This window comes from Bacillus methanolicus PB1, assembly GCF_000262755.1.
GTDB lineage: Bacteria > Bacillota > Bacilli > Bacillales > Cytobacillaceae > Bacillus_Z > Bacillus_Z methanolicus.
Window position 1 is genome coordinate 865,072 of sequence record NZ_AFEU01000002.1, and the last position, 57,671, is coordinate 922,742.

Annotated in this window: 52 protein-coding genes, 1 other RNA gene, 1 pseudogene and 1 riboswitch (2 of these 55 only partly in view); of the genes and pseudogenes, 32 read left to right on the plus strand and 22 right to left on the minus strand. The window is 39.0% G+C overall.

Going from position 1 to position 57,671, the window contains the following annotated elements; all coding sequences use genetic code 11:
* From rpoN to ssrA, 13 genes are all read left to right on the plus strand, one after another.
* On the plus strand, positions 1–529 hold the final stretch of the coding sequence (gene rpoN / locus PB1_RS09210) for an RNA polymerase factor sigma-54 (RefSeq protein WP_003352084.1). The gene continues 803 nt to the left of window position 1, outside the view; the window shows 529 of its 1,332 coding nt (coding positions 804–1,332); the start codon falls outside the window, past its left edge; its stop codon occupies positions 527–529.
* 15 nt (positions 530–544) lie between these two features.
* The gene (locus tag PB1_RS09215; RefSeq protein ID WP_003352085.1) at positions 545–796 is read left to right on the plus strand and encodes a glutaredoxin family protein; all 252 of its coding nucleotides are present in this window, start codon (positions 545–547) and stop codon (positions 794–796) included.
* Positions 797–925: 129 nt separating this feature from the next.
* On the plus strand, positions 926–1,957 hold the full coding sequence (locus PB1_RS09220) for a sugar-binding transcriptional regulator (protein ID WP_003352086.1): 1,032 nt from the start codon (positions 926–928) through the stop codon (positions 1,955–1,957).
* Positions 1,958–2,001: 44 nt separating this feature from the next.
* Positions 2,002–3,009, plus strand: coding sequence for a type I glyceraldehyde-3-phosphate dehydrogenase (gene gap / locus PB1_RS09225; RefSeq protein ID WP_003352088.1), 1,008 nt, complete (start codon positions 2,002–2,004; stop codon positions 3,007–3,009).
* A gap of 151 nt (positions 3,010–3,160) precedes the next feature.
* Positions 3,161–4,345, plus strand: a complete 1,185-nt coding sequence (locus PB1_RS09230; protein ID WP_003352089.1) for a phosphoglycerate kinase — start codon at positions 3,161–3,163, stop codon at positions 4,343–4,345.
* 271 nt (positions 4,346–4,616) lie between these two features.
* Positions 4,617–5,378, plus strand: coding sequence for a triose-phosphate isomerase (gene tpiA / locus PB1_RS09235; RefSeq protein ID WP_003352090.1), 762 nt, complete (start codon positions 4,617–4,619; stop codon positions 5,376–5,378).
* On the plus strand, positions 5,371–6,906 hold the full coding sequence (gene gpmI, locus PB1_RS09240) for a 2,3-bisphosphoglycerate-independent phosphoglycerate mutase (RefSeq protein WP_003352091.1): 1,536 nt from the start codon (positions 5,371–5,373) through the stop codon (positions 6,904–6,906). Before tpiA ends, gpmI begins: the two co-directional genes overlap by 8 nt.
* Positions 6,907–6,927: 21 nt before the next feature.
* Positions 6,928–8,226: a phosphopyruvate hydratase gene (gene eno / locus PB1_RS09245; RefSeq protein WP_003352092.1), complete on the plus strand. Its 1,299-nt coding sequence runs from the start codon at positions 6,928–6,930 to the stop codon at positions 8,224–8,226.
* A 128-nt stretch (positions 8,227–8,354) separates the two neighbouring features.
* Positions 8,355–8,588, plus strand: a complete 234-nt coding sequence (gene secG, locus PB1_RS09250) for a preprotein translocase subunit SecG (RefSeq protein ID WP_003352093.1) — start codon at positions 8,355–8,357, stop codon at positions 8,586–8,588.
* A 147-nt stretch (positions 8,589–8,735) separates the two neighbouring features.
* A complete protein-coding gene (locus PB1_RS09255; RefSeq protein WP_003352094.1) occupies positions 8,736–9,482 on the plus strand; it encodes an alpha/beta hydrolase in 747 nt (248 codons plus the stop codon).
* A 32-nt stretch (positions 9,483–9,514) separates the two neighbouring features.
* Complete coding sequence (rnr, locus tag PB1_RS09260) at positions 9,515–11,836, plus strand: ribonuclease R (protein ID WP_003352095.1); 2,322 nt, start codon at positions 9,515–9,517, stop codon at positions 11,834–11,836.
* Positions 11,837–11,932: 96 nt separating this feature from the next.
* Complete coding sequence (gene smpB / locus PB1_RS09265) at positions 11,933–12,400, plus strand: SsrA-binding protein SmpB (RefSeq protein ID WP_003352096.1); 468 nt, start codon at positions 11,933–11,935, stop codon at positions 12,398–12,400.
* Positions 12,401–12,535: 135 nt separating this feature from the next.
* Positions 12,536–12,888, plus strand: a transfer-messenger RNA (tmRNA) gene (gene ssrA, locus PB1_RS16960).
* 146 nt (positions 12,889–13,034) lie between these two features.
* On the opposite strand, the gene PB1_RS09270 is transcribed toward ssrA, so the two are convergent.
* The 5 genes from PB1_RS09270 to PB1_RS09290 all read right to left on the minus strand — a co-directional run bounded on the left by PB1_RS09270 (position 13,035) and on the right by PB1_RS09290 (position 18,672).
* On the minus strand, positions 13,035–14,069 hold the full coding sequence (locus PB1_RS09270; RefSeq protein ID WP_003352098.1) for a YheC/YheD family endospore coat-associated protein: 1,035 nt from the start codon (positions 14,067–14,069) through the stop codon (positions 13,035–13,037).
* A gap of 101 nt (positions 14,070–14,170) precedes the next feature.
* Positions 14,171–15,391, minus strand: a complete 1,221-nt coding sequence (locus PB1_RS09275) for an ATP-grasp domain-containing protein (RefSeq protein WP_003352099.1) — start codon at positions 15,389–15,391, stop codon at positions 14,171–14,173.
* Between the two features lie 670 nt (positions 15,392–16,061).
* A complete protein-coding gene (locus PB1_RS09280; protein WP_003352100.1) occupies positions 16,062–17,015 on the minus strand; it encodes an LLM class oxidoreductase in 954 nt (317 codons plus the stop codon).
* Positions 17,016–17,096: 81 nt separating this feature from the next.
* On the minus strand, positions 17,097–18,209 hold the full coding sequence (mnmA, locus tag PB1_RS09285) for a tRNA 2-thiouridine(34) synthase MnmA (protein ID WP_003352101.1): 1,113 nt from the start codon (positions 18,207–18,209) through the stop codon (positions 17,097–17,099).
* A 52-nt stretch (positions 18,210–18,261) separates the two neighbouring features.
* Positions 18,262–18,672, minus strand: coding sequence for an RrF2 family transcriptional regulator (locus tag PB1_RS09290; protein WP_003352102.1), 411 nt, complete (start codon positions 18,670–18,672; stop codon positions 18,262–18,264).
* Positions 18,673–18,898: 226 nt separating this feature from the next.
* Here PB1_RS09290 and nadE point away from each other — a divergent pair, with 226 nt between their 5' ends.
* Both nadE and PB1_RS09300 read left to right on the plus strand, forming a co-directional pair.
* Complete coding sequence (gene nadE / locus PB1_RS09295) at positions 18,899–19,720, plus strand: ammonia-dependent NAD(+) synthetase (protein ID WP_003352104.1); 822 nt, start codon at positions 18,899–18,901, stop codon at positions 19,718–19,720.
* 365 nt (positions 19,721–20,085) lie between these two features.
* A complete protein-coding gene (locus PB1_RS09300; RefSeq protein ID WP_003352105.1) occupies positions 20,086–21,027 on the plus strand; it encodes a manganese-dependent inorganic pyrophosphatase in 942 nt (313 codons plus the stop codon).
* Between the two features lie 85 nt (positions 21,028–21,112).
* Here the strand turns inward: PB1_RS09300 and PB1_RS09305 are convergent, their stop codons facing one another.
* Positions 21,113–21,976: a VOC family protein gene (locus PB1_RS09305; RefSeq protein WP_003352106.1), complete on the minus strand. Its 864-nt coding sequence runs from the start codon at positions 21,974–21,976 to the stop codon at positions 21,113–21,115.
* A gap of 162 nt (positions 21,977–22,138) precedes the next feature.
* Here PB1_RS09305 and PB1_RS09310 point away from each other — a divergent pair, with 162 nt between their 5' ends.
* Positions 22,139–22,465, plus strand: a complete 327-nt coding sequence (locus tag PB1_RS09310) for a winged helix-turn-helix transcriptional regulator (protein ID WP_003352107.1) — start codon at positions 22,139–22,141, stop codon at positions 22,463–22,465.
* 48 nt (positions 22,466–22,513) lie between these two features.
* Here the strand turns inward: PB1_RS09310 and PB1_RS09315 are convergent, their stop codons facing one another.
* The gene (locus PB1_RS09315) at positions 22,514–23,278 is read right to left on the minus strand and encodes a MerR family transcriptional regulator (RefSeq protein WP_003352109.1); all 765 of its coding nucleotides are present in this window, start codon (positions 23,276–23,278) and stop codon (positions 22,514–22,516) included.
* Positions 23,279–23,630: 352 nt separating this feature from the next.
* On the opposite strand from PB1_RS09315, the pseudogene PB1_RS09320 reads away from it, so the two are divergent.
* Positions 23,631–24,635 (plus strand): annotated as a pseudogene (locus PB1_RS09320) (IS110 family RNA-guided transposase); the annotation flags it as partial.
* Positions 24,636–24,814: 179 nt separating this feature from the next.
* On the opposite strand, the gene PB1_RS09325 reads toward PB1_RS09320, so the two are convergent.
* Positions 24,815–25,537 carry a transposase gene (locus tag PB1_RS09325; protein ID WP_162139923.1) on the minus strand — a complete coding sequence of 241 codons (723 nt, stop codon included), beginning with the start codon at positions 25,535–25,537 and terminating at the stop codon, positions 24,815–24,817.
* 515 nt (positions 25,538–26,052) lie between these two features.
* Here PB1_RS09325 and tnpB point away from each other — a divergent pair.
* On the plus strand, positions 26,053–27,231 hold the full coding sequence (gene tnpB / locus PB1_RS09330; RefSeq protein WP_003352114.1) for an IS200/IS605 family element RNA-guided endonuclease TnpB: 1,179 nt from the start codon (positions 26,053–26,055) through the stop codon (positions 27,229–27,231).
* A gap of 78 nt (positions 27,232–27,309) precedes the next feature.
* Here the strand turns inward: tnpB and PB1_RS09335 are convergent, their stop codons facing one another.
* From PB1_RS09335 to PB1_RS09365, 8 genes are all read right to left on the minus strand, one after another.
* Positions 27,310–29,172, minus strand: coding sequence for an ATP-binding protein (locus PB1_RS09335; protein ID WP_003352115.1), 1,863 nt, complete (start codon positions 29,170–29,172; stop codon positions 27,310–27,312).
* The gene (locus PB1_RS09340; protein ID WP_003352117.1) at positions 29,147–29,572 is read right to left on the minus strand and encodes an ATP-binding protein; all 426 of its coding nucleotides are present in this window, start codon (positions 29,570–29,572) and stop codon (positions 29,147–29,149) included. The genes PB1_RS09335 and PB1_RS09340 overlap by 26 nt, the downstream gene beginning before the upstream one ends.
* A gap of 359 nt (positions 29,573–29,931) precedes the next feature.
* A complete protein-coding gene (gene corA, locus PB1_RS09345; RefSeq protein ID WP_003352118.1) occupies positions 29,932–30,882 on the minus strand; it encodes a magnesium/cobalt transporter CorA in 951 nt (316 codons plus the stop codon).
* 110 nt (positions 30,883–30,992) lie between these two features.
* On the minus strand, positions 30,993–31,133 hold the full coding sequence (locus PB1_RS17795) for a hypothetical protein (protein ID WP_003352119.1): 141 nt from the start codon (positions 31,131–31,133) through the stop codon (positions 30,993–30,995).
* Between the two features lie 177 nt (positions 31,134–31,310).
* Positions 31,311–31,955, minus strand: a complete 645-nt coding sequence (locus PB1_RS09350; RefSeq protein ID WP_003352120.1) for an SDR family oxidoreductase — start codon at positions 31,953–31,955, stop codon at positions 31,311–31,313.
* Positions 31,956–32,080: 125 nt separating this feature from the next.
* Positions 32,081–32,665 carry a class D sortase gene (locus PB1_RS09355; RefSeq protein WP_003352122.1) on the minus strand — a complete coding sequence of 195 codons (585 nt, stop codon included), beginning with the start codon at positions 32,663–32,665 and terminating at the stop codon, positions 32,081–32,083.
* 25 nt (positions 32,666–32,690) lie between these two features.
* Positions 32,691–33,407 (minus strand): processed acidic surface protein, encoded by a 717-nt coding sequence (locus PB1_RS09360; protein WP_003352124.1) that lies wholly within the window; start codon positions 33,405–33,407, stop codon positions 32,691–32,693.
* Positions 33,408–33,577: 170 nt separating this feature from the next.
* Positions 33,578–34,408, minus strand: coding sequence for an aldo/keto reductase (locus tag PB1_RS09365; RefSeq protein ID WP_003352125.1), 831 nt, complete (start codon positions 34,406–34,408; stop codon positions 33,578–33,580).
* Between the two features lie 260 nt (positions 34,409–34,668).
* On the opposite strand from PB1_RS09365, the gene rodA reads away from it, so the two are divergent.
* Positions 34,669–35,841, plus strand: coding sequence for a rod shape-determining protein RodA (gene rodA, locus PB1_RS09370; RefSeq protein WP_003352127.1), 1,173 nt, complete (start codon positions 34,669–34,671; stop codon positions 35,839–35,841).
* A 79-nt stretch (positions 35,842–35,920) separates the two neighbouring features.
* Here rodA and PB1_RS09375 read toward each other — a convergent pair whose 3' ends face one another.
* From PB1_RS09375 to PB1_RS09390, 4 genes are all read right to left on the minus strand, one after another.
* The gene (locus tag PB1_RS09375) at positions 35,921–36,988 is read right to left on the minus strand and encodes a Ger(x)C family spore germination protein (RefSeq protein WP_003352128.1); all 1,068 of its coding nucleotides are present in this window, start codon (positions 36,986–36,988) and stop codon (positions 35,921–35,923) included.
* Positions 36,985–38,076 (minus strand): GerAB/ArcD/ProY family transporter, encoded by a 1,092-nt coding sequence (locus PB1_RS09380; RefSeq protein ID WP_034645053.1) that lies wholly within the window; start codon positions 38,074–38,076, stop codon positions 36,985–36,987. Before PB1_RS09380 ends, PB1_RS09375 begins: the two co-directional genes overlap by 4 nt.
* A gap of 19 nt (positions 38,077–38,095) precedes the next feature.
* Positions 38,096–39,592: a spore germination protein gene (locus PB1_RS09385; protein WP_003352131.1), complete on the minus strand. Its 1,497-nt coding sequence runs from the start codon at positions 39,590–39,592 to the stop codon at positions 38,096–38,098.
* Between the two features lie 142 nt (positions 39,593–39,734).
* The gene (locus tag PB1_RS09390; RefSeq protein WP_003352132.1) at positions 39,735–40,724 is read right to left on the minus strand and encodes an ABC transporter substrate-binding protein; all 990 of its coding nucleotides are present in this window, start codon (positions 40,722–40,724) and stop codon (positions 39,735–39,737) included.
* 199 nt (positions 40,725–40,923) lie between these two features.
* On the opposite strand from PB1_RS09390, the gene PB1_RS09395 reads away from it, so the two are divergent.
* From PB1_RS09395 to PB1_RS09415, 5 genes are all read left to right on the plus strand, one after another.
* Positions 40,924–41,928, plus strand: a complete 1,005-nt coding sequence (locus tag PB1_RS09395; protein WP_003352133.1) for a FecCD family ABC transporter permease — start codon at positions 40,924–40,926, stop codon at positions 41,926–41,928.
* The gene (locus PB1_RS09400) at positions 41,925–42,980 is read left to right on the plus strand and encodes a FecCD family ABC transporter permease (protein WP_003352134.1); all 1,056 of its coding nucleotides are present in this window, start codon (positions 41,925–41,927) and stop codon (positions 42,978–42,980) included. The genes PB1_RS09395 and PB1_RS09400 overlap by 4 nt, the downstream gene beginning before the upstream one ends.
* A 34-nt stretch (positions 42,981–43,014) precedes the next feature.
* Entirely contained in the window at positions 43,015–43,848 is an 834-nt protein-coding gene (locus tag PB1_RS09405; protein ID WP_003352136.1) for an ABC transporter ATP-binding protein, read from the plus strand.
* Between the two features lie 83 nt (positions 43,849–43,931).
* The gene (locus PB1_RS09410; RefSeq protein ID WP_003352137.1) at positions 43,932–44,183 is read left to right on the plus strand and encodes a YusU family protein; all 252 of its coding nucleotides are present in this window, start codon (positions 43,932–43,934) and stop codon (positions 44,181–44,183) included.
* A 296-nt stretch (positions 44,184–44,479) separates the two neighbouring features.
* Positions 44,480–45,397 carry a proline dehydrogenase family protein gene (locus tag PB1_RS09415; protein ID WP_003352138.1) on the plus strand — a complete coding sequence of 306 codons (918 nt, stop codon included), beginning with the start codon at positions 44,480–44,482 and terminating at the stop codon, positions 45,395–45,397.
* A 246-nt stretch (positions 45,398–45,643) separates the two neighbouring features.
* Here PB1_RS09415 and PB1_RS16965 read toward each other — a convergent pair whose 3' ends face one another.
* Positions 45,644–45,775 carry a YuzL family protein gene (locus PB1_RS16965; RefSeq protein WP_003352139.1) on the minus strand — a complete coding sequence of 44 codons (132 nt, stop codon included), beginning with the start codon at positions 45,773–45,775 and terminating at the stop codon, positions 45,644–45,646.
* 258 nt (positions 45,776–46,033) lie between these two features.
* Here PB1_RS16965 and PB1_RS09420 point away from each other — a divergent pair, with 258 nt between their 5' ends.
* The 3 genes from PB1_RS09420 to PB1_RS09430 all read left to right on the plus strand — a co-directional run bounded on the left by PB1_RS09420 (position 46,034) and on the right by PB1_RS09430 (position 51,501).
* Entirely contained in the window at positions 46,034–48,415 is a 2,382-nt protein-coding gene (locus PB1_RS09420) for a 3-hydroxyacyl-CoA dehydrogenase/enoyl-CoA hydratase family protein (RefSeq protein ID WP_174269858.1), read from the plus strand.
* Between the two features lie 66 nt (positions 48,416–48,481).
* A complete protein-coding gene (locus PB1_RS09425; RefSeq protein ID WP_003352143.1) occupies positions 48,482–49,657 on the plus strand; it encodes an acetyl-CoA C-acetyltransferase in 1,176 nt (391 codons plus the stop codon).
* Positions 49,658–49,716: 59 nt separating this feature from the next.
* Positions 49,717–51,501, plus strand: a complete 1,785-nt coding sequence (locus PB1_RS09430; protein WP_003352144.1) for an acyl-CoA dehydrogenase family protein — start codon at positions 49,717–49,719, stop codon at positions 51,499–51,501.
* A 280-nt stretch (positions 51,502–51,781) separates the two neighbouring features.
* On the opposite strand, the gene PB1_RS09435 is transcribed toward PB1_RS09430, so the two are convergent.
* Positions 51,782–53,932 (minus strand): PAS domain-containing sensor histidine kinase, encoded by a 2,151-nt coding sequence (locus PB1_RS09435; RefSeq protein ID WP_003352146.1) that lies wholly within the window; start codon positions 53,930–53,932, stop codon positions 51,782–51,784.
* A gap of 320 nt (positions 53,933–54,252) precedes the next feature.
* Between PB1_RS09435 and PB1_RS09440 the strand changes: the two genes are divergently transcribed.
* The 5 genes from PB1_RS09440 to PB1_RS09460 all read left to right on the plus strand — a co-directional run.
* Positions 54,253–54,612 carry an arsenate reductase family protein gene (locus PB1_RS09440; protein ID WP_003352147.1) on the plus strand — a complete coding sequence of 120 codons (360 nt, stop codon included), beginning with the start codon at positions 54,253–54,255 and terminating at the stop codon, positions 54,610–54,612.
* A 97-nt stretch (positions 54,613–54,709) separates the two neighbouring features.
* A complete protein-coding gene (gcvH, locus tag PB1_RS09445) occupies positions 54,710–55,093 on the plus strand; it encodes a glycine cleavage system protein GcvH (RefSeq protein WP_003352148.1) in 384 nt (127 codons plus the stop codon).
* Between the two features lie 188 nt (positions 55,094–55,281).
* The gene (locus PB1_RS09450; protein ID WP_003352149.1) at positions 55,282–55,647 is read left to right on the plus strand and encodes a toprim domain-containing protein; all 366 of its coding nucleotides are present in this window, start codon (positions 55,282–55,284) and stop codon (positions 55,645–55,647) included.
* A gap of 1 nt (position 55,648) precedes the next feature.
* Complete coding sequence (locus tag PB1_RS09455; protein ID WP_003352150.1) at positions 55,649–55,960, plus strand: thioredoxin family protein; 312 nt, start codon at positions 55,649–55,651, stop codon at positions 55,958–55,960.
* 274 nt (positions 55,961–56,234) lie between these two features.
* Positions 56,235–56,335, plus strand: a riboswitch (SAM riboswitch).
* Positions 56,336–56,402: 67 nt separating this feature from the next.
* Positions 56,403–57,671, plus strand: the 5' portion of a protein-coding gene (locus PB1_RS09460) for an O-acetylhomoserine aminocarboxypropyltransferase/cysteine synthase family protein (RefSeq protein WP_003352152.1). Its footprint extends 48 nt past the window's final position; only the first 1,269 of its 1,317 coding nucleotides appear in the window; its start codon is at positions 56,403–56,405; its stop codon lies off the right edge, out of view.

The window sequence follows — 57,671 nt, forward strand, 5'->3', positions numbered from 1 at the left end:
TTATAAAAAAATGTTTGCCTATAAGAACCCCGAAGTAAGCCGTTTTCTTCAAGAAAAGCAGCAGGATTATCAATGGATTATGAAAAGCCTTGAGCAAAGAAAAGAAACGCTCATAAAGGTAGCCTTAAAAATTACAGAAAGGCAGCAGGATTTTTTTCGTAAAGGACCACAGTTTTTAAAACCGATGACAATGAGGGATCTTTCTGATGAGCTTGGAATTCATGAATCAACGGTTAGCAGGGCTGTTCGTGGAAAATTTGTTCAAACACCATACGGGACGTTAGAATTAAAATCGTTCTTTACGAGTACGGTACAGTCCGTTTCAAATGAAAATACATCGTCGAACCAAGTGAAGAACCTCATTTCACAATATATTGAGGAAGAAAATAAACAAAATCCACTTTCAGACCAGGAAATCACCCGAATGTTAGAAAACAGGGAGGGGATTATCGTTTCCCGACGGACAGTTGCGAAATATCGGGACCAACTCGGAATTCCTTCTTCAACCAAAAGGAAAAGGTATGAATAGAAAAGGAGAATCATTGTGCAAAAAATTGTCTTTTATACGAGAAAAAAATGCCCGTTATGTGACAAAGCAAAACGTGTTTTGCAGGAGATTCAAAATGAGTATCCGTTCGAACTTGAGGAAGTGGATATTGAAGAAAGCGATGCCTTGACTGAAAAATACGGCCTTATGATCCCTGTCGTTGAAATTGCCGGAGAAGCAGTTCAATATGGGCATGTAGATAAAATGTTCATAATTAACCGTTTACAAGAAAAAACTTTAGATTTATAAGTTGAATTCGCTTTTTGCTCCTGTTAAAATGAAAATGAATCAGGGATGATTTTTTTTGCAAAAATCGGGACATAATTTGTCACACCGGGACATTTAATGACCAACATATAAACAAAGGAGAGTGTCCCCATGGACTCTTTGCTTGATATTCAGAAAAGACTTTTGCCGGACCTTCTCAATGTTATGCAAAAGCGATACCATATCCTGCATTATATAAATTTGATGCAGCCTGTCGGCAGGAGAAGCCTGGCAATAAGCCTTGGGATGACAGAACGGGTTCTGCGCTCAGAAGTTGAGTTTTTGAAAGACCAAAACTTAATTTCCATAACCGGTGTTGGAATGAGTTTGACCGCTGATGGAAAAAATCTTCTTGAGAAACTTGAAAGCATCATGAGAGGGGTAATAGGTATTGACAAACTTGAGAAACAGTTGCAACACCAGTTAAAGATCCGAAAAGTAGTGATCGTTTCCGGGGACAGCGACCAATCTCCATGGGTCAAAACCGAACTTGGACGGGCTTGTGCGAATTGCATGAGAAAATTGATCGAAGGAAAGAATATCATCGCAGTAACCGGAGGAACAACTATGGCGACAGTTGCTGACATGCTGACGCCTGACTTTGGCGAAAAAGACATTTTGTTTGTGCCTGCGCGCGGAGGAATTGGCGAAGATGTAAAAAACCAAGCCAACACCATTTGCGCAAAAATGGCAGAGAATACAGGCACAAGGCACCGTGTTTTATACGTCCCTGATCAAGTTAGCGAAGAAATGTATATTTCTATTATGAAAGATCCTTTAATTAATGAAGTGCTCGGTTTGATAAAATCGGCCAACATGGTATTGCATGGAATTGGAGACGCTATTACAATGGCGGAACGCCGCAAAACGAGTGAACAAGATTTACAATTAATTAAACAGAGGAAAGCGGTTGGAGAGGCTTTCGGCTATTATTTTAATGAGGCCGGAGAGGTTGTCCATAAAGTATCAACAATTGGATTGCAGCTTGCTGATTTATCAAAAGTTGATAATGTAATCGCAGTTGCGGGCGGAGCTTCAAAGGCAAAAGCAATTCGTGCTTACATGAAACAAGCGCCGTCATCGACGATCTTAATTACTGATGAAGGGGTCGCAAAACAGTTGGTACAAGAGTTAAACCCATAATATATAAAAATATCATCCTTACCAATTTATTAGGAGGAAAAATCATGGCAGTAAAAGTTGGTATTAATGGTTTTGGAAGAATTGGACGTATGGTTTTTCGTGCGGCATTAAATAACCCTAACGTTGAGGTGGTTGCTGTTAACGATCTAACAGATGCAAATATGCTTGCACACCTTTTAAAATATGATTCCGTACACGGAAGACTGGATCAAGAAGTATCTGTAGACGGAGACTATTTAGTAGTCGGCGGCAAAAAAGTAAAGGTACTGGCTGAGCGCGACCCTGCTCAACTTGGCTGGGGAGACTTGGGCGTTGAAGTAGTAGTGGAATCTACTGGACGTTTTAGAAAACGAACTGATGCTGCAAAACATTTAGAAGCAGGTGCGAAAAAAGTGATCATCTCTGCTCCGGCTTCTGATGAAGATATCACTATTGTTATGGGAGTAAACCATGACATATACGACCCGGCAAATCATCATATCATTTCTAATGCTTCTTGTACAACAAATAGCTTGGCGCCGTTAGCAAAAGTGCTGCATGATAAATTCGGAATTAAACGCGGAATGATGACAACCGCCCACTCTTATACAAATGACCAGCAAATCCTTGATCTGCCGCACTCAGACTATCGCCGTGCCCGTGCAGCAGCTGAAAACATCATTCCGACAACGACAGGTGCTGCAAAAGCTGTATCACTTGTATTGCCTGAATTAAAAGGAAAATTAAACGGCGGAGCAATTCGTGTTCCTACACCTAACGTTTCTTTAGTTGACTTAGTTGCTGAACTAGAAACAGATGTAACAGTGGAAGATGTTAATGCAGTTTTAAAAGAAGCAGCTGAAGGTGAATTAAAAGGAATTCTTGGGTACAGCGAAGAGCCGCTTGTATCCAGCGACTATAAGGGAAACACAAATTCATCAACAATCGATGCCCTTTCTACAATGGTTATGGAAAGCCGCATGGTAAAAGTTATTTCTTGGTACGATAACGAAACAGGATATTCATACCGTATAGTGGATCTTATTGATTACATTGGACAAAAAGGACTTTAATCGCTAAACATTTTTAATTCATTTACAAGGATTTATTGAATTTTTGTACTGCAAACTGCTATATTGTAAATGGGTGTACAAGGGGAGCGGGGATCATTCCCCTCTCTCTTTTTTTGCGATTTAATTTGATCCTAAAGGAGGTCCTTTTGCGATGAACAAAAAGTCCGTAAAAGATGTGGACGTAAAAGGAAAACGAGTGTTTTGCCGAGTTGATTTTAACGTGCCTATGAAAGATGGGCAAATAACTGATGAAACGAGAATCCGTGCTGCTTTGCCTACGATTCAATATTTAATCGAGCAAGGAGCAAAGATCGTGCTGGCATCCCATCTTGGCCGTCCAAAAGGCAAGGTAAATGAAGAAATGCGTTTAACACCTGTGGCCAAACGGTTGTCTGAATTGCTTCGAAAAGAAGTAAAGAAAACAGATGAGGCTTACGGTGACACAGTAAAATCTGTGATTGACAGCATGAACGAAGGCGATGTACTCTTACTGGAAAACGTTCGATTCTATCCGGGTGAAGAGAAAAATGACCCTGAACTTGCCAAAGCCTTTGCGGAATTGGCAGATGTATATGTGAATGACGCGTTCGGAGCTGCGCATCGAGCCCATGCTTCAACAGAAGGAATTGCCCATTATCTGCCTGCCGTATCCGGATTCCTTATGGAAAAAGAGATTGAAGTACTTGGGAAAGCACTTTCGAATCCAGATCGTCCTTTTACGGCAATCATTGGCGGTGCAAAGGTAAAAGATAAAATCGGCGTTATTGAAAACTTGTTGGAAAAAGTAGATAACCTTATTATCGGCGGCGGATTAGCTTACACATTTGTAAAAGCGAAGGGACATGAGATTGGAAAATCGCTGTTGGAAGAAGATAAAATTGAGCTTGCTAAATCGTTTATGGAAAAAGCAGAGAAAAAGGGCGTTAACTTCTATATGCCTGTAGATGCAGTCATTGCTGACAATTTTTCAGCAGATGCTAATACAAAAGTGGTGCCGATTGAAGAAATTTCATCTGACTGGGAAGCACTTGATATCGGTCCTAAAACGAGAGAAATTTATAAAGACGTTATACAAAAGTCGAAACTCGTCATTTGGAACGGTCCGATGGGAGTATTTGAGATTGACAAGTTTGCAGAAGGAACAAAAGCTGTAGCAAAAGCCCTTGCTGAAGCAAAAGATACATATTCGGTGATCGGCGGCGGAGATTCAGCTGCGGCGGTTGAAAAATTTGGCCTTGCTGATAAAATGAGCCACATCTCTACCGGCGGAGGGGCATCCCTTGAGTTTATGGAAGGGAAACAACTTCCTGGTGTTGTTGCTTTAAATGATAAATAGTCCTGCGCCAGGAATAGTGTTATTACTGGCAAAAAAAGAGGTCTGGCCTCAAATTCTATGATATACCGGCTGAAAACAGGTGTCTTACATCAAAATTCGTAATATAACGTCTAAAAAAAAGGTGTCTAACCGCTGAAATTTGTGTTTTAACCGCCGAAAAAAGGTGTCTAAACGCCAAAAATCGTGTTATCACCGCCCATAATAGACTTGTAACCTCCTAAAATTCAATTCATTGCATCAGAAAAAATCAATTAGAAAGGATGTGCCAAGCATGCGCAAGCCCATTATTGCAGGGAACTGGAAAATGCATAAAACATTAGCGGAAGCGAAAGCTTTTATTGAAGAGGTAAAAGGGCTCGTTCCGGCAAAAGATAAAGTGGATTCCGTCGTTTGTGCCCCCGCTTTATTTTTGGAACGCCTTGTAGAATCGACTAAAAATTCTGATTTAGCAATTGGCGCACAAAATATGCACTTTGAAGAGAGCGGAGCATTTACCGGTGAAATAAGCCCGAAAGCGATCTCTGACATTGGAGTCCAATATGTCATTATCGGACATTCCGAGCGCAGGGAAATGTTCAATGAAACCGATGAATCTGTCAACAAAAAAACATTGGCAGCATTTCAACATCATCTGATCCCGATTGTTTGCGTTGGTGAAACGCTTGAACAGCGCGAAAACGGCCAAACAAATGAGTTAGTAGAATACCAGGTGCAGAAAGCACTGAACGGTTTAACAGAAGAACAAGTTAAACAAACAGTGATTGCTTATGAACCAATCTGGGCGATTGGAACAGGAAAATCATCGACTGCGGAAGATGCCAATGAAGTTTGTGGACATATTCGCAAGACGATTGCAGATAAGTTTTCACCTGAAACTGCGGATGCAGTCCGTATACAATACGGCGGAAGTGTAAAACCGGACAACATTAAAGATTTCATGGACCAGCCGGAAATTGACGGAGCGTTAGTCGGCGGAGCAAGCCTTGAGCCTCAATCATTCCTGCAATTATTGGAGGCAGGTTTAAATGAGTAAAGCCCCTGTTGCATTGATTATCTTAGATGGCTTTGCTCTTCGGGAGGAAAAGGAAGGGAATGCTGTTGCCCAAGCCAATAAGCCGAATTTTGACCGTTATTGGAATACGTATCCTCATACAAAGCTGAAAGCTTCCGGGGAAGCAGTCGGGCTTCCAGAAGGACAGATGGGGAATTCAGAAGTAGGTCACTTAAATATCGGCGCCGGCCGAATTGTTTATCAAAGTCTTACGAGAGTAAACATTGCCATTCGTGAAGGCGAATTTGAGAAAAATGAAACGTTCTTGGATGCGATTCGCCACGTAAAAGAAAATGGCACAAGCCTGCATCTGTTTGGCCTTCTATCTGACGGAGGCGTTCATAGCCACATTGACCATTTGTTTGCGCTTCTTCGTCTGGCCGCACAGGAAGGTGTTAATAATGTGTTCGTTCATGCATTTTTGGACGGACGGGATGTCGGTCCGCAAACAGCGCAAAAATATATTAAAGAAACGCTGGAAAAAATGAAGGAGTACGGCGTCGGTGAATTTGCAACAATTTCCGGCCGCTATTATTCAATGGACCGGGACAACCGCTGGGAACGCGTTGAAAAATCATACAGAGCGATGGTATATGGTGAAGGTCCTGCTTACTCAGATCCGTTAGAGCTTATTGAGGATTCTTATAAGAACGGAATCTTTGATGAATTTGTCATTCCGTCAGTGTTGACAAAGCCGAACGGAGAGCCGGTGGCAACGATAAAAGATAAAGATGCAATCATTTTTTATAACTTCCGGCCTGACCGCGCAATCCAGATTTCAAATACGTTCACGAACAAGGATTTCCGCTCGTTTGACAGAGGACCGAAGCATCCGAAAAACCTTCATTTTGTCTGCTTGACCCATTTTAGTGAAACGGTTGAAGGATATGTGGCATTTAAGCCAACGAACCTTGACAACACTCTTGGTGAAGTCATCTCCCAAAACGGGTTAAAGCAGCTGCGCATTGCGGAAACGGAGAAATATCCTCATGTTACATTCTTTATGAGCGGAGGACGCGAAGTTCAATTCCCGGGAGAAGAAAGAATTTTAATTAATTCTCCGAAAGTTGCAACCTATGACTTAAAACCGGAAATGAGCGCTTATGAAGTAACCGATGCACTTATAAAAGAAATTGAAGCAGATAAATTTGATGCAATTATTTTAAACTATGCAAATCCGGATATGGTCGGGCATTCCGGCATGCTTGAACCGACAATTAAAGCAGTAGAGGCAGTTGATGAATGTCTCGGCCGTGTAGTCGACCTGATTATCCAAAAAGGCGGAACAGCCATTATAACTGCCGACCATGGAAATGCGGATGAAGTGGTAACATTGGAAGGCAAGCCAATGACAGCCCATACGACAAATCCGGTTCCTGTCATTGTGACGAAAAAAGGAATTGAGCTCCGTGACGGCGGAATTCTTGGCGATCTCGCCCCAACGGTTCTTGATTTGTTGAATTTGGAAAAATCGGTTGAAATGACCGGAACATCATTAATTAAAAAATAACCATTAAAGGAGAGATTTTACATGCCAATTATTGCAGATGTATATGCTCGTGAAGTGTTAGACTCCCGAGGTAATCCAACGGTTGAAGTTGAAGTATTTACTGAATCAGGCGCATTCGGCCGCGCTTTAGTTCCAAGCGGCGCCTCCACTGGCGAATATGAAGCAGTGGAACTTCGCGATGGCGACAACGGCCGTTATCTTGGAAAAGGTGTGTTAAAAGCAGTTGAGAATGTGAATGAGATTATCGCTCCAAAGCTTGTTGGCGAAGAATTCAACGTACTTGATCAAGTGTCCATTGATAAAGCTTTAATTGAACTTGATGGAACTGAAAACAAAAGCAAACTTGGCGCGAATGCGATTTTAGGCGTGTCCATGGCTGTTGCCCATGCTGCTGCAAACTATTTAGATATTCCGCTTTATCAATATCTTGGCGGATTTAATGCGAAACAGCTTCCTGTTCCAATGATGAACATTTTAAACGGCGGCGCCCATGCTGATAATAACGTAGACATTCAAGAATTCATGGTTATGCCGGTTGGTGCTGAAAGCTTTAAGGAAGCACTTCGCATGGGTGCAGAAATTTTCCACAGCCTGAAAGCTGTATTAAAAGCAAAAGGCTTAAACACTGCAGTTGGTGACGAAGGCGGATTTGCGCCAAACCTGAAATCAAATGAAGAAGCACTGCAAACGATCATTGAAGCCATTGAAAAAGCCGACTACAAACCTGGCGAGCAAGTAATGCTTGCAATGGACGTAGCTTCCTCCGAACTTTACAACAAAGAAGACGGCAAGTACCATCTTGAAGGAGAAGGTGTTGTAAAAACTTCGGAAGAAATGGTTGCATGGTATGATGAGCTTGTTTCAAAATATCCAATCATTTCGATTGAAGACGGCCTTGATGAAAACGACTGGGAAGGCCATAAGCTGTTGACGGAGCGCATTGGCAAAAAAGTTCAGCTTGTCGGGGACGATTTGTTCGTAACGAATACGAAGAAACTTGCGCAAGGCATTGAAAAAGGCGTAGGAAACTCTATTCTTATTAAAGTAAACCAAATCGGTACTTTAACGGAAACATTCGACGCAATTGAAATGGCGAAACGCGCCGGCTACACAGCGGTTATTTCCCATCGTTCCGGTGAAACAGAAGACAGCACGATCGCTGATATTGCTGTTGCAACGAACGCCGGACAAATCAAAACGGGTGCACCTTCCCGTACAGACCGCGTTGCAAAATACAATCAATTACTTAGAATTGAAGACCAATTGGCAGATACTGCTCAATATTTGGGAATAAAATCTTTCTATAACTTAAAGAAATAATTTCTGATAGGAAAGTGCCGGCCGGCGAGCCGGCGCTTTTTCTATATTGAATCAAGCTATTGTTAATAATAAGGAAATATGATACATTAGAAATACTGTGTATGTTCGTTTTACGGGAGGTGGACTTCTTGCACGCAGTATTAATCACACTATTAGTTATTGTAAGCATCGCCCTTATTATTGTCGTTCTTCTTCAATCTGGTAAAAGCGCAGGCTTGTCCGGTGCGATTTCCGGAGGCGCAGAACATTTATTTGGGAAGCAAAAAGCACGCGGAATCGATTTAGTGCTCCACCGCATTACGATTGTATTAGCTGTTCTGTTTTTCGTATTGTCAATCGCTGTAACCTATTTTCAATTGTAGTGATAGAGAATCCTGGCCGCTGCGGGTCAGGTTTTTTTGTGCTTACTATTCGTCAATGCTTATTTCGGGATTATTAAGAATAAAAAAAGATATTTTTTCACTATAATAAGAAATTAATCAAAGGTATAAAAAAGGAGTTTTAGATAAATGAAAATCAAAATGCCGCAGCCGTTTACGTTTGAAGGGGGAAAACGGGCCGTCCTATTATTGCACGGATTCACCGGGAATTCCGCAGATGTCCGCATGCTCGGCCGTTTTCTTGAAAAAAAAGGATATACATGCCATGCGCCTCATTATAAAGGCCACGGCGTTCCTCCAGAAGAATTGGTTCATACAGGACCGGAAGACTGGTGGAAAGACGTGCTGGAGGGATATGAATTTTTGAAAAAACGTGGTCATGATGAAATCGCAGTTGCCGGTTTGTCGCTAGGAGGGGTTTTTTCGTTAAAATTGGGTTACACTCAGCCTGTAAAGGGAATTATACCGATGTGTGCACCCATGTATATTAAAAGTGAAGAAGTGATGTATAAAGGAGTTTTAGAGTATGCCCGCGAATTTAAAAAGCGGGAGGGAAAATCGGAAGAAGAAATTGAACAGGAAATGGCCGAGTTTGCGAAAACACCAATGAAAACATTAAAATCCTTGCAGGAATTGATTGCGGATGTAAGGAATCATGTTGATATGATTTATGCACCAACCTTTGTTGTACAGGGGCGCCATGACAAGATGATTAATACTGACAGCGCCAATATCATCTACAACAAAATCCAATCAGATGTCAAAAAGATTAAGTGGTATGAAGAATCCGGCCATGTCATAACACTTGATAAAGAGAAAGACCAGCTGCACGAAGATGTTTATCAGTTTTTAGAACAGCTAAATTGGCAAGAATAAATAAAAACTTGTTTGCAAGGGAGGGAAACAAGATGGAAGAATCGATTCAGAAGCATATCGACAGGCTGCTGCAATATATGAAAGATGAGGCCTATAAGCCATTGACGGTACAGGAGCTCGAGCAAGCCTTTGGCATCGAAGATTCAACAACATTTAAAGAATTCGTCAAGGCGCTTGTCATCATGGAAGAAAAAGGCCTCGTTGTCAGGACGCGAAGCAACCGCTATGGATTACCGGAGAAGATGAATCTTATCCGCGGTAAACTAACGGGGCATGCAAAAGGGTTTGCCTTTGTTATCCCGGAAGAACCCGGCATGGATGATATTTTTATTCCGCCGAACGAAACGAATAATGCCATGCATGGCGATACCGTGCTCGTCCGTATTTCAACGGAAAGCAGCGGACAAAGAAGAGAAGGGACGGTTGTCCGGGTTATTGAAAGAGGAACCCAACAAATTGTCGGAACATATTCTGAGAGCAACCATTTTGGATTTGTTATTCCGGATGATAAAAAGTTTGCAAGCGATATTTTTATCCCGAAATCGGCTTCTAAAGGTGCGGTGGAAGGCCATAAGGTAGTAGTGAAGCTGACGACGTATCCTGAAGGAAGGAAAAGTGCAGAAGGGGAAGTTATTAAAATTCTTGGCCATAAAAATGACCCGGGTGTTGACATTCTTTCCGTCATTCATAAGTACGGATTGCCTCTTTCGTTTCCTGAAGAAGTGCTTCAGCAGGCAAACGAAACACCGGATACGATTAATGAGAGCGAAATTGCCAATCGGCGCGACCTCCGCGATGAAATGATTGTCACGATTGACGGCGTAGATGCGAAGGATTTGGATGACGCTGTTACAGTTACTAAACTTGAAAACGGCAACTATAAGCTAGGCGTTCATATTGCGGATGTCAGCTATTATGTGCGGGAAGGCACGCCAATTGACAGGGAAGCGGGAGAAAGAGGTACAAGCGTTTATTTAGTAGACCGGGTAATACCAATGATTCCCCACCGCTTATCAAATGGAATCTGCTCGTTAAATCCAAAAGTCGACAGGCTGACTCTTTCATGTATTATGGAAATTAATGCTGACGGGGAAGTCGTGAACCACGAAATTTTTCAAAGCGTCATCAAAACAACTGAGCGGATGACCTACCACGATGTAAACAAAATTCTTGTTGATAAGGATGAAGAACTTCGACAGCGTTATGAGCCACTAGTTCCAATGTTTGAAATGATGGAGGAATTAGCCTCTATATTACGGAACAAACGGATGAAGCGGGGAGCCATCGATTTTGATTTTAAAGAGGCAAAGGTTATTGTCGATGAAGAAGGCAAGCCGACTGATGTTGTGATAAGAGAACGCTCTGTTGCCGAGCGCCTGATTGAAGAATTTATGTTAGCGGCCAATGAGACTGTTGCCGAGCATTTTCACTGGCTTGATGTTCCGTTTATCTACCGGATCCATGAAGATCCGAAAGAAGATAAACTTAGACGATTCTTTGAATTTATTACAAACTTTGGTTATATTGTAAAAGGAACAGCAAATCATGTACACCCGAGAGCTCTTCAGGAAATTATTGAAGAGGTTCAAGGAAAGCCTGAAGAAATGGTTGTCTCAACAGTGATGCTTCGGTCGATGCAGCAAGCAAAATATAAGCCTGAAAACCTCGGCCACTTCGGACTATCAACTGATTTTTACACTCATTTCACATCGCCGATCCGCCGGTATCCGGACTTAATTGTCCATCGATTAATTCGGACATATTTAATTGAAGGAAAAATGGATCCGGCAACAAGGGAAAAATGGAATGCAAGGCTTCCGGATATTGCGGAACACTCTTCTAACATGGAGCGAAGAGCAGTTGACGCAGAACGGGAAACAGATGAGCTGAAAAAAGCTGAATATATGGAAGATAAAATCGGCCAAGAATTTGATGGGATTATCAGTTCAGTTACAAACTTCGGGATGTTTGTGGAGCTTCCGAATACGATCGAAGGGCTTGTACACGTCAGTTATATGACAGACGACTATTACCGCTATGATGAGCGCCATTATGCAATGATCGGCGAGCGGACCGGAAACGTATTCCGAATTGGCGACGAAATTACTGTTCGTGTCATTCATGTGAACAAAGATGAACGGTCCATTGACTTTGAAATCGTGGGCATGAAAGGGACGCGCCGCCGTGAACGGAATGAAACACCGCGTGTTTTCAAAGCAGGCAACGGATCGAAAAAACCGCGTAAAGGCAAAGCAGAGGAGAATTCGAAGCAGTCGAAAAAAGGGAAAAAGAATAAAAAGTTTTATGAAAACGCCCCAAAAGCAAAGCGGGATAAAAAGAAAAAACGGCGTTAACTTGAGAGCCTATAATCGGGCTCTCTTTTCCCTTCTTTCATTGTGACAAGCCTTAAATTTTGATAAAATGGAGCAAGATATGAAGGGGGAAACTGTATGCCAAAGGGCGAAGGAAAGACAATTGCGCAAAACAAAAAAGCCTACCATGATTATTTTATCGAAGACACATATGAAGCAGGAATCGTCCTTCAAGGTACAGAAATTAAGTCTATTCGCGCCGGGCGTGTGAATTTAAAGGATTCGTATGCCCGGATTCATAAAGGTGAGATGTTTTTATACAATATGCATGTCAGTCCATATGATCAGGGAAACCGTTACAACCATGATCCTCTCCGGACTCGCAAACTCTTGCTTCATAAAAGAGAGATCAACAAATTAATCGGGGAAACAAAAGAGGCAGGATACGCATTAGTTCCTTTGAAGCTGTATTTGAAAAATGGCTATGCAAAAATATTGATCGGACTTGCAAAAGGGAAGAAAAAATACGACAAGCGCGAAGACTTGAAAAAGAAAGAAGCAAAGCGTGAAATTGAGCGGGCCTTCCGCGAACGACAGAAAATGTAGTGGAAATACATTACAATTGAAAATGCGATGAAATATGCTATAATAATAATTGTCACTTGAGGTGACAGGAAACTTTGGCTCATCTATCACATATTTCCGAACGTCAACCGGCGGAATTTCCGCTTTTATGAACATGGGGACGCTACGGATTCGACAGGGGTAGGTCGAGCTTAAGTTGCGAGTCGAGGGGATCGGCCTCGTAAAAACGTCAAAGCCAATAACTGGCAACCAAAAATTAGCTTTAGCTGCCTAATATAGCGCAGCTGTTCGCCCCTCCATCGCCCATGTGGTAGGGTAGCGGACTCAAACTTAGTGGGCTACGCCGGATTCCGCCGCCTGAGGATGAAGGAAGAGAACAACTAGGCTAGCTGCCCGGACGCCTGTCGGTAGGCATAAGGGACAGCGAAGCGCAAATATACCGACTACACTCGTAGAAGCTTAAGTGCCGATATCTCTGGACGTGGGTTCGACTCCCACCGTCTCCACCATACATAAGGTGGATCAGATCAGACCAGCGTTTGCTGGTCTTTTTTGTGTGAATACCCCCCTCATTCCAATTTAATTCAAGTAAAAGGGAGCTATTGACACTCCCTTTTATTAAAAATTTCATAGTAATCGAAAAGGAGTGACATTACTATTTTTTATTGTTTTTATCAGCTAAATATTTAGCATATTGAATCGTATTTCTAGCTACATCTAGTTCAAGGTTAAATATATTGGGCGGACCTGGTCTCCAATTTACTTCAAACAGCCACAATTTTTGGTTTGTATCAATTCCAACATCAATTCCTAATTCATCAAGCGATTCGCCGTCATATAAAGAATCAAAATGGTTGGAAAAACTTATCGCAAAGTGTTCAAGATACCTTTTTATATCATACCAGGAGACATCAAACTCTGATTTTAAAAAAACATCCAGATAAGTGCTGTAACCACCGCTGCGCATATTTGATGTAATGCTCCCCAATCGTCCTATTCTTGGATAAATGGAAGTAATGACCCATTTTCCTTCTCCATTTTTTTGTACATGCAGCCGGAAATCATAAACATGGCCAGATTTCAATTGACATGAAATGAACTTTTGAACTAAGTAATCTTGTTCTTGTATTTTATGAGATATTAAGTTAAGCAATTGTTTTTCATTAATAAAAGAGATTTCCCCTCCTTCATTAATTTTATATTGTTCTATTCCAGCCTTTTCAATATAAATGATGTCCCCGCCTTGATGTCCGGACAACGGTTTAATAATAACTTTTGCATATCGTTTCATCATGTCAAAAAAATGCTGAACGTCAGTTAATTCATGAAAAGGAATAAGGTATTGTTCAAATTTTTTTGCTTGTTTAATCCTGTTATATACACTTAATTTATCCCCAATCGAATGACTTGTAAAAGGAATTCTGTCGTGCAAATAATCAAAGATTTGTTCAGCTCTATCACTTACAGGATAACTCGCATTATAAATGACATCAGGAAAAGGAAATTCCTTTTCAATCCACTCGCCATTTTCATAAGTTTTTCCTAAAATTGTATGATTTTCTATATTTACTTTCCCTGGGGTAAAGTAAAAAAAGTTTACACCTTCAGCTTTTGCCACAACGGCATAAGCATATGCTTTCTTTACTTTTCTTGGATCTGCTCGATGATGAAGCATGCCAATTAGAGTCATGATGCTTCCATTCCACCTCTCATTATTTTGTACAATCGTTGAATGTTCGCTATTAACTAACTTTGGATCGATAGGCAGCCACGAATTGCCGCTCCAAATTTTTAGATTGGATCAAGATGGAAGTGTATTTCTTTTGCTGCTTCCTTGGCGATTCTTTTTGCTTCTTCTTTAACATCTGATGAGGCTAAAACGTATGCATAACGATCCCCCATTGATAAAGGTGGGCGCAGTATCATTCCTTTCCTGGGTTTTATATAAACCTCCTCTACCCCAGGATATTGAGAACAGCGTTTTTTTCCTGTCACTTTAATTAATTTTCCTTTAGAATTAATTGTTTTATAATGGCAGTACACATACTTATTTTGTTTTTTAATGAGACATGGCTCATTTCCTAAAAACAACTGAATGGTTTCCTCTACTAAATTTATTCCGTATGCAGTTTCAATGATTCGATTCATCGCACCACCTGAAATTCTCGGGTTAATCTCAATTAATTTCCATGTTCCTTGTACTAAGCGCATTTCCAGATGACAGGCACCATTTTTCATTTCAAAAGCCTGTAAGATGGAATTTACTGTATCAAAGATTTTATTGTAAAAGTCTTGATCGATATCTGCTAATAAACAATACCCTGTTACGATAAAACGTTTGGAAAACGTAATCTCTTGTTCGATTATTGCGATTATATGAACTTTTCCGTTGTGAACTAAAGCTTCAACTAAATATTGGGGTCCTGTTAAATACTCCTCTAGCAAAATTTGTGCATTTTCTTTTTTTGTTAGTAATTTTTGCATCGATCGTTTTAATTGGTTCTCGTCATTTGCCAGTAAAACATCTTTTGATCCGGTAGATAAAGGAGATTTTACAATAAGAGGTAAATATCTTTTTTGTTTAAGGATAAAGTCATCTAAAGAATCATCCGGTGAATAAATTGCAAAATGAGGGGAAAAAGGGAGATCCTTTAAAAGTTCACGAGTTAAAACTTTATCTTCCATTTTTCGAATCGGTTCAGCAGAGACAACACCAGGACAAAATTCTTCTGATAAGGCTGCTGCTACATGAACAAAAGGATCTATGAAACTCAAAATGCCTTTTATTTGTTTACCTTGTTTTAGTATTTTGATAATGTTTTCTTTTAATTGATCGTAATCAAATATTTTCACTAAAATCATTTGATGAACATCAGGAAATTCTGTTCTTTGATCAATAAATCTTCGTTTACCGGTTAATAATACAGTAAAAAAGCCAAGTCGTTCTGCTGCTTGGATTGCTTCTCTGCTAGACCCCGATTTATTAGTTTCAATAAAAACAATGGTATTCATAAGCTTATGTCATCCTATCTTCGATGATTTTTATTAATGATTTAGTTTCTTCTGTTGTATAATATAGTGACTGCTCAAAGGTTGTTCGTTATCTTTTAAGAAATTTATTAAATTAGGGTATTTAACTAATAGCTTTGTAAAAATTTTTAAAAACCACAAAAAAGTGTTTTAAAGGCTGTAATGTAGAAATGATAAATATATCATGAATTTTGATCTAACTATTATTCTTGTTAAAAAGGGGATTTCCCGAAACCAAAAGGATTTGCAGACGTGGAAACAGATATAAAATTAAAGAAAACAGACGAATCGCTGGCACAGGAAATCGGAAAGAGCTCTTCTTCGATATAGGGTTGGATCTGCTGTTTCCTCCTGCGCGGGGCTTGAAGAGGAATTAGGCGGGGATTCTTGCACATGTTGGATTAAATCGATAAGAAGGAATATATATGAATGACAAAACTTTTGTTGGGTCTCTAGAGTGAGAAATTAAAAATATTTTTTTAAAAAAATTAACGAAATTAAAGAGGCTGTCTCAAGAGGCTGTCTCAAAGCCTAAGGGTCAGACCTTTATGAGACAGCCTCTCTAAGGCATATATTTTTTCGATTCAGCAGCGATCTGCATGAACATCTATCATGTTGATCATGAAAGGTTTCTTGCAATAAGCTTAAATGGTTATTCATTTTTTTCTAAGGCAGGGAAGTGTGGAAGAACTTCTTCGCCTAATTCTTCAATCACTTCTTCAACAGGGCGTTGGCCGTATTTTAAATTAATGATGATATGATTTACGCCAACATTTCTAAGTGCTTCAAGAAATTCAATAAGGAAATTTCGTCCGATTCGGAAACCGAGATGGATCGGTATTGGTATATGATTTGGATCCTCTGTCAAGTCAATATAGAGAGATTGAGTAAATGGCTTAAATTCATCCGTATAAGATCGCCAATCTTGAATGAGTTCAGCTTGATAATTAATTGGCCGAGGATAGTAAATCCATCCATCACTGTTTTCTGCGATCCATTCCGGAGATTGAGAACTATGGCCTGTTACCATCACTGGGATGCTGGATAATTTCGGTTTAGGTAATAGGTCTCCATTCATAAGATCTACACGAGAAGAGTGAATTCTAGGGAAATTTTTCGCCCATATTTCCCTCATGACTGAGATAGAATCTCTAAATAATTCACTGCGATTATTCGAACTCACCGAAAAGGCAGGAAACTCAATTGGACGGTCGCCTGTTGCAACACCGAGAATAAGCCGTTCACCGGATAGCTTATCAATAGAAGCCGCTGCTTTTGCGACATGAAGCGGGTGACGCAAAGTCAAAATAATACTGGCAGTTCCTAATGCAATTTTCTCTGTGTTTGCGGCTACATATCCTAGATAAGCAAAAGGATCATACATTTGACCAACGTCACCGAAATTAGGATCGCGCAAAGGCACGTCCCTGACAAATAATGAAGCGAATTTTAGTTCTTCTGCTCTTTTCGCTAATTTCATTTGCTTTTCCAAGTTCATTTCCGGGACATCGCCCATATATGATTCAATAGGGAAAAACAGCCCTAAAGTTAATTTATTTTCCTGATACATAAGTGAAAATCCATTATGATTTTTAAATTTTTCCATCGTTGATCCCTCAATACCTTTCTATCATTATTATGGTTTATTACAAATTATTAACTCATCAGCATGCAATGGAATGATTTATTAAGCTACAACGGAGATTGACGCATCATTTTTCAATACGGTATCAATAATACCGCTGCCAAGACAAACATCTTGATCATAAAATACTGCTACTTGTCCCGGTGTAACAGCTTTTATCGGTTGTTCATATTCCACTAAAGCCGTTCTATCGGGCCGGACATGGACCTTTACCTTTTGGTCTTCTTGGCGATATCTGAATTTAGCAGTACATGAAAATGATCGCGGACTGTAATCTCCATTTATAAAACTAATGTTCGCAGCAATGATGCCATTTGAGTATAGAGCGGGATTATCTTTCCCTTGTGCTACAATTAATACGTTGTTGTCTAAATCCTTATCGACGACAAACCAAGGTTCGGGTGCACCTTTTCCTCCAATTCCAAGTCCTTTTCTTTGCCCGATTGTATAGTACATCAATCCATCATGCTGTCCTAACACTTCTCCAATGATCGAGCGAATTTCTCCTGGTTGTGCCGGCAGGAAGTTCTTTAAGAAACTTTTAAAATTTCTTTCTCCAATAAAACAGATTCCGGTACTGTCTTTTTTATTGGCGGTAGAAAGGTTTATTTCTTTAGCAATTTTTCGTACTTCGTCCTTCGTTAATTCTCCAAGCGGGAAAATGACTTTTGATAATTGTTCACCTGTTAATTGACTAAGAAAATAACTTTGATCTTTGTTTGAATCTTTTCCTCTTAATAAAGTTACTTCTCCATTTTCTCTGTTTACTCTTGCATAATGGCCGGTAGCAACATAATCTGCATCTAATGAAAGAGCGAAATCAATGAATGCTTTAAATTTAATTTCCGAATTGCACAAAACATCTGGATTCGGGGTTCTTCCCAATTTCAGCTCTTCCATAAAGTACGTAAAAACATGATCCCAATACTCTTTTTCAAAATTGACGCTGTAGTAAGGGATCCCTAATTGATTGGAGACAATTTTTACATCTTCAAAATCTTCAGCTGCCGTGCAAACACCGTCATCATTTTTGTCATCCCAATTTTTCATAAAGACACCGATAACTTCGTATCCTTCTTTTTTGAGAAGATATGCGGCTACAGATGAATCGACTCCGCCTGACATTCCCATTACGACTCTTTTCTTATTACTCATTGTTAACCTCCTTAACTGAAACTTTTTTTATTACAGTTTTTATTAAAAAAAATTATCTGTTGTTAATTTCCTTAATAATATCTTGTATCGTAATTCCTTTTAGATAATTTATCAAATGTTCCTCAGCATCTTTAAAAATGTTCAAAAGTATTGAGGATAAATTTTTTCCTACAATACAATTCTTATTTCCTTCGGGACATTTTGGCAAAAGGATGCCTTCACTCGTAATCATGAAAATTTTATCTAATGTAATATTTTCTGGTCTTTCTTTTAAAGAAAAACCTCCTTTTGCTCCTTCTTTTGAAACGATAATATTCTCTTTTCTAAGCAAACTCAAAATTTTCCTTAATCGTACAGGATGAACGGTTATACTTTGAGCAATATCTTCACTCGTCACTCTTTGTTCGAACCTTGTTGCCAAATAGGCTACGCAATGGACAGCAATAGAAAAATCACTATTCAATAATCTTACACCTTCTTCCCAAATGTAATAATAAATGTTACAGTTATAAATGTCAACAAACAATTCATCTGACATTTCGGCGATAAATGGAAACAAGCATTATCAACAAAAGGGCAGGCATATACTTTTTTATTCTTTTTTCCATAAAAGATTGTTCACGTTCATATTTTCAGAAAAGTCAAGAAAGGATATAATGATTAATAAAAGTGATAAAGAGGTGAGAAGGATGAGTTTGCAGAAACAGATTATCGAGGATTTACAAGTGAAGCCAGAGATTAATCCAAAAGAAGAAATCAGGGAAAGGATCGGCTTTTTAAAAGCCTATTTGAAAAAGACAGGAGCAAAAGGATTTGTTTTAGGAATCAGCGGAGGACAAGACTCAACGCTTGCCGGACGGCTTGCACAGCTTGCAGTGGAAGAATTGCGGCAAGAAGGCTATGAAGCCCGATTTATTGCCGTACGGCTTCCATATGGAGTCCAGATAGATGAGGAAGATGCCAAAGCTTCTTTAGATTTTATAAAAGCGGACCGTGAGTACGTTTTTAACATTAAAGAAGCAGTAGATGCGGCAAAAGCCGAGTATGACAGAATCACATCAGGAGAACCTTTAAGCGATTATCAAAAAGGCAACGTCAAAGCAAGAATGAGAATGATTGCGCAATATGCGATTGCCGGCGAGGAAGGATTCCTCGTCATTGGTACAGACCATGCTGCAGAAGCAGTGACCGGCTTTTTTACAAAATATGGAGACGGAGGAGCGGATGTTCTTCCGCTATATGGCTTAAACAAACGCCAGGGCAGAGCGTTATTAAAAGAACTTGGGGCTTCGGAACGAATATATCTAAAAGTCCCGACAGCAGACCTTTTAGATGAAAAACCGGGACAAGCAGACGAAACAGAGCTTGGGATTTCATATGATGAACTGGATGATTACCTCGAAGGAAAACCTGTATCAAAAGAAGTTGCGGAAAAGATTGAGCGCCGTTATTTAGTGACTGAGCATAAACGAAGACTTCCTGCAACAAAATTTGATTCATGGTGGAAATAGGCGAGTGATTTTTGGAAAAAGAAAAGCCTTAAGGTGCAAAAAAGTTAGCCCTTTTGGCTTTTTTTGTGGAAAAGGGGCGGAGCTGCGCTAACAAAAATAAAAATGCCAACTTGTTTGAGCAAAATAAATATGTTTAGCTTTGTAAATATTTAGAGGCCTGGCTTCGCTCACACCGCCTTATTATGTTGATTATGTTTTAAAAAGCAACCTATTTCAATGTTAGGGTTGGGAGTAAAAACTCATGAATGTTTTTTATGGAGTACAGTTTTAAAGAACAGTGCAGAAATGGTAAAATATCTTTTGGAAAGGAATCTCTCATTTATAAATTGAAAGAAATCTATCTCTATCAATGAAGGAGCAGGGAAATGGAAAAAGTATTTGTTTTCGGACACAAAAACCCAGACACAGATTCAATTTGTTCAGCAATTGCTTATGCTGAGCTGAAATCAAAATTAGGAATGAATGCAGTGCCTGTTCGATTAGGCGAAGTGAATGGAGAAACAAAATTTGCCCTTGATTATTTTAACGCCGAAGCGCCGCGGCTCGTGGAAAAGGTTTCGGATGAAGCAAGCAATGTTATTCTCGTTGACCATAATGAGCGCCAGCAAAGTGCAGATGATATCGATCAAGTTCGCATATTAGAAGTCATCGATCATCATCGAATTGCTAATTTTGAAACGAGTGATCCTTTATATTACCGTGCCGAGCCGGTAGGGTGTACGGCGACGATCTTAAAAAAATTATATAAGGAACAGGGCGTTGAGATTCGAAAAGAGATCGCCGGACTCATGCTTTCAGCGATCATTTCCGATTCTTTATTATTCAAATCTCCTACATGTACGGAAGAAGATGTAGCTGCTGCACGTGAACTTGCAGAGATTGCAGGTGTAGATCCTGAAAAGTTCGGTCTAGAAATGCTGAAAGCGGGCGCTGATTTGAGTGATAAGACGATTGAACAGCTGATTTCTCTTGACGCTAAGGAATTCCAAATGGGGCGCAGCAAGGTTGAAATCGCACAAGTAAATACCGTTGACCCTAAAGACGTGCTTGACCGCCAGGAAGAACTGGAAGCAGCCCTGTCACGAGTAATTGCTGATAAGGAATTGGATTTATTCTTATTTGTTGTTACAAATATCTTAACAAACGATTCAACAGCAGTAGCCCTGGGCCGCAAAGCGAATGCATTGGAACGGGCATATAATGTTACCCTTGAAAATAATACCGCTGTTCTTAAAGGCGTCGTTTCCCGTAAAAAACAAATTGTTCCTGTTTTAACAGATATCTTTAATGAAATGGATTCCGAGTAAAACATGAAATAAGGGGTTGACTAATAACAAACAAAGGGTAAGACTCCTCCTCTATGGAAGGAGTCTTACCCTTATGAGTCGAACTCTAATCGTTTTTTAAAACTGTTAGTTTAATCAGATTGCCTGAAGGATCTTTCGTAAGAATCGTATCATTTTCCTCTTTTATCCATGCACCGATTTTTTGCAGCTGCTCGATTACTTTTCTTCTCATTTCCTTATTTGGTAACACAATGGAAAAGTGCTTCAAACCGACACTGTTTTCAGAAGGTGCAGGCGCACCTACTCCATTCCATGTATTTAATCCAATATGATGGTGGTATCCTCCGGTAGAAATGAAGAGTGCTTGACTGCCGTATCGGTTTACAATATTAAACCCAAGTCCTTCTGTGTAGAATTCTTCTGTTTTTTGTAATTCAGACACATGTAAATGAATATGCCCCATTAATGTACCACTCGGGAGGCGTGTCCATGCCTCTCCATCTCCTTCCGCAAGAAGATTTTGTGCATCCAATGGGACCGTTGCCATTTCTACTTCACCGTTTTCCCAATTCCATGCTGCAGAAGGCCGGTCTGAATAAACTTCAATACCATTTCCATCCGGATCCGCTAAATAAATTGCTTCACTCACAAGATGGTCGGATGCTCCTTGCAAGGGATAGCGGATTTGAATGAAATGGCGCAAAATCCTGGCTAAGTCTTGACGGCTAGGCAACAAAAGGGCAAAGTGATACAAACCTGTTGTCCGCGTTTGTTTCGGCAATACATTTTCAGGCTGTTCAATCGTTAACAGGGGAGTTGTGCCATTTGCCGTTAGTACAGCTTTTTTTGCTGATTTTGTTAGTATTTGAAAACCAATAATTTTTTCGTAAAATTCGAGAGAACGTTCTAAATTTGCCACTTTTAAGTCAACTTGCCCAACAAATGTATTGGGATGGCGGTGAAATTGCATATATTATTTACCTCCAATTTATAAACGATATGAAAATCAGTTAGTTACTATATGTAAGTAATTATATTTTAATTATTTAGTAATGTCAATTAACTTAATTTAATTAAATAATATAATTATTATTAATAATAGGTTATAATATGAAAATAGGAGTGATTGATCATGAACCAATCTTTAATTTGCCCCAGATTCGAAAAAGCGATGAATATTTTAAGCAAGAGGTGGACGGGACTGATTATTTACCAACTGCTTTCCGGTCCACAACGATTTTGCAATATTGAGTCTGCAATTGGAATCAGTGGAAGACTTCTTTCAGAAAGGCTGAAAGATCTCGAAAGTGAAGGAATTGTGAAAAGAGAAGTTTTTCCTGAAACACCCGTTCGAATCGAATATTCCTTGACTGAAAAAGGTCGTTCGTTGGAGCCGCTTATGAAAGAAATTGAAAAATGGTCTCAAACCTGGTTAGAACCGGAGAACTCGAAAGAATGATGAAAGCCGATTGTCTATCAAAACAATCGGCTTTTGCTTGTTTTCTTATTATCCGGAATGGTTATCACAGTATACATGGATTGCTTCGCGCAAAAACTTTGCAAGTCCTTCTTTATATTTGTCGATGTTTTTTGTGAATCGTATGTCGTCTACATATAAATCACCTATCCCCCGGAAAATTTCGATGGTGCAATCATAGAAATTGTCAGTAATATGTTGTCTCCATTCAGCAACTGCCTTTTGGACAACGGGATCTTCAGGGGATTTATCCATATTCGCAGCAAGCTCACGATAAATCTCGTCACTTCGTTTAAAAATTCTTGCCCATTCATCTTCGGAGTTTTTAGCAAGTTCCTCCATGGCGTCAACACCATAACGTTCTTTGATCTCATCTGCATATTTTTTTTGATGCTCTTCAATGGCTTTCATATCAAAGCCTTTAAACATATCCTTATTTTCCATTTCCATTTCTCCTTCAATTGATTTGATTGTGTTTTCAACGGTTCGTATCATTTCTTCGATCCGGTCCCTTTTCTTCAAAAGCAATTGTTTATGTTTTTTCAAGGCTTGTTTTCTGTCAAAGTTCGGACTATCAAGAATCTCTTTAATTTCTTGCAAACAAAAACCGATTTCCTTGAAAAATAAGATTTGCTGCAGCTTTTCGAGGTTTTTGGTTGTATAAAGTCGATATCCGGCCGGGGTTACAGATTCTGGTACAAGCAGCCCGATGCGGTCATAATGGTGAAGCGTGCGCACACTTACACCTGCCATATCGGCTACTTCTTTTACTTTATAAAATTTGATCACCTCCACAATTTGATCATATTCTATGACGCAGCGTCAGAGTCAACGGGAATTCATAAATTTTTTACATATATTAAGGTTTGCCGAAAAAACTGAATATCAAAGCAACTGAAAATAGAAAACATACTAAGATTAGTAGCACAGATCACGGCCATGATCTGTGCTACTATTTTTTTATAGTAGAAGTGGAGAATAGGTCGTGTCAGCCCCAGAGCCTTGAGTTCGTAATTAAAAAACTGGCCTACTTCACTGCCCTTATAAGAATCAGTTTCAGTATGTTGGATCCTTGAGATCGTGTATAAGAAAAGGGAATCGATAAGGTGAAGTGAAGACTTCTACATAAAAATCAGGAGGAATGTATATGCAAAGCGTAATTGCTTTTGATGTGAGTATGGGAAAAAGTTATATGGTGATTTATAACGCTGCACGTTCTTGTATTTTTGAGGGGGAAATTTTGCATAATCGCCCCCATTTTGAACAGCTAAATAAGCAAATCATCGATTTAGTACAAAAAGATGGACAAGTTCCAGCCATTGTATTTGAAGCAACAGGCGTGTATTCCCGACCATTAGAGCGCTTTATGAATGATCACGGTTTTCAATACTGTCTGTTAAATCCCCTTGAATCAAAGATTCAAACGGCTACTATGCGCATTCATACAACCGATAAAAGTGATGCCCACCGTTTGGCCCAAACTCACTTCACAACCGAACGGCGCATAAAAAAACCGCAGGACAACTACTTCGACCAAATGCGTGCGCTTTCCCGATACTATCATGAATTAGACGAAGAACTAGCGATGTTTCGAAGTCGAATGCACACTTTACTACAACTGACTTTCCCAGAAATGGAATCGCTGTTCACACAAAAATCCGAGCTGTTTTTAAATATTCTACAGCTATTCCCACATCCTGATTGCGTTAAAAATCTTTCAAAGACGGTTGTACGCAACCGACTACTTGCCAACACAGATAAGAAATTAGCGCCTAAAACGGCGGAGAAAAAGGCCATTCAGTTAATAGGTGCAGCACAGGATTCGTATCCAGCAGTGGATCAAGACGACATTCGCTGTGAACAGCTAAAAGATTATGCCAAACGTTCTTTAGCCATTTTAAGAAAACGTGAGGAACTGATCCAGCAGATGGTTGATCTTTCAAAAGAACGAAATGAATATCAAATATTAATCAGTATTCCTGGCATAGGGAAAAATACAGCAGTTCGTTTGATTGGAGAAATAGGCGACATTACACGCTTCGAAAATCATAAGCAACTCAATGCCTATGCAGGCATTGATATAAAGCGTTTTCAATCAGGCACATTGTTTTACAAAGATAAAATCAATAAGCGTGGCAACAGTCACCTGCGCGGTTTTTGAGTAACTATTACGATCACCAAACGTTTCGTTCTGTTCATTGTATTTGGCAAGTCGAGGTAAGAAATCTTCCCGAATGAGCTTTAAAGGTTTCTTCCATTTACGAAGTTCCTTTCGCTTCTCCTTCCGTACCTCTGTATTCGTTTCGTTTTCCACTTCCTCCGTTAAAGCTTCTACTTTTTTTCAAGTTGATTGGCGACTTCCTCTAGCTTTGAAGGAGCTATTTCTGAATCCTCAACGTTCTCCATCAGATAACTCTCGGCTTCTAATTGGGTAATCGCTTCAATTTGCCGCAGGGTTTCTTGAATTTTCTCTTTTAATTTTTCCTTAAAACGATCCGTGGTTTTTTTCCATACGAAAGAATACTTATTGGCATTGGCTTCAATCTTTGTGCCATCCAAAAAGTAGTTTTCCATCGTGATATAGTTTTCCTCCATTAATTTCAAAATCATGGCTTCAAATAGTTGATCCATCATCTGCTTCATACGTTGACCACGAAACTCGTTAAGCGTACGGAAATCTGGTTTTTGCATCGCAGCCAACCACATAGCCGGAAGATTTTCTTGTATAAGTTTTTCGATTCCACGGCACGAATAGACTTTTTGCGAGTAACCATACAGAATGACTTTCAGCATCATTTTGGGATGAAACGAACTCCGACCACCACCCGGATAATATTGAAACAATTGTTCATCTGGTATAGCTTCCACCATTTCATCGATTACACGTGCAACATGATGTTCAGGAATGAGTTCTTGAATATCGAAGATGACTTGGACTTGGCGATTATTGTATGGTTTGAAGGTAGGAGTTACTTGTTTTTTTGAAGCAATATTTTCTTCTTTTACCTCTAGTGGGAGCGTTAATTGCGTGTTATAATTTTCATTAGTAGTCATAAGATTACACATAAAAAAATCGTCCTTTCTGAAATGATGGTGTGGTAACTTTCTATTTTACAGGATAGGACGTATTTTTTTGTTTATTTTTATATAATAAAATTCAAAAGGGGCTCAGAAAGTCAGTTTTACTGACTTTCTGGACAGCCCCTTTTTACATCTAGATTAAAACAGTAAATGTCAAATAAAGTAAAATATTGAATTTATTTACTTCTTTTATGCAAGACTAGTGGAGGGAGTCAGATCCTTATGAGTCAGCCCCTTATTAAAAAAGTTTTTCGGGAAAATATGCTTTTCAGGATTTCAAAATAATTAATTTTTGAAATTAATACTGACATGTGGAATTGAAAAAAGAAATCTTAATGATTTTCCGACAGAAGACTCCCACTTTAAGGAAAGTGAAGGGCAAAGCCCAATGAGTAAGTGGGAGATGAATGTAGGTTGGTGATAGCCAAAACCTTCCTCATTATGATATAATAAGAACAAACGTTCTCTATGGAAGTGAGGTGAACGTCATGATCGTCCACAAAGCCTATAAATTTCGTATCTATCCAAACAAAAAACAAATGGAACTCATTAACAAAACGATTGGCTGTTCAAGATTCGTGTTCAATTTCTTTCTTGCTAAACAGAAGGAAAAGGACGACTTTTGGTATATTTGTGAAGAAATGGTCCAAAACGGTCAACTTCCAGCAAATAACTGGAAAGGTAAATACCTCAATAAGAAAGAAATCATAAAAACACTTCCTGAACTGAAAAAGCAATATGAATTTTTAAAGGAAGTGGATAGTATTGCTTTGCAAAAATCAGTTGAAAATCTTGCTGACTCCTATGATCGATACTACAAGAAACAAAACAAACAACCTCGATTTAAGTCTAAAAAGAATCCAGTCCAATCCTACACAACAAAGCATACAAACGGGAATATAGCTGTAATAGGCAACTACATTAAATTGCCTAAACTTGGTCTTGTTCGTTTTGCCAAAAGCCGCGAAGTGAAAGGACGTATCATAAATGCAACAATACGGTGTAATCCTTCGGGCAAATACTTTGTTTCTCTTGGAACAGAGACAGAAGTATCTGAATGGCCAAAAACCCGTTCAGCTATTGGTGTTGACGTAGGAATCAAAGACTTTGCTATTCTTTCCGATGGAACAACTTACTCCAATCCAAAATTTTTCCGCTCATTAGAGGAAAAATTAGCGAAAGGACAACGGATTATGAGTAGACGAACCGTTGGCGGTGCAAATTGGCACAAGGCTAAAAAGAAAGTTGCCCGTATACACGAAAAAATAGCCAATGCAAGAAAGGATTTTTTAGACAAGGCTTCAACCGATATTGTCAAAAACCACGACATTATCGGAATGGAAGATTTGTCTATAGCTAATATGCTGAAGAATCATTCTCTTGCCAAAGCAATTAGTGAAGCATCATGGTCGCAATTCAAAACCATGATTAAGTACAAAGCAAAATGGTATGGCAAACAAGTTGTGGCCGTTGCAAAAAACTTTCCTTCCAGTCAGCTTTGTTCTTGTTGTGGCTATCAAAACAAAGACGTTAAAAGTCTTGGATTGCGTGAATGGGAATGTCCTTCTTGCGGAACCCATCATAATCGAGATATTAACGCAAGTATCAATCTTAAAAATGAAGCCATAAGACTTCTAACCGCAGGAACTGCGGGGCTAGCCTACTAAGATAACCGAAGGTTACTTCGGTGTTCGTAGGAATCTCCCGCTTCAAACAACCCGTCAGGGTGTTAAGCGGTGAGTAGTTCAAGAAAAGTGAGTGATTTCCTGTAAAGCCTGTTGAAGATCAGCTCTTGTTTTTAATTCATTGTCGACCTCTATCCCAAGTTCAATCATTGTATCTGCAATTTCCGGGCTGATTCCGGTTAATATGGTTGAACAGCCTAATAATTTAATTCCTTTGACAATTTTAAATAAATGGCTTACAACGGCCGTATCCACAAATGGAACGCCGGAAATATCAATAATCAATTGTTGTGCTTTTAGTTCTTTCACTCTAACTAATGTTCTTTCCCTTATTTTTTTCGCACGGTATGTATCCACATTGCCGACGATTGGAAGAATACATATTTTATCCGCAATCGGGATAATCGGAACGGACAATTCGTCTAATGTTTGACGATGGCTTTTTAATAGTTCATCTTTATAACCGACGTAGTAGGCGGTATATGAATCGATGAACATATCAATAATATCATTCACTTCTCGTTCTAATGCAAAAAATTGTTCCATGTCAAGGGTGCATTTTGATTCGATATAAAAGGCTTTAATCGCGCTCCAGATGATCCCTCGAGTTGATTGAATGAGTTCCCAGGCCAAATGAATCGGAAAATCGGCTTTTGCATGGCGGATGCCATATTCTTTGGCAGTGTCCATAATATCTTCCGGTTTTAAAACTTGAATATTTTCTGCAACTATGTGTATGATAGGATTTCCATTTACTTCGAATCTTTCAAGTTCTTCGTTATCACTTAATAATGTGCTGATATAGCTTTTGTCATTTTTTATATATTGAATCCATTCATTTGAATAGAACTGTGCATTTTGTTCTAAAAATTCAGATAATTTATTTTTTGAGTTTATTTCAGTTTTCATCGATTTTCCTCCCATAAATTGAACCGAATTACCTTTGCATTTTGAAAAAGAAAGGTAGAAGGTAGTTCCTTTGCCCTCCTCGCTCTCTAAATGTATTTTGCCATGATTGTTTTGGATCGCATTAAAAACTTGAGCAAGCCCCAATCCTTTTCCATCCTGTTTTAGTGTAAAGAAAGGAGTCCCTAAGAGTCGCAGCTTGTCCTTTGGAATACCAACGCCAGTATCTGAAATAGTAATATGGATATTTTGATAATCCTCATTTTGTTCAATGACCAGTGTACCGCCGTCAGGCATTGATTCAATTGCATTTTTAATTAAATTAAAAAATGCCTTCTTAATTTGATTTTTTCTTCCTATAATCGTTGTTTCTTTATTTTCAAGCTTTTTGATTACTTTTACATTATAAAGCTGGTTTTGAAATAATAGTAAGGTGGATTTTAATTCCGAACATATATTAAAAGATGTCGGCTGTTCCTGTACAAATTCTGGTTTTGAGACGCTCATCAAATCATTTAAGGTAGTGATGGCACGTTCTAATTCGTTTTGTGCGATCTGAATATATTCGCCATTAATAGTTTGATCCATTAATTGCAGAAATCCTTTTACGGCAGTTAAGGGATTTCGAACCTCATGAGCAACACCGGCTGCCATCTCCCCGATAGATGATAGTAAGTGATTATTCCAGTTCGTATCATTATATTTTTGCAGCTGATTGACATTGAAAATATACAAATGAACCTTGTCGAGCTTTTGTTCATCATAAGTTTTATGAAATAAAAAAAGGTAGCTTTGAGCATCAATGTTCGCTATAAATTGATTTGATTTGCCCATAAAGCATTCATGTAGTTTCATCTTAATTTCATTATTTTTGATTCGTTTGAACAAGTTGATTGATTCATTATCTTCTAAAAAAGATAACCTTTTTATCTCTTTATTCATTTTTTGTATAATTCCATCTGGTGTGAGTTCAATCAATCCAAAATGAATGTCATGATTGGCAGCTGAATTTTTCATAGTGTTTACCCTGCCTTTCATCGATCCACTTTACGGCTCTAACCTTAGTCCCAAGTTTTTTATTGCTAGTGATTTCAAATTCATCCATTAAACGCATGACCCCTGATAAACCTAATCCCAGCCCTTTCTTGGAGGGGATTTCATTTCTTAATATTTTATCAATGTCTTTAATGCCAGGACCTTTATCAACGGCAATAATTTCAATTCCATAGGATTTAATCGGATTAATAAAAATTTCTCCTTTACCTGCATAGTAGACAATGTTACGAGATAATTCCATAATGGATACGACTAATTTAGTTTGTTCGCTTTTATTTAATCCACAGTCTTCTGCAGCCATTTTTCCGATGGTACTCGCTATGTAGACATCATCTTCTCGTTCAATGGCAATCCTGTACACATCTCATCCGCCTTCAATTAATTTTACGTAATGTTCTACCTCATATTTTATCATAATTATAAGATTTGATTTATAATTTCGAAAAATAAAAAAATAGTAATGTGCAAAATATGAGGGCAAGGTATATCAGAGTGTATTCCTGCCAAATTTGTATCCGGAAGGGAATTAGTTTAGATTAATCTAGTTGGAAATCATTTGCTTCACAATAATATTAAAGTGCTTATAATAGTAAGTTGAGTTTGAAGTGAGAAGGTGAAAGCTGTCGCCATTTCATAGCCAAAAAAAGAATTCAAAGGACAGGGTGAATTGTTTATGGAAATAAAGCTGAACGGAAAAAGGCAGTACAGCCATAATCTGTACTATTTAAACCAGCCTTTCTTTTTAAAACTGAAAAACATGCCGAGTCCAATGACGAGCATGAACAAAAGGGTTCCAAAATAACCGTATTTCCACTTTAATTCAGGCATGTTTTCAAAATTCATTCCGTAAATTCCGGCTATAAAAGTTAAAGGCATAAAGATGGTCGTGATGACTGTCAATACTTTTATCACACGGTTTGTTTCATGCGAGTTTAAGGAAAGATAGCTGTCGCGAATATCGGTCGTCAGTTCCCGGTTCGATTCAATTATTTCGGAAAGCTTTAATAAATGGTCGTGTATATCAGAAAAATATTCCCTTCGCTCCCTGATTTCTGTTAATCGGTGGGAGTTGAGCATTCGATAAATCAAGTCTCTCATTGGTGCTACTGTATGTCTTAAAGCTAACAGTTGATGCCTTGTATCGTACAAATCATCGAGCAACGCTTCCATTGATCGATTTTTGGAATTTTCATCAATTTCGTTTAATGTATCTTCGATCTGGTAAACGATCGGAAAATAGTTATCAACTAATTTATCAAGAACTTGGTACAAAACTAAAAATGGATCCCATTGCCCCGGATTGTTTGAAAAGTAAACACGGTCCCAAACTTCATTTATTTCAACGGAATCTTGATGATGATAAGTAACAATGAAATTTTTCGACACAAACAGGTTAATTTCTTCTTTTGAAAATGTGTCTGGATTAAGGCTGTGTGTAACAAAAAAGGTATGATCGTCATAATAATCGAGTTTTGGCCTTTGCAGTTTATAAACACAATCTTCAATCGCAAGAGGATGAAAATTCAGCGGCGTGCGCAGCAAGTCCGTTTCATTTTCTGTCGGCTGGTTGAAATCGATCCAATACCAAACAAAATTTCCCGATGTTAAATCTTTAACCGGCACGTCCTTAATTAATTCCATTTGATGGTTTACAGCAACAGTTCGCAGCATATGTCCGTCACTCCTACAATGAAAAGGGGCCTGGCCCGCTCCGCTTTAAAGCGTTAAAGCAATGAGGGTCTGGCCCGCTCTCCTTTAAAGTGTTAAAGCAAGCCCCGGGTTTAATCCGAATCTGGTTTATCGTTTTGGTCTTTATTTCGTTTATTGCCTTTGCTGTTGTCGCCGCTGGCGATTTCTCTGTTGCCGCCTGAAGTCCTGGGGGAATTTTGGTTTTTGCTGCCTTTATTAAATTTCTTCGTCATAAATCAAAACTCCTTTACTCATTTCTTTTGTTTCGTTAGTTTGCCTCATAAAATACGACTTATGCGCCTGATAAAAACGAAAGACCGCTCTGCTAACAGCATTTGCGGTTAGTCCAGAAATGAAAAGCTGCAGGTATCAAAAATTGAATCGCTGCAGCTTATTTATCGTTTTTTTTTTTACAGATTTTTTAATGAATCAGAAATCGGAATATCACCTGACATGAGGTCAAATGAACGGTAAAATGTATTCTCTTCATCAAGTGAGGCCAGAATTGTATGCGCTACATCTTCACGAGGGATTGATCCTTCTTTTAAATTTTCAGCGGCAATAATTTTTCCTGTGCCGGGTTCATTTTTAAGCCATCCGGGACGAATAATTGTATATGTTAATTCACTTTGTTCCAGCATTCTGTCAGCATAATGCTTGGCAACATAGTAAGGTTTGATTGATTCCTGCCAATTTTCTCTATTATGTGCCTGGAACGAACTGATCATTACGAATCTTTTAATTCCTGCTTTTTCAGCGGCTTCGATCGTTTTTACAGCTCCGTCAAGATCAACTAAAAGTGTTTTGTCGTATCCTGTGTGCCCGCCGGAACCGGCAGAAAAGACGATTGCATCACAGCCTTTTGCAGCCTCGGCAATTTTTTCAACACTATCTTCCAGGCTTGCCACTGCGGTTTCAACGCCTAATTGTTGGAAAAATTTCGCTTGCTCTTCTTTTCGAACCATAGCTCTTGCAGTGTGTTTATCACTTTCTTTGATTAACTGGACGAGTCGTTTTCCGATTTGTCCATTCGCTCCAACAACAAGAACCTTCATGAAATTTGGCTCCTTTCATATAGGATCATTCTTTTTCATTATTTCAAAAGAAACATTCGAAAGCAAATTAGCTGGCTCAAATGTAAAGGGCCAGACCCCTCCAATTTTTGGTTTGCAAAGTTTTATCATTTAACTAGATCAGCCACTAACACATATCTCTCAGGTGCATCTCCGATAAAATCAAACGGATAACAAGTTGTCACTGTTAAGGTTGCTCTCGGTTTTGGGACAATAACCGTTCTGTCATTTGCATCGACAATCCGGACTTTTCGAGCTTTATACGTAAATTCTCCTGCCGAAGTAGTCACGATTAACAAATCACCGACGCCAACTTCACCAAGCTTCCGGAATACGGTATCACGGTGTCCGGAAAGAACTGAATTATCTTCTTCTCCGGGAAAAACACTGCCGGCAAAATGGCCGACTCCTTTTTCTAGTTCATCTTCATCTGTTCCGTGAATGATCGGAAGTGTGGCTGAGATTTTTGGAATGTATAATTCTCCTATTTCTTCCCCCATTTTTGGCCGATTTGGATACAAAACATTGTCTTTTGATTTCGTTTTTTGTACAGATTCTTTTGCTTGAACGGCTTCTCTTTCTGCGTGGTTTGATTTTGTAGCTGTAAAAAATGGCTGGATATTTGATAGCAGCAGCCAGCCTCCGGCAATAATGGCTGCAGCCCCAAGCGCCAATCTACATTTTCGGATCATGAATGTTTCACGTTCCTCTTACGGATTAAAATAGCGCCTGCTGCGATAAGAGCCAATCCGAATAATTTCCGGCTGTGTTCGGCAATTTGCCCCCTTTAATGGTTTTGATTGTTTTATGATTTTTTTGCGTTTTTTGTGATTTTACTTTAATTGGTTCTTGTTTTTTAATGATTTCTTCTGCTTGATTCATATCTGAAACCGTATCTTCAAGCAGTTCTGAACTGAACATGTCAGCCGTAATCAATATATCTGCAAGAAAATCACCTTTAGTGCTATATAACTCAATTAACAGGTCGTAGCCCTTTGTATCTTCCAGCAACATCATTTCTTCTGTTGAAAGGGCAATTCTGTCATCGCCTTTCACAAGGAAAAATTCAGCGTCCATTTGGAATAGATCCATCATTTCCTGCATAATGTTCATAAGCTCATCAAGCTGCTCTTCGGTAAGTTCATCGGCGCTTTCAAAGTCACCTAATGCCATCATCCGATTTTCAAGTTCCATCATTTTATCTAGAATTGCCGGATCTTCCAAATTTAAAGACATGAAGTGAGTAATTAGTGTATCGATTTCTTCATCCGTTATGCCGAGGTCGGCAACCATTTGCAATTTATTATTAAAGTCTAGATAAATATACTTAAGAAAAAATTTTTTCGATAGAATTGTAATTATTTTGGAAATGCTATAAAATAATTGGACCTTTATTTTAATAAATAACATCGTTGAAAAACCCAGTAATATCAAGGTTTTTCCTCCTCGCTTCCTTGACCGTAGCGTGAAGAGCAGCATATTTATTTCCTGAAATTTATATAAGGGGCCTGGCCCTTTACATTCCCTTTACATTTGAGTCAGCCTCCGAAAAACAAAAAAAGCTTCCGGCATTATTCATCACGAATGACGGAAGCTTTTAAGTATTAAAATTGAAAATTATCAGGATCTTTTCCAAACCGTTTATTTTCGTTTATTGCATTGATTGCTGCCATATCTTCACTGCTTAATTCAAAATCAAATATATCGGCATTTTCTTTTAATCTTTCAGAATGAATAGATTTTGGAATGACAATCACATCGTTTTGTAAATGCCAGCGCAATATAATTTGAGCAGGCGATTTTCCGTACTTTTCGCCAAGCCTTTTTAATGTTGGGTGATCAAAAATTCTTCCTCTGGAAAGCGGCGACCATGCTTCTACTTTAATTTGATGCTGATGACAAAAAGAACGCAATTCTTCTTGCGATAATAATGGATGGAGTTCTACTTGATTGACGGCAGGTATTTCATCAAAATGATCCATAATATCTTGTATATGATGAATTTGAAAATTGCTTACACCAATCGCCCGCACTCTTCCTTCTTTATACAATTGAACAAATGCTTTCCATGTATCTAAATATTTTTCTTTTACTGCCCAATGAATTAAATATAAATCGATATATTCCAAATCAAGCTTTTTAATACTTTCTTCAAAAGCACGCAAAGTAGAATCATAACCTTGGTCATCATTCCATACTTTAGTTGTCACAAATATTTCTTCTCTTGGTATGCCGCTTTCTTTAATCGCTCGCCCTACACCTTCTTCATTTTTATATAATGAAGCCGTATCAATTAAGCGATACCCTATATCAAGGGCCGTTTTTACTGTATTTACTACTTGATCCCCATTTTCAACTTTATAAACACCTAAGCCAAAATAAGGCATCTTTACACCGTTATGCAAGATGGTCGTTCCTTGCAATGTTTTGCCCATAAAATTCCCTCCTCTTCAATTATTATCAATTTTACTAAAAGTAACGATAACAGTGAAGGAAGATATTTGACCAGACCATCGATCCTTTCTTTTTTTCTTAAAAAAAAATCCATTCCATATTAAGAAGTTGTGATTTGAAGATATTAAAAATATAATAAAGTATTGAGGCCTATATGTGTGGGCTGCGGAGGCTGCCAAAGTTTAGAGATGTTTTTTGGCAAGCGTTCCAAATGGGAATTGCCTTCTAAAGGAGAATGAGCATGAGTTCGAAACAAAATTCAAACTCCAGACTTGATTATGGTCTAGTTTCTATATTATTTCTATTATTTTTATCCAGCTGTGTGGCGATCTACAGCGCACAAACAACCGAACAATATGGCGAAAATTTTTTATTGAAGCAGATTTTATGGTACATAGTTGGCTGCGGAATTATTGCATCTGTCATTTCATTAGACTCTGACCAGCTGAAAAAAATTTCTTGGTACGCCTACGGTTTCGGTCTGTTGCTGCTTGGCTTTTTGATTGTTGCCCCGAGCAGAATTGCCCCGGTTATCAACGGAGCGAAAAGCTGGTATAAACTTCCTGGAATCGGCTCCATCCAGCCATCGGAATTTGTAAAAGTATTTATTATATTGGCACTGGCAAGAGTAATTGAGGAACATCATCAAAAATACCGTTTAAAAACAACCCAGACCGATTTTATGCTTCTAATTAAAATCGGAATCGTAACAATGGTTCCACTTTTGCTTGTTATGCAGCAGCCCGATCTTGGAACATCGCTCGTTTTTATCGCAATTATGCTTGGAATGATCTTTATTTCCGGCATTTCGTGGAAAATCTTAGTGCCGATCTTTGGGACGGTTGTATCGCTTATTGGCATTATTTTTTACTTTGTACTCTGGAAACCGGACATTCTTGAAAAATATTTTGGGGTAAAAGAGTATCAGTTCGGACGTATTTATTCCTGGATCGATCCGTACAATTATCAAAGCACAGCCGGCTATCAATTAACTAAGTCTTTATTAGCGATAGGCTCGGGACAGACGACCGGCAAAGGGTTTGGGACAAGGGAAGTATATTTGCCTGAAAGCCATACGGACTTTATATTCAGTATTGTCGGGGAAGAGTTTGGATTTATCGGAGCCAGTGTGCTTGTCAGTTTGTTCTTCTTGTTAATCTATCAAATAACGAAAATCGGAATGGAGACGAAAAACAATTTTTACACCTATATATGCGTAGGAGTTATTAGCATGATCACGTTTCACGTCTTTCAAAACATCGGGATGACAATCGGACTTCTGCCGATTACAGGAATTCCGCTGCCGTTTATCAGCTACGGGGGAAGCTCATTAATGGGAAACATGCTCGCGGTCGGCTTGATATTTTCAATCCGTTATCACAATAAAAAGTACATGTTTTCAACGACAGCATAAGAAAAGCGAAGGGAAAGCCCTTCGCTTTATAATATTCTGCATTTGCGGACAGCAAAACCCCACTGATGGAAGTTTCCATTTATTCAATGACTCCTTCTTCGACTAAATTAACTTCTGTATTTACGTCGACTGTAAGATGTTGATATTCATCTTCCCATTTTGAAAAATCGAAGTTTCTTGTCCTGCTTTTGGCAAATGCGCCAAATCCGATTGGGTCAATGTTTTTTTCTTGAAATCTGGATATTAGCTTTGAACATTCTTTGTTTATTCTTTTTTCCATTGTTTTTTCAATGTTATCTTTTGTTTTTCTGGTTAATTTTTTTCCGGTATATTCTGTTATTTCACCTTTTAATTTTAAGTTTAAATCGATTTTATATGGATTTCTTCTGGTTAACTTCATTTTATACTTTGATGAAATGTTTTCTACAGTAGCTATTTTGTCGTCAACTTTAATTTTTAAGTTTCCTTCAGAATATTGGTCGGTCATTAGTTTAAAGAAAAATAATTTTTGAGCGGAAAGCTCATCAACTACTTTGTCATCTTTGAATAAGCAGAGTCCGTTAATTTCAACCTTTTTCTTATTTATTTTTTTTAAAAGAGGCAAGTAGCCGTCTTTGCCTTTTTGATAATAATCCGTTAAGAAAATCTTTAAATTGGATTGAGGCAAATCTTGGTGCTCCATGTTGTGTTCAAACATGCGATCCAGGTAAACCGCGTTTCCTCTTGTTCCGTATTCCCCTTCAATAACATCTTTAGCTTCCCCTTCCGTTACCCCTAGATTGAGTTTTGCCCCAATCCTTGCATCTCTTTCAAAAGAGTCGAGGAAATCTTTGATCCCTTTTTTGGCAAGGTCATTTCCAAAAAGGATCGCTTCAAGGCTTCCTCGGACAATTGGGTCTGCAACTTGATACTGTATCTCCTTATTAATTTCAAATATTCCAGAAGAAACAGCAGAAAATGTAATATTTTTAACACTTTTATCGGGCAAGAATTCATGCACTAGAAATGTCCCGCGCACTTCCTTTTCATTTACATAATCATAGCCGCTTGCAGCTTTAAAACTGACATCATCAACGATTTCTTTATCTACACAGCCTGTTATTAAAAGAAAACAAAGCATAAAACATGAAAAGTGATTCCTTCTCATTTGCCTTTCACCTTCTTTGCAATTAAGACGGATGTAAACAGAAAGGGAATATATACATATGTTAACCAAAAGCCCATCTCGGAGATATAGCGATCAAGCAGCATTATTTCTTCCCTCTTTTGAAAAAAAACAGGGATGATTATGCAAAGGCTTGCGATAAGAAGCACGCTGATCTTTTGTTTAAGATTCACTACTTGTTTTATTATCCTGCTTGCAATCCAGACAGATAAACAAATATTCGGAAGAATAATCAAGAGCCAGTTTGCAATTCCTATATATTCTAACCTTTCAACAAACGGCAATTCAGAAATTCTCCACATTTGTAAAGTTGGCCAAATGGTCCTTTTAAGCGTTTCTTCTGAAAAGTAAGCGAATGTAAGAACAGTCAATCCGGTATATAACAAAGTGGTTACCAGAACACCTAGATGAGCCCACTTTTTTGATTTTTCCGGTTCCTTAATGAATGGGAAACAGAATAAAACGACTTCAAACCCTAAATAGCTTAGCGACATATTTTTTGCACTAACCGCAAACTCTTTCAGCGAGTGGTCAAAAATAGGAAGAAGATTTTGGAAATTTGAATATTTAAAAGCGAATACAAATGTAAAGATCAGGTAGGACGGCAAGACAATACTGAAAAAGGCTATGCCGACAACCGTCCGGAAACCGCCAAACACAATATAAACAACAAGGAGCATGATGGCTAAAGAAAACCAAAATGTACTCATATCGTGGAACATCCATACTTGAATAATTTCAACATATGACCTTACTATCGCTATGGCATAGGCGCAATAATACAAAATAGACAGCGAACTTAATGCTTTCCCGAGCACGTTGCCAAAAACAAACGTATGGGCTGAAACAAGATCCCCGTTTACAGTCTCGCATATTTTGTAGATCATCCAAAGAATCACATGAAGGCTGAGACCGGTAATCAGCACGGAAATCCAGGCATCATAGCCCGCTCCTTTGGCAATGTAGCGCTGATATCCTAATATACCAATCCCGACTTGCATCGATACAATCACATAAAAAACGAGAAAAGGAGAAATTTGAAGCCGTTCAGGAATGGTTGGCTGCTGTATGGCGGTTCACCTCCAGTCATTATTCGTCTATATCTTTTTTAACTGCTTTTGCCTTTTTCTTTTTAAAGCGCACAGGCTGTTCGGTTCTTAAATATTCCGGACGCATGCGCTGCTTTTCAAAAGGCAGGCGGATTAATGCGTCTTTCAAGTCCACCAGTCTCGGAGGATACAGCGGTTCCAAAAATGGCCGTCCAAAAGAAGTCAGTCTGATTAAATGGGTCATCATAATACAGAAGCAATATACAATTCCGAGCAGGCCCCAAAGCTCGGCAAAGAGCAAAAAAGGGAACCGCAAGAGCCTGATTGTATTGCCCATCCGGTAAACCGGAGTAGTAAATGACGCAAGGGCAGCAAGCGCTATGATAATTAAAAGGACATTACTTGTAAGGCCTGCTTCAACAGAAGCCGTTCCGATTACGATTCCGCCCACGATACCGATTGTCTGGCCGACTTTTGTCGGGAGGCGGGCTCCTGCTTCCCGCAATAGTTCAATCGTTAATTCCAAAATCAGTGCTTCTAAAATAGGAGGGAGGGGAACCACCCTTCTGGAAGATATCAACGTATTTAATAAATCCTTTGGAATTAATTCATAGTGATAAGTTAAAGTTGCTACATATACTGGTGTTACTAATATGGAAAAGCCAATGGCAAACAAGCGTATCAAACGGAAAAAAGATGCAAGATGCCAGTTTAAAAGGTAATCTTCAAACGAATTGAAAAATTCAACAAGCGTCGTTGGTGCAATTAATGCATGCGGAGATCCGTCGACAACAACTGCAATTTTTCCTTCCGCAAGAATTGATGCAACCCGGTCGGGTCTTTCCGTATCAAGCATCTGCGGAAAGAGAGAATGCTTGTTGTCCGAAATAAGCTGAACAAGATAAGAACTGTCTGTAATTTCGTCAAAATCGATATCCTGAATGCGCTGCCTAATTGTATTGACGTTTTCCGGGTCTGTAATTCCGTCTATATATAGGATAGCAACTTTTGTTTTTGAAATGGTGCCAACTGAAAGATTCTCAATGACAAGTTCTTTTACAGGTATTCTTTTGCGGATTAAATTAAGGTTTTGATCAATTGATTCAACAAACGCTTCTTTCGGTCCGATAACACTAAACTCAATTTCAGGGATTGTAAGACTGCGGACGACTTCTTTTTGAGCAGCTATAAAGGCAAAACGCTTTTCTTCATTTTCCATTGTTAACATGACGTAACCGTTGAAAAGCTTCTGTTCGATAATGGATGGATCATCCGATATTTCCACATCTGCAATTGGAAGGATTTTTTTAATATCATCCAGTGTCGTGAAATCTTTCTCTTGCAAATGCGGGAGAGCAGATTGGTGAAGAATGTTTTCATCAATTAACGTTGACATGAATGTAAAGCAAAAGCGAATATTATTTTTTTGGTTGTAGTAAAAAGTTTTTTTATAATCATGTGATTTTAAGAGGATTTGTTGCCAGTCTTTCTTTTCAAAATCTTCTTTGTCGTTGTTTTTTTTAAACCAGTTTTTCATTTTTGCTCACCATCTTTTTGACATCACACATATTGTTGCCGATTTTGGGATCTTTATGAATAAAGTTGCAAAAAAAGGGGCCAGACCCCTCCAATTGGAGGGGTCTGGCCCCTTATGAGTCAGCTCTTTTCAAGAGCAATTATTAATTATTAAGCATAATGTTTTCAAGTTCATCCAGCATTTTGTTGGCTGCTATAACACCGCCGGCAGTATTCCAAATGGCATCGCTAACCTCATGGGCATTTCCATTCTTAACAGCATTCAAATTTTTCCAAAGGGGATCACTCGTCCACTCTTTTGCTGTGTTAAGTGCTTTTTGATCGCCTTCCGGAGCATATGTGAAGTAGAATAGAATGTCTCCGTCCATTTTAGGAATGACTTCTTTTCCAACCTCAATCGCAAGTTTGCCAAGTTTATTATCCTCAGTAAAAAGCTCTTCTTGCTGCTTCGCCCGTTTAAATCCTAATTGATCAAAGATTACCCCGGAAAAGGAATCTGTGTAATAAATGCGGGCAGTTCCGGCCATGAAACGAACAACAGAAACTTCTTGATTTACTTTATCACCCAGTTTTTGTTTTACATCTGCAACGTGTGCATCAAATTCGCTTAATACTTTGTTGCCTTTTTCTTCAAGGTTTAAAGCTTTTGCATATAATTTAAAGTTTTCTTTCCAATCTCCTCTGAGTGTTTCTGAAAAAACAGTTGGAGCAATCGCATTTAATTTATCGTATACTGCTTCTTGGCGCAACTTGTTTCCTATAATTAAATCGGGCTTCAATGCTGCAATTTTTTCCAAATTTACTTCATGCTCAACCCCTACAACTTCGACGCCGTCCATCTTATTCTTAATATGATCATACCAAGGATCTCCAAGCCAGGATTGAACAGCACCAACCGGTTTTACTCCCAGAGCCAGTAATGATTCTGTACCTTCATTGGTAAGAACAACGACTCGTTCAGGCGTTTTTTCTATTTTTGTTGTTCCCATTGCGTGCTCAACAGTATAGCTTGCATCTTTTGCTTTATTGTCGTTTTTCTTAGTCGCTGCATCTTCTGCAATTTTTCCGCAAGCGGAAAGAAGGAAGACCAAGAATAAAGAGATAACGGCCAATAGTGATGTAAATCTTTTCATTTTATGTATGCCTCCTAAAAAATATGTTGTTAATGATAATCATTATCACTAACAAACTTATCATAAAATGATTTTTACCCAATGTCAATGATTAATTGATAATGATATTCAAAGTCATTGACAGATTCTTTTGATTACAATAGACTGAAACATGAAAAACGATTCATATATAAATAAAAAGGCTGGAAGGTATTTGGCTATGCTGTTAAAAAACACAGGGCAGAAATGGATGGGGCTATTGATAGGCATTGTTTTGCTGGTTTTTTTAATATGTGCAAGCATTGTTTTTGGGTATACGGATACAACCTGGAAAATGGCTATTGACGCATTCACCAATTTTAATGGATCAAACGAACATCTCGTCATTCAATCGGCCAGAGTTCCTCGTGCATTAATTGCGGCTGCCGTTGGAGCGAGTTTAGCGATTTCAGGAGTCTTAATGCAAACGTTAACAAAAAATCCGCTTGCATCTCCGGATATTTTCGGAGTAAATGCAGGAGCCGGAGTTGCGGTCGTAATTGGCGTAACGATGTTAAGCATCGGGAATCTACATTTTTTCACTTGGCTTTCTTTTTTGGGAGCAGCTTTTGCTGCTATAAGTGTTTATGTAGTTGGTTCTATTGGCAGGGAAGGATTAACTCCGATGAAGCTTACACTTGCAGGCGCCGCAATGACTGCCATGTTTTCTTCTTTTACTCAAGGTCTTCTTGTATTAAATGAAGCCGCGTTGGAACAAGTGTTGTTTTGGCTTGCAGGATCCGTTTCCGGAAGAAAGCTGGAGAATTTAAATGCTGTCCTTCCATATTTGGCTGCGGGATGGATTGGCTCGCTGTTCATAGCAGCAAAAATGAATGTTTTTTCTATGGGAGAAGATGTGGCGAAAGGACTTGGATTAAATACTGTGCTTTTAAAATTAGGTATTGGAATAATCGTCATCCTGCTTTCAGGAGGGGCAGTTGCCGTTGCCGGCCCCATTGGATTTATTGGAATTGTCGTCCCGCATCTAACCCGATCAATCGCAGGAATTGACCATCGCTGGGTAATCCCTTTTTCAGGTGTGCTTGGCGGAGTGCTATTGATAGCAGCTGACATTGCATCAAGGTATATTTTGATGCCCCGGGAAGTTCCGGTCGGTGTCATGACAGCCATTATAGGAACCCCATTTTTTATTTATATTGCTAGAAAGGGGTTCAACCGGCAATGAAGCAATATATAAACTTTCGAATATTTAAAGGGAAAATATCATATTTAATCGATAACAAAGGACTATTTGTTTTTTTTGGATTGTTTTTTACGGCATCATTTGTTTTTGTTTTAAGTACAGGAATGGGAGAAATGAAAATCAGCCCTCTGACAGTTTTGCAAGTGTTGTTCGGAGGAGGATCTGAAATGGACCGCCTCGTTATTCTGTCGTTCCGGCTGCCGAGAATCATCGTTGCATTAATGGCCGGAATGGGGCTTTCAGTCGCCGGCGGGATTTTGCAGGGTATGATCAGAAACCCGCTCGCTTCTCCTGACATCCTGGGAATTGCCGGGGGAGCTTCTGTTGCGGTTGTCTGTTTTTTAGCTGTTTTTAGTGATAAAAACCATGCTTTGACAGTAAGCATTAGTTGGCTGCCGGCAGCCGCATTTTTTGGAGCCGCTGTCGTTGCTTTTCTTGTTTATTTTTTATCATGGAAAAACGGAGTTTCATCGGTAAGGCTCGTTCTTATTGGTATTGGAATGATGACATTGATGAAGGCTTTAACAACCTTATTGATGATTTTAGGGCCTATTTACCAGACGAGCCAGGCAAATATTTGGATTACCGGGACCGTTTACGGGTCAAACTGGAAAAACGTTGGAGTTCTCGCTCCATGGACTGTTCTTCTTCTCATAATAGCCTTTATTTATGCAAGACATGTTAATATCCAAGAGCTTGGCGATGATGTCGCAACCGGTCTTGGGGGCGATGTTCAAAGACAGCGATTCATTTTACTGATGATCTGCACCGGTCTAATTGGCAGTTCTGTCGCTTTTGCAGGGGGAATCGGCTTTGTCGGTTTAATGGCACCTCATATGGCAAGGAGGCTTGTTGGCTCAGCCTTTGGTGCATTGTTGCCTGTTTCGGCACTTCTAGGCGGAATCATGGTCATGATTGCAGATTTAGTGGGCCGCAGCTGGTTTTCACCGCTAGAAATACCGGCCGGTGTCTTCACAGCGAGTATAGGGGCGCCATATTTCATATATTTATTGTTTAAAACAAGGGATTCTTAGGTTTGAAGAAAAAATAGTAAAGGAGCATGTATCAATGGGGCAAGCGATTGAAACAAATAAGCTGACACTTTCATACGGAGAAACCATTGTTATAAATGAACTTGACCTTAAAATCCCAAGAGGTGAGATCACTGTTTTTATCGGAGGGAACGGCTGCGGAAAATCGACGCTGCTGCGTTCCATTGCCCGGCTTCTTAAACCAAAATCCGGAGCCGTATTGCTTGAAGGGGAGGCCATATTGAAATTATCAACAAAAGAGGTAGCAAAGAGAATGGCAATTCTTCCGCAATCACCGTCAGCACCTGAAGGCCTAACCGTTCTTCAGTTGGTGAAACAAGGAAGATATCCATATCAATCTTGGTTGAAACAGTGGACAATCGAAGATGAAACAAAGGTAAGAAGTGCGTTGAAAGCAACCGGTTTAGAGCATTTAAAAGACCGGACTGTCGATTCTTTATCAGGCGGACAGCGCCAGCGCGCCTGGATTGCTATGACTCTTGCTCAGGATACGGATATTATATTATTGGATGAGCCGACAACTTATTTGGATATGGCCCATCAAATTGAAATTTTGGATTTGCTTTTTGAATTAAACGAAACAGAAAAACGAACAATTGTGATGGTTCTTCATGATTTAAATTTAGCGTGCCGTTATGCGCATAATATTGTCGCAATTAAGGATCAGAAGATTTATGCCCAGGGAAAACCGGAAAGTGTTATTAATTGCAGCCTCGTAAAAAATGTATTTGGCATGGACTGCGAGGTTACAATGGATCCTTTATTTGGAACACCGTTGTGCATTCCGTTTGGAAAAGGAAGATGCATCTTAAAAGAGGCTGCGGTTTTACATGGATCCGCAACTAACTGATTTTGAACAAGTACAATTAAAAAAGTGCACTTTACGTGAAAAATATCAAAAAACACAAGATTTTTATGTGAGGAGGGGGCATTTTGGAAGAAAAATTTAAAGGGCAGTTTGATGCGTTGCTTAACAAATATACCGAGCTGTTACTCGGTGAAAAGAATGATGATTTAAAAGAAAAGGTGAAAATATGGGCATTATACACGCATATTGCTAAATCTATGCCGCCTCTTGCCAAGCATTGGAACGAATTATACCCGGATGCAAAGGAAGAAATGAAACATCTCATCGGAGAAATTAAACAGTTAAATGATGCCCATCGTGCAAAAAAGAACGAATAAAAAGGGTCTGACTTCATCCAAAAATGGAAATATATTGAATTGTTTTTTCGTTAGAGGGGTCTGGCCCTCTTTTTCTTCATTTTTAGCTTCACAATAAAGTCGTAATCGCACATAAAGCAACCAAATAATTGTTATACTATAAAAATATTTTATGTGACAAAAATCGATCTTTTTCCTGCGAAATCATATTCAAAAAACTTAATAAGTGATAAAATTAAGAAGGCAATTTTACATATAAAAAAATAATTAAAATTGAATTTCAGAAAAGTGTAATCGTTTTCATATGGAGGTAGATTATGGAACAGGCAATGAGAGATTTCTTTCTCTTTTTATCTAAGAATAAAACATTAACAAAACTTGCAAAAAAATATGGCTTGCGCTTTGGTGCCTCCCGTTTTGTTGCCGGTGAAACAATCGAACAGGCAGTGAATGTCATTAAGGAGCTTAACAAAAAAGGCTTAGTTGTTACGATCGATTACCTTGGAGAGTTTGTTGATAATGAAAAAGAAGCAAATGAAATGGCTGATAATTCGATTAAAGCAATAAAAGCAATCGGCCGGGAAAAGTTAGACTCTCAGCTTTCTCTAAAAATGACTTCGATGGGATTGGATATTTCCAATGAAGTTGTTATGCGAAATATGCGCCGCATTCTTGATACAGCAAAAGAAAATGGCGTATTTGTTACTATTGATATGGAAGATTTCTCACGGTGCCAAAAAACACTCGATATTTTTAAACAGTTAAAATCTGAATACGACAATGTCGGAACGGTTATCCAAGCTTATTTGTACCGCACCGTTCAGGATATAGAAGATTTGAATCAATACTCGCCAAATCTTCGTCTTGTTAAAGGGGCATACAAAGAATCTCCGGAAGTCGCTTTTCCGGATAAAAAAGACGTTGATGAAAACTTTAAAAAGATCATCAAAATGCATTTACTGAACGGCAATTATACTGCTGTTGCCACACATGATGATGCGATTATTGAATATACAAAACAGCTTGTAAAAGAGCATAATATCCCGAACAGCCAATTTGAATTTCAAATGCTTTTCGGAATTCGCCCTGAAAGGCAGTTAGAACTTGCAAAAGAAAGCTATAAAATGCGCGTCTATGTTCCATATGGAACTGATTGGTACGGTTATTTTATGCGCCGTCTTGCAGAACGCCCGGCAAACGTTGCGTTTGTATTAAAAGGAATCTTAAAAAAATAAGAAATGAGCATGAGTTTTAAACTCCCAACCCTAACATAGAAATAGCTTTCATTATAAAACAAAACCAACATAATAAGGCGGCGTGAGCGAAGCCAAGCTATAAATATTTACAAAGCTAAACAAGTATCTTGCTAAAGATAAGTTGCCATTTCTATCTTTGTTAGCGTAGCTCCGCCCCTTTTCCACAGAAACTGAAAGAGGCTGACCCATAAATGACTGGCTTTTCGTTTTGGGTCAGCCTCAATTCTACTTTTTATACTGATTATTTTGGCTGTTGACTTTTCCGCCGCCGTCCATTTCAACTGTCGGACCTGCATTGCCTTTTACGCTGGCAGCGCTGACTCCTCCTTTAGAAGGATTCTTTTTCCTTTTCGCCATAGCTTTTACCCCCGATTTCCAAGGTTGTGTCAGTAAAAAGCTCCAATCATGCAAGCTTCAATTTTAGAATGCCCATTTACTATAATCAAAACAAAAAAATATTTTTTCTTAAAATTTTCATTTTTCTGTTTCTTGTTATTGCGGAAACTTTTTATATATTTTATATTTGAAGTAGCAAAACACTTTTGCAGGTAAATTTTTTTTTGACAAAAAATGAATGATCATTCATTCAAAGTGTCAAAGGGGGAGACAAAGTTGATCGAACGTATTCAAAAGGCTGCGGTTCTTGGATCAGGAGTAATGGGATCAGGAATTGCAGCACATCTGGCTAACATCGGCATACCTGTATTATTGCTGGATATTGTGCCTCGCGAGTTAAATGAAGAAGAAAAAGAAAAAGTCTTAACTCTTGAAGATAAGCAGGTCCGAAACAGAATCAGCTCTTCCGCACTCCAAAAATTGTTGAAGCAAAAGCCGGCTCCGCTAACTTCCAAAAAAAACCTTGCCTTAATCGAAGCAGGGAACTTTGAAGATGACATGAAGCGGTTAAGCGAAGTTGACTGGATAATTGAAGCAGTTGTTGAAAATTTAAATATTAAGAAGCAAGTATTTGAAAAAGTGGACCAATACCGTAGACCGGGCAGCATTGTCAGCTCCAATACTTCCGGCATTTCTGTTGAGGCAATGGCGGAGGGGCGGTCAGAAGACTTCAGGAAACATTTCCTTGGCACTCACTTTTTTAACCCTCCCCGGTACTTAAAGCTGCTTGAAGTGATCCCTGCAAAGGATACAGCACCGGAAGTCTTAGATTTTATGAAGCAATTTGGGGAAGAAGTTCTCGGAAAAGGAGTTGTTGAAGCAAAAGACACGCCGAACTTTATTGCAAACCGGATCGGCACATACGGCCTTCTTGTTACTGTTCAGGAAATGCTTAAAGGCGGGTACAGTGTGGGAGAAGTCGATTCCGTTACAGGTCCGCTGATCGGACGTCCGAAAAGCGCCACTTTCCGGACTCTTGATGTTGTAGGACTTGATACGTTTGTCCATGTCGCAAATAACGTTTATGAGCAAGTTGAAGGCAATGAAAAAGAAGTATTTGAAGTGCCTGCTCTTATAAAAGAAATGCTCAATAAAGGCTGGCTTGGAAGCAAGTCAGGCCAAGGATTCTTCTTGAAGCAAGGCAAAGAAATTTTAGAATTGGATCCAAAAACACTGGAATACGGCCCGCGAAAAAAATTAACAACAGCCGCTGCTGAAATGAGTAAACAGGAAAAAGGCACTGCCAACAAAATGAAAGCGCTTGTATATGCTGATGATCGGGCCGGCAGCCTCTTATGGAATATTATCAGCACGGTTCTTGTTTATTCCGCTGAACTTCTCGGAACAATTGCTGACGACATTGTCGCAATTGACAGAGCCATGAAGTGGGGATTTGGTTGGGAACTGGGTCCGTTTGAAACGTGGGATGCAATCGGTCTTGAAAAATCATTGAAAAAGCTTGAAGCATCAGGAACAGAAGTGCCTGTTTGGGTAAAAAACATGGTGGAAAAAGGATTCAGTTCTTTCTATAAGGAAGAAGAAGGAAAGGTTTACTTCTACCATAACGGTGAATATAAGCTTTTAGAAGAGAATCCAAAAGCAACCAACATTAATCTTCTTAAGAAACAAAAAGGTGTCATTAAAAAGAACAGCGGTGCAAGCTTGATTGACTTTGGCGACGGTGTAGCGCTTCTTGAGTTCCATTCTCCTAATAATGCCATCGGCCTTGATATTCTTCAAATGATTAATTTCGCGATTGGTGAAGTTGAAAAGAATTATAAAGGTCTTGTCATTGGAAATCAAGGGAAAAACTTTTGTGTCGGCGCCAACCTGGCAATGATCCTTATGGAAGCTCAGGATGACAATCTTTTTGAACTTGAAATGGTTGTCAGAAATTTTCAGAAAGCTGCAATGAAAATTAAATATTCCAATAAGCCGGTAGCAGCGGCGCCATTTGGTATGACGCTTGGCGGAGGGGCAGAAATTTGCTTGCCTGCAGCTCATATACAGGCTTCATCAGAAACATACATGGGCCTCGTTGAAGCAGGAGTAGGTCTTATTCCGGGCGGAGGCGGAAATAAAGAACTTTATATTAAGCATCTCGAAAGTCTTCCAAGCGGCATTGATGTTGACTTGCAAAAGGTTGCGAATAAAGTATTTGAAACGATTGCAATGGCGAAAGTGTCGACTTCCGGTGAAGAAGCACGCGAATACTATTTCTTAAAGCAAACAGACGGAATAAGCATTAACGGAGATCATCTTCTTTATGAAGCGAAGCAGGCTGTATTGGAGCTTTATGAAAAAGGCTATAAACCGCCTGTTCGCAAAAAAATACCGGTTGTTGGAGAAACCGGTTATGCAACCATGCTTATTGGCGCCCAGTCGCTGTACTACTCCGGCTATATTTCAGAACATGATTTGAAGATAGCGAAAAAACTTGCTTATGTCATTGCCGGAGGGAAAGTGCCGTTTGGAACTGAAGTGGATGAAGAATATTTGCTTGATCTCGAAAGAGAAGCATTCCTGAGCCTTGTCGGAGAACCAAAAACGCAAGCCAGAATGCAGCATATGCTTCTTAAAGGCAAACCACTTCGCAATTAAATTACATTGAGTTTAATAGATTAATAAGAACATAGGATTCTCACTTTTAGAAAGAGAGGGAACGAAATGAGAGAAGCGGTAATCGTGGCAGGTGCACGTACTCCGGTTGGGAAGGCGAAAAAGGGAACGCTTGCCAATGTACGTCCGGACGATTTAGGGGCGCTGGTTGTGAAAGAAACGATAAAACGCGCCGGCAATTATCAAGGAAATATCGACGACTTGATTATGGGATGTGCCATGCCGGAGGCTGAACAGGGAATGAATGTGGCCAGAAATATCGGGGCTCTGGCAGGCCTTCCGCATACTGTGCCTGCCATTACCATCAACCGCTATTGTGCATCGGGCCTCCAATCGATCGCTTATGCAGCTGAAAGGATCATGGTTGGCTTCTCTGACACCATTATTGCCGGAGGAGTAGAATCAATGAGCATAGTTCCGATGATGGGCCATGTTGTTCGTCCAAATGCCAAACTTGCGGAAACGGCTCCGGAATATTATATGGGAATGGGTCATACAGCTGAAGAGGTGGCAAAAAAATACGGAATTTCCCGTGAAGACCAGGATGCTTTTGCGGTGAAAAGCCATCAAAAAGCGGCAAAAGCCATTCAGGAAGGAAAGTTTGAAGAAGAAATTGTTCCGGTTGATGTAACGATAAGGTCCTTTGATAAAAATAATAAGTTAGTTGAGAAAACGATCAAGTTTACGAGAGATGAAGGCGTCCGCCCGGATACAAATATAGAAACGCTGGCAAAGCTTCGGCCTGTATTCTCCGTTAACGGTACTGTTACAGCGGGAAATGCGTCGCAAACAAGTGATGGAGCTGCGGCAGTGATGGTAATGGACCGTGAAAAAGCCGAATCACTCGGCTTAAAGCCTCTGGCCAGATTCAGATCATTTGCTGTCGGCGGCGTGCCTCCGGAAATTATGGGAATCGGACCTGTAGCAGCCATTCCTAAGGCGTTAAAACTCGCCGGATTGGAATTATCCGACATCAGCTTGTTCGAATTAAACGAAGCATTTGCATCTCAATCGTTGCAGATCATTCGTGAACTGGGCCTCGATGAAGAAAAAGTCAACGTGAACGGAGGTGCGATTGCCCTCGGCCACCCGCTTGGATGTACGGGAGCAAAGCTGACTCTTTCGCTTATTCATGAATTAAAAAGAAGAAACGAACAATTTGGTGTTGTAACAATGTGTATTGGCGGCGGTATGGGAGCAGCCGGAGTTTTCGAATTACTGTAATAACAAAATTGGGAGATCCGCAGGTGTTCATTCCAAATAATGAATGGGGGAAAAAGAAAATGTCGAACGAAACTGAAAGCTTGATAAAAGGCGGAAGCTTTCTAATTGAAGATATTTCATATCATCAAGTCTTTACTCCTGAAGATTTCACTGATGAACAAAAAATGATTGCAAAGACAACAGAAGATTTCGTTATGAATGAAGTTGTTCCTGAAATTGAACAATTGGAAAACCATGATTTTGACCGATCTGTAAAATTATTAAAACTAGCAGGGGAATTAGGCTTATTAGGTGCAGACGTACCTGAAGAATACGGGGGCCTGGGGCTTGATAAAATAAGCTCAGCTCTCATCGCAGAGAAAATGTCCCGCGCCGGCGGGTTCTCCATATCGCACGGAGCACATGTTGGTATCGGCTCCCTGCCGATTGTCCTTTTTGGAAATGAAGAACAAAAACAAAAATACCTTCCGCTTCTGGCAACAGGTGAAAAAATTGCAGCATATGCTTTAACAGAACCGGGTTCTGGTTCTGATGCACTCGGCGCCAAAACAACAGCAAAATTAAATTCTGAAGGGACTCATTATATCTTGAACGGCGAAAAACAATGGATTACAAATGCCGGCTTTGCAGATGTATTTATTGTTTACGCAAAAATTGACGGCGAACATTTCACTGCCTTTATCGTAGAAAGAGAATGCCCTGGCGTTTCAACAGGTGCAGAAGAAAAGAAAATGGGGATCAAAAGTTCCTCTACAAGGACATTAATTCTGCAAGATGCTCTTGTACCGAAAGAAAACCTTCTCGGCGAACCGGGAAAAGGGCATGTCATCGCGTTTAATATCTTGAATATTGGACGCTATAAGCTTGGAGTTGGCGCAGTGGGAGGTTCGAAGCGTGCATTTGAAATAACTGTTCAATATGCAAACCAGCGCCAGCAGTTTAAAACACCAATTGCAAAATTTAATTTAACTAAAGAAAAACTGGGCACGATGGCTTCTAAGCTGTATGCTGCTGAAAGCTCCGTTTACCGCACAGTTGGTTTGTTTGAGGAGCGTATGAGCAAATTAACGGATCAACAAGTAAAAGACGGTTTAGAAGTGGCGAAGTCGATTGCTGAATATGCGATCGAGTGCTCCTTAAATAAATTTTTTGCAACAGAAGTCCTAGATTATATTGCTGACGAAGGGGTTCAAATCCACGGCGGGTACGGATTTATGGCGGAATATGAGATTGAAAGAATTTATCGTGATTCAAGGATCAACCGCATTTTCGAAGGGACAAACGAAATCAACCGTCTTCTTGTTCCTGGAACATTTCTACGCAAAGCAATGAGGGGCGAACTTCCGCTGCTTCAGAAGGCACAAGCCATTCAGGAAAAATTAATAATGCTTATGCCGGAAGAACCAGGCGATGAGCCGCTTGCACAAGAAAAATATTTAGTGAAAAATGCAAAAAAAATCGGCTTGCTTGCTGCGGGCCTTGCAGTACAAAAATATGGAAAAGCGCTTGAAATCGAACAGGAGATCCTTGTTAATATTGCTGATATTATATCAAATGTGTACGCAATGGAATCAGCTGTATTGCGCACTGAAAAAGCGATTGAAAAATTCGGCATGGAAAAAAGCAAACAAAAGCTTCTTTATACGCAAATTTTTTGCCAGGAAGCTTTCGATGAAATTGAACATCATGCGAAAGAAACGATTGTTGCAGCTGAACAGGGTGATACGGTTCGTATGCTCATTTCTGCACTGCGTAAATTCACCCGCCATACACCAATTAATGTAATTGCCAAGAAACGTGATGCTGCGGACAAAATAATTGAAGCAGAACGTTATATTGTTTAATCTAAAAGGCCATTTTATTAAAATTTAGGAAAAACTAATCTCATTCATTAATATTTAACATTATATGGAGTGAAAAGAAAAGGATAGAAAAGGCAGTTTTATTCTGCATGCTCTATCCTTTTTTGTGCTACGAATGACCTCTTCCACAATTTCATATGCGTTATTGCAGTAAATTTCTATTTAGTTTTATGGAGTATGCCGACAAAACGTGGGGAATTATACGCTAATGGAAACCCTGAACGAGCAAAGCTGGCGGAAGACGCCGTTCCTCGAAAGCCATTCAGCAGTTTTCTTGTGTTAACGGTAGGTTAACCTCTATAATCGTTCCTTTGTTTACTTCACTTTCTATATGTACTTCGCCAGAGTGATTCTCAATAATTTTTTTGCTGACCATAAAGCCCAATCCTGTTCCTTTTTCTTTTGTTGTATAGAACGCTTGCCCCAACTTAGAAAGAATTTCTTTTGGCATTCCAATTCCTTGATCGATAAAACGGAAAATCATTCTTTTATTCTCTTTTTTTCTGATTTGGATCACTAATTTACCGCCTGTAGGCATGGCTTCAATCGCATTTTTAATATAGTTGATAAAAGCTTGTTTTAATTGATTTTCGTCACAATGAATATGAGTAACCTCCGGTTGAATTTCGGTGACTATTTCAACATTATTCAGGATCGCTTGAGCATCCATAAGAGTAATGACCTGCGTCAATAATATCCTGACATCTTTCTGTTCAAATTTGCTTATTTGGGGCTTCGCTAGAATCAAGAGTTCACTAAGAATTTGTTCAATTCGCTCCAATTCAGAAGACATAATATCGAAATACTCTTTTTTGTCGCCAAAATCGGACTTCATCAAATGAATGAACCCTTTAATCGAAGTCATGGGGTTACGGATTTCATGAGCGATTCCGGCAGCCAATTGACCCGCAACGGATAATTTTTCGGTAATTTGCAGCATTTCTTGGGACTTCTTCCATTCTGTTATATCCCTTATTGAAATCCAACAACCATCCATATTCCCTTTTGGATCATGAATCGGCGAAATGGTTAAGATGACATTCAAAATTACCCCATCTTTTCGCAAAAGAATGGTTTCTGTCCCTATAATATAATTTCCTTTTTTGACCTCCACATAGAATTTTTTTACCTCTTCGATAACTTCAGGTGGAAGACATGGCAAATCGAATAATCGAACGCCGATTATCTCCTGCTTCGTCCAGCAAAACGTGTCTTCAAACGCTTTATTAACCCGTACAACATTCCCTTGCATATTGAAAATCAGAATGGCATCTACATTATTTTCAATAAAATTTTCAATAAAAGATTCTAGTTGTTGAGATTTTACTTTAAGGGCATCCTCCGCTTTTTTTCTTCGGGCGATGTCCCGGCAAATTCCTGTGATTCCAATAACTTTACCTGCACTATCACGGATAGGTGAGAGGGTGGCGCTGACATCAAGCAAACTTCCATCCTTCCGTTGACGAATGGTTTCTAAACCAGCCATAGATACACCTTTTTTGATCTTTTCATGGATATATATGGTAGAATCTTTTGCAAAATCCGGGATAATCGGCAACTTCTTCCCGATAATGCTATCAGCAGACCAACCAAACATTGTCTCGAATGCAGGGTTAATTTCTAAGACACGATCTTCTAAATCAATCACCCAAATCGCATCCGCATTGTTCTGAATAAAAGATTCTAGTCTTTCTTTCGTCTTCCGAAGTTCTTCCTCTGCTTGTTTTCGTTTCGTGATATCACGCCCTATACCTATTGTTTTAACAATTTCTCCATGATCGTTTCTTATTGTTTTGACCGCAGTTTCGAACCAAACATAGTGACCATTTTTGTGTCGAACTCGACAAACAAAAATCGCTTCATTGGATTTCTTAAGAAAATCCGAATTTGTTAAGGTTATTACATCATCCGGATGACAAAATTCATATGGGAACGTACCGATCACTTCTTCCGGTTCATAACCCAACAATGTCTTAATTGAAGGGGATACATATTGTGTTCTGCCTTCAGGAGTTGCGATTGAAATAAGATCTTGGGAATTCTCTGATATCAATTGAAACAATGCATCGTGTTCCCTCTTTTCCTGAGTAATATCTTTAAAATATATAGTCAGCCCATTTAATAAGGGATAGGCCCTCACATCGAACCATTTTTCAAGCAGTGGAAAAAAAGCATCAAATTTAACAGGCTTTTGGTTTAAAACTGCCTTATGTAAATATTTATGCAATGTTAAATTTACAGATTCTGGAAATTCATCCCATATATTTTTACCAATCAGATCGTCTCGACTTCGAAATAAAAGACGAGCAGCCTCGGCATTAACGTAGGTAAAATTCCAATTTTCATCCAATGCAAAAAACCCATCCGTAATCCTCTCTAATATCTCATAAGCATCTACTTTTGGAGTGTTCATACATTGTCCCTCTCCTTTAAATGATTAAATATGTATAGTTAGTCAATATTCTATTATAATCTAAAAATTTCCTGCCTAACTTGAAGTAGCAATCGCTTTCATCTAATTGATAACCTATCGGCGGCTGTCGCAATTTGTATAAAAGAGTAGTTAGAAATTCTTTAAATTTTACAGAGCAGGAAGGAGATTTTTACTTTGCAAATTTTACTGCAAGAAAATTTAGGATAATATCACTCCATGTTAGGAAATTTACAACTATTATGGTACTATGGCATTGACAGAATAAAAATTTGGATAAGATAACATTGGGTGGTGGGTTGATGGCATTAGCTTTTTATTGGTATCCTAAATGCAGCACTTGCAGAAAGGCGAAAAAGTGGCTTGAAGATCATAATGTAACTTTTAAAGAAATACATATTGCAGAAAATCCTCCTTCACGTCCGGAATTAGAAGAAATGATCGAAAAAAGCGGGCTTGAATTGAAAAAGTTTTTTAATACAAGCGGTCAAAAATATCGTGAATTAGGCTTAAAGGACAAAATAAAAACAGCCTCGAAAGACGTACTGCTTGATTTATTAGCTTCAGACGGCATGTTAATCAAACGTCCCATTGTAACCGACGGCAATAAAGTAACCGTAGGTTTTAGAGAAGAAGAATTCGAAAAAATGTGGCTATCTTAAGAAAATCTTGAAGAAATTAGTTTTTGTTGGCAAACATAGGTGAATAATTGTTATTATTCGATTATAGAATATGAATTAATTTTGGAGGGATTATCATATGAATACACCAAAAGAGCTACGCTATTCTGAAGAGCACGAGTGGGTAAAAGTAGAAGGGAACAAGGTGCGTGTAGGAATCACTGACTTTGCACAGTCTGAACTAGGCGACATTGTTTTCGTTGAACTTCCTGAAGCAGGGGACAAAGTGACTGTAAATGAGCCATTTGGAAGCGTTGAATCTGTAAAAACTGTTTCCGAATTATATGCGCCAATTAGCGGCAAGGTTGTAGAAGTAAATGAAGAATTGAATGACAACCCTGAATTTGTAAATGAATCTCCTTATGAAAAAGCATGGATGATTGTAATTGAACCATCTGATATAAGTGAAGTCGACAACTTAATGACAGCTGAACAATATGAAGAAATGATAAAAGAAGATTAATTTTTAAAGCGCCTTGAAGTTTCAAGGCGTTTTTTTCATGATTTTCCAAACGAACTTCCAAGGCTTGTCTTTTGCAATCATTCTAAAAATAAGTAACAATAGAGTTATCTGCAATGGAGGACTACACAAAATGAATAAAAACTGAATATGGTGATGTAAGAATATTACTCTATTCTCAGGTGATAAAGATGATCGAAGAAAAAATTGAGAAAGTCTTAATTGTTGAGGGAAAATCCGATAAAAGAAAAGTCAAAAGCATTGTAAAGGAGCCTGTTGAAATTTTTTGCACGAATGGGACAATCAGTATGACAAAACTGGATGAATGGATTGATCTCCTTTTTGAAAAGGATGTTTATATACTTGTTGATTCAGATGAAGCAGGTGAAAAGCTGCGCAAGCTGTTAAAAAGGGAATTCCCTAACGCTGAACATTTATACATTGACAGGATGTACAGGGAAGTAGCAACTGCTCCGGAACATCATTTAGCCACCGTACTATTGGGAGCGAACATCGATGTTCACACCCATTATTTAAAAAAGGATGATTATTTTTAAGATGAAGGAATGGACACAGCAAGATATAAAAAACTTAGTAAAAGATAAAAAAACAGCAGTTATCTATTTTTATACTCCTTTATGCGGAACTTGCCAGGTCGGAGGAAAGATGCTTGAAGTCGTTTCAGAATTACTGCCGTCAATTCCCTTCGGTAAAGCCGATCTAAATTATATGCCCGATCTTGCAAAAGAAATTTTAATTGAAAGTGTGCCTTGTATAATGTTAGTAAAGGATGGCGAATGGATGGAAAAAATCTATGCTCTTCGTTCTGTTCCTTATTTATTGGACAAAATTAAAACGATAATAAATTAATGAAAAATCAGGTGCTTTTTGCCTGGTTCTTTTTTTTAGACTAAAGCAAAGCAGCTTAAATGTGAAGTTGTATAATTTGACATATTTCTCGGGAAATGATTGGTATTGTTATTTTTAATGTCGAACGTGTGATAAAGGTATTTAACAAATAACAAGGAATCTATTAATGATGAAAATAATTTCTTACTAAAAGGATAATATTAGTTGACTATGAGAATAAAAGGTGATACTATCGTTTTAAATATTCAAACTAGTTTGACGGAAAAATTTTATAATCTTATCAAGAGCGGCGGAGGGACTGGCCCGATGAAGCCCGGCAACCGGTTTTATACACGGTGCTAATTCCAGCAGAGCGGCTGCTCTGGAAGATAAGAAGAGATGATTAAGATCCCTCTTCTTATGGAAGAGTTTTTTTTATCTGTATTTTGAAGGAGAGTTGATGATGACGGAAAAACAAAAGAAATATCGATTTGAAACATTAGGAGTTCACGGAGGATTGTCCCCTGATCCGGTAACGGGGGCAAGAGCTGTACCTATCTATCAAAATAACGCTTATCAGTTTAAGAATACGGAACATGCTGCAAATTTATTTGGATTAAAAGAGCCGGGCTATATTTATACGCGGATTCACAATCCAACTGTCACAGTATTCGAAGAAAGGGTTGTATTGCTTGAAGGCGGTGCTGGCGCGTTGGCACTTGCCAGCGGACAGGCTGCCATCACTCTGGCAATCTTAAATATTGCTGAAGCAGGAGATGAAATTGTAGCAGCTTCCAATTTATATGGAGGAACGTATAACCTTTTTACCGTTACGCTTCCGAAATATGGCATTAATGTTAAGTTGGTTGATTCTACGGATCCGGAAAATTTCCGCAAAGCTATAACGGAAAAAACAAAGGCTGTTTTTGCTGAAACAATCGGGAACCCTTCTTTAAGAGTGCTGGACATTGAAAAAGTTGCAAATATTGCTCATGAAGCGGGAATTCCGTTAATTATAGATAATACGTTTGCCACCCCATACCTTTGCCGTCCAATCGAGCATGGAGCTGATATTGTCATCCATTCTGCAACAAAATGGATTGTTGGAAATGGGACAACATTAGGAGGAATTATTGTAGATGGCGGAAAATTCGATTGGAATTCACCAAAATTCCCTGGTTTCACTGAACCGGATCCAAGCTATCATAATATTGTTTACAGTGAGGCGCTTGGTCCTCTCGCTTATATTGTAAAAGCTCGTGTCCAGCTTCTTAGAGATATGGGCCCGGCATTAAGCCCGCAAAATGCTTTTCAATTCACTTTGGGACTGGAGACGCTCCATGTGCGGATGAAGGAACATGTTGCAAACGCACAAAAAATCGTCAGTTATTTGGAAAACCACCCGGCTGTAAAATGGATTCTGTATCCTGGACATGAAAGCCATCCTGATAAAGCACTTGCAGAAAAGTATTTGCCAAAAGGAGCTGGCTCGATCGTTGTTTTCGGAATCGAAGGAGGACGGGAAGCTGGCGCCAAATTGATCAATTCTCTAACACTTTGGGCGCATGTTGCCAATGTCGGCGATGCAAAAAGTTTAATTATCCATCCGGCCAGCACTACTCATCAGCAGTTGGATGCTGAAGGATTAAAAGCAGCCGGGGTTCCTGAGGATCTCATTCGCCTTTCAGTTGGCATCGAGCATGTGGATGACTTAATTGAAGACCTTGAGCAG

Bases quoted from the DNA above. Each gene is read 5' to 3' on its own strand.
- PB1_RS09220 (WP_003352086.1), top strand. From the start codon at position 926: ATGGACTCTTTGCTTGATATTCAGAAAAGACTTTTGCCGGACCTTCTC.
- gap (WP_003352088.1), top strand. From the start codon at position 2,002: ATGGCAGTAAAAGTTGGTATTAATGGTTTTGGAAGAATTGGACGTATG.
- PB1_RS09230 (WP_003352089.1), top strand. From the start codon at position 3,161: ATGAACAAAAAGTCCGTAAAAGATGTGGACGTAAAAGGAAAACGAGTG.
- tpiA (WP_003352090.1), top strand. From the start codon at position 4,617: ATGCGCAAGCCCATTATTGCAGGGAACTGGAAAATGCATAAAACATTA.
- gpmI (WP_003352091.1), top strand. From the start codon at position 5,371: ATGAGTAAAGCCCCTGTTGCATTGATTATCTTAGATGGCTTTGCTCTT.
- eno (WP_003352092.1), top strand. From the start codon at position 6,928: ATGCCAATTATTGCAGATGTATATGCTCGTGAAGTGTTAGACTCCCGA.
- PB1_RS09255 (WP_003352094.1), top strand. From the start codon at position 8,736: ATGAAAATCAAAATGCCGCAGCCGTTTACGTTTGAAGGGGGAAAACGG.
- rnr (WP_003352095.1), top strand. From the start codon at position 9,515: ATGGAAGAATCGATTCAGAAGCATATCGACAGGCTGCTGCAATATATG.
- smpB (WP_003352096.1), top strand. From the start codon at position 11,933: ATGCCAAAGGGCGAAGGAAAGACAATTGCGCAAAACAAAAAAGCCTAC.
- PB1_RS09270 (WP_003352098.1), bottom strand. From the start codon at position 14,069: ATGACTCTAATTGGCATGCTTCATCATCGAGCAGATCCAAGAAAAGTA.
- PB1_RS09275 (WP_003352099.1), bottom strand. From the start codon at position 15,391: ATGAATACCATTGTTTTTATTGAAACTAATAAATCGGGGTCTAGCAGA.
- PB1_RS09280 (WP_003352100.1), bottom strand. From the start codon at position 17,015: ATGGAAAAATTTAAAAATCATAATGGATTTTCACTTATGTATCAGGAA.
- mnmA (WP_003352101.1), bottom strand. From the start codon at position 18,209: ATGAGTAATAAGAAAAGAGTCGTAATGGGAATGTCAGGCGGAGTCGAT.
- nadE (WP_003352104.1), top strand. From the start codon at position 18,899: ATGAGTTTGCAGAAACAGATTATCGAGGATTTACAAGTGAAGCCAGAG.
- PB1_RS09300 (WP_003352105.1), top strand. From the start codon at position 20,086: ATGGAAAAAGTATTTGTTTTCGGACACAAAAACCCAGACACAGATTCA.
- PB1_RS09305 (WP_003352106.1), bottom strand. From the start codon at position 21,976: ATGCAATTTCACCGCCATCCCAATACATTTGTTGGGCAAGTTGACTTA.
- PB1_RS09310 (WP_003352107.1), top strand. From the start codon at position 22,139: ATGAACCAATCTTTAATTTGCCCCAGATTCGAAAAAGCGATGAATATT.
- PB1_RS09325 (WP_162139923.1), bottom strand. From the start codon at position 25,537: ATGACTACTAATGAAAATTATAACACGCAATTAACGCTCCCACTAGAG.
- tnpB (WP_003352114.1), top strand. From the start codon at position 26,053: ATGATCGTCCACAAAGCCTATAAATTTCGTATCTATCCAAACAAAAAA.
- PB1_RS09335 (WP_003352115.1), bottom strand. From the start codon at position 29,172: ATGAAAAATTCAGCTGCCAATCATGACATTCATTTTGGATTGATTGAA.
- corA (WP_003352118.1), bottom strand. From the start codon at position 30,882: ATGCTGCGAACTGTTGCTGTAAACCATCAAATGGAATTAATTAAGGAC.
- PB1_RS17795 (WP_003352119.1), bottom strand. From the start codon at position 31,133: ATGACGAAGAAATTTAATAAAGGCAGCAAAAACCAAAATTCCCCCAGG.
- PB1_RS09350 (WP_003352120.1), bottom strand. From the start codon at position 31,955: ATGAAGGTTCTTGTTGTTGGAGCGAATGGACAAATCGGAAAACGACTC.
- PB1_RS09355 (WP_003352122.1), bottom strand. From the start codon at position 32,665: ATGATCCGAAAATGTAGATTGGCGCTTGGGGCTGCAGCCATTATTGCC.
- PB1_RS09365 (WP_003352125.1), bottom strand. From the start codon at position 34,408: ATGGGCAAAACATTGCAAGGAACGACCATCTTGCATAACGGTGTAAAG.
- rodA (WP_003352127.1), top strand. From the start codon at position 34,669: ATGAGTTCGAAACAAAATTCAAACTCCAGACTTGATTATGGTCTAGTT.
- PB1_RS09375 (WP_003352128.1), bottom strand. From the start codon at position 36,988: ATGAGAAGGAATCACTTTTCATGTTTTATGCTTTGTTTTCTTTTAATA.
- PB1_RS09385 (WP_003352131.1), bottom strand. From the start codon at position 39,592: ATGAAAAACTGGTTTAAAAAAAACAACGACAAAGAAGATTTTGAAAAG.
- PB1_RS09390 (WP_003352132.1), bottom strand. From the start codon at position 40,724: ATGAAAAGATTTACATCACTATTGGCCGTTATCTCTTTATTCTTGGTC.
- PB1_RS09395 (WP_003352133.1), top strand. From the start codon at position 40,924: ATGCTGTTAAAAAACACAGGGCAGAAATGGATGGGGCTATTGATAGGC.
- PB1_RS09400 (WP_003352134.1), top strand. From the start codon at position 41,925: ATGAAGCAATATATAAACTTTCGAATATTTAAAGGGAAAATATCATAT.
- PB1_RS09405 (WP_003352136.1), top strand. From the start codon at position 43,015: ATGGGGCAAGCGATTGAAACAAATAAGCTGACACTTTCATACGGAGAA.
- PB1_RS09415 (WP_003352138.1), top strand. From the start codon at position 44,480: ATGGAACAGGCAATGAGAGATTTCTTTCTCTTTTTATCTAAGAATAAA.
- PB1_RS16965 (WP_003352139.1), bottom strand. From the start codon at position 45,775: ATGGCGAAAAGGAAAAAGAATCCTTCTAAAGGAGGAGTCAGCGCTGCC.
- PB1_RS09425 (WP_003352143.1), top strand. From the start codon at position 48,482: ATGAGAGAAGCGGTAATCGTGGCAGGTGCACGTACTCCGGTTGGGAAG.
- PB1_RS09430 (WP_003352144.1), top strand. From the start codon at position 49,717: ATGTCGAACGAAACTGAAAGCTTGATAAAAGGCGGAAGCTTTCTAATT.
- PB1_RS09435 (WP_003352146.1), bottom strand. From the start codon at position 53,932: ATGAACACTCCAAAAGTAGATGCTTATGAGATATTAGAGAGGATTACG.
- PB1_RS09440 (WP_003352147.1), top strand. From the start codon at position 54,253: ATGGCATTAGCTTTTTATTGGTATCCTAAATGCAGCACTTGCAGAAAG.
- gcvH (WP_003352148.1), top strand. From the start codon at position 54,710: ATGAATACACCAAAAGAGCTACGCTATTCTGAAGAGCACGAGTGGGTA.
- PB1_RS09450 (WP_003352149.1), top strand. From the start codon at position 55,282: ATGATCGAAGAAAAAATTGAGAAAGTCTTAATTGTTGAGGGAAAATCC.
- PB1_RS09455 (WP_003352150.1), top strand. From the start codon at position 55,649: ATGAAGGAATGGACACAGCAAGATATAAAAAACTTAGTAAAAGATAAA.